The organism is Atopobium sp. oral taxon 416, from assembly GCF_018128285.1.
Lineage (GTDB): Bacteria > Actinomycetota > Coriobacteriia > Coriobacteriales > Atopobiaceae > Olsenella_L.
Map to the genome: position 1 here is coordinate 1 of NZ_CP072380.1, position 57,671 is coordinate 57,671.

Genomic DNA, 57,671 nt, shown 5'->3' on the forward strand with positions numbered 1-57,671 from the left:
ATTCCTGCCTTCTCGAGTTCCGAATTCAGGTCGTGAAGCACAAGCCTTGCCGAGTCCCTGCCGCTTTAAGGCTATGGCGCATCTTCGCGCTCGTCGTCGCGTCCGGTACCTGCCCAGACATGAGGTCTAAGTGCACAGAAGCACTGCCAGGACCGGCAATCCAGGATAGCATCTTTAAGTTCCCTCGTCTGAGAGCCCAAACATGACCTGCAGCAGATACATCCTAAGCATCGTCTTTACAGCGTGCACATGCCTGACAAGAGCATGTTAGTGGTAGCTGGGTTTCACCAGTGCAATCCAGCTACTCGCTGTTAGACCATAATTGACCTAAGAAGGGCCCAAAAGTGTCCGGGCCTTTGCCTACAATGCATGTCGTCAAACAAAAACATCGAGGATCAAAGGACCCGGATGGATCCAATGATACTGCAGCAGATCGCAAAGATGGGGATCGCTGAGAAGCGCGAGCTCTTAGAGAGGCTGAAGGCGCTCATAGCCAAGAAGATGGCAGGCTCTGCCCTTGCGGGAACACCCAAGAGGTGCCCGAGGTGCAAATCACTCAGCTTCTATTGCAAGGGCCACGACGCGTGTGGCCTTAAGAGATGGAAGTGTTGCTCGTGAGGCAAGACCTTCTTTGTAAAGACAAGATCTGTCCTGGCTATGTCCAAGCCCACGGCTGCCACATGGGCCGCATATGCAAAGGGCACGCTTGCAGGCATGTCCCTTAAGGGAGCTTACGGAAAGCTGCCATGTGAGCCTTAAGGACATTGTGGTTTCATGCGCATGAGGCTCTTCGAGATGATGCAGGCCGCTCTTGGCGCCTTCAGGTATGGACCCACCGTCTCCTGCCAAAAGATCGGGATCTACATCGACGAGTCGCTTACAGGCAACAGGGATAAGGTCGGCCATCCAGATGCCCAAGGGAGGCGCACACGCACGGCCATGTTGTGCATTGCTGTGGCATATCGAACAAGAAGGTCTGCGTGGAGTGCTGTGCAAATGACCTAGGAGACGAATATGCCGTCCTCTGCGGCAGGGGCAGGCCCGAGGATGGGGAGCTGACAGATGCCCTTTCAGGTATCGTCGACAGCTTATGGGTCGCCACTGACGCCCATGCAGGCTATGCGCGTGGCTCTCCTCGCTTGGGGTCTTCAAGCACACGGCGAGCTTAGCCTCGTCAATGCGATGCAGCGAAGGCTGCGCGAGTTCCTGCTTTTTCCCATGGGGTCTTCTACGAAGTGGCTGGGGCACTTGTCTTGCCTGCTTTCTGTGGATAGAGCAGGTAAGGCATTCTGAGCGGGAGAAGAAGGATATACTCTCAGGACAGCTTGCAGAAGGCAGGTATGTTCCATACCAGGCGTGCGCTCATAGACATAGAGCAGCCCTTCTGGAGCTATTGGAAGGACAGGGGCGTCAGGTCAATCATGGTCTAACAGCGAGTCCAGCTATCCCACACAACGATCGCATCCATCTGCTCCAGGAGTGCCTCTTGTCTGGTCTTTCTCCTTTGACCCTGGAATTTAAGGTCCCCAAAGCTCATCTGGCTGCCCATATCTGCCTTTTGGATATGCTGGAATACGTTGCTGTAATTATAATATATCCGCAGGCAGATAGGCATTTATGTGGGGTATGGGCACTGCGTGGTTCGAGACATTTTAAGCCGGCGGCATACAGTGTGCGGCTACACTGGCCTCATCGAGCCGAATTAATCATCGTTTCCTTAGGTCTCTCAGAAGCTCTTAGAAAGGCTAAGGGAGGCCTTCTAAGCACTTCTGTCTGGGTAAGTGGGCAAACCGACACTGTCGTGGGGCCAACCTCTGCGTGCCTGTAGGTCTGCTCGAGCACTCCTTGTGGCTGCTCGTGGGCAGCAAGGGCGTGTGCGCTACCCAGCTCAGTATCCTTGAGAGGTCCCCGCTCAAGATGCTCACGCCTGATTGCGCCAAGCAGCTCTCCCGGCAGGGCTAAGGTTGCAAAAGCCTTGGGAGGTGTACAGTTTTGCTTCTGCGAGCCGCACCACCTGTGGCAGAAGCCGATAGTTAAGAACACCGATGTCCTCATCTGTGAGTTCTTCCCCTAAGGGCAGCGACTTTTCCTGGGTCTCACATAAGGAGGTACAACATGTCTTGGATCTGATCTGTGACAGGCCAAGGAAGGTATCAGGCTACAGGACGGCCAACGAGGTCTTTAGGGAGATCACTCAGCTTGACAATCTGCCGGTGAAAATCCAGCTTTTATGAAGTGAGTATTATAACCCATTTTACTATCATGACGCAAGTCACTTCAAATTGCTGTGAAAATCTTTCTACTGTATGCTTCTAACTTCACAGATTAGTATGGAACTACACCATGAGGCCAGGTGGCAATCTAGTGTATGTTTGTGCGGCTGTATGCCCCTTGGCCGTATTGCACCCGAGGGGATGTGTGTCTAATTGAATGAACGGACCGTCCAGATTGTTTACATGCTCTCGAGATCATCTGAGGATTGTACTCTGGGGAGTCTTGCCGAAGAATTTGGGGTGTCCGAGCGGACTATCCGTAATGACATCAAATCTTTAAATAAATTTCTGGTGGAAACATCTTTGGGCGAGATTCATTTTGGTTCCGGTGGCTTAATTATGCTTCCGGATGACTTTCAGCGCGTCGAAAGCCTGCTTCCAGTGCGTGACAATGTTGCCTATAAGATGTCGAGCGACGAAAGAAAGTCGCTTGGAGCTGCGATTCTCATCGGAGCAAACTCCTATGTGACCTTAGCGGATATTGCGGAGCGCTTCTCTGTCAGCAGGGCTTCGATACTGAATGATCTCGATGGTATCAAACAGATAGTTAGCAGCGCAGGGCTAAAGGTTGAGTCGAAGCCAAGCCGCGGACTTCGAGTACACGGACCAGAGAGCCTAAAGAGAACGTTCCTCGTGAATTTCCTTGACGTGCGCTCTCCAATCGTGGAACAGTGGCTCCACTTTCCCGAAAACTCGTCAATTCGAGACGATACGATAATTGTGAAAAAGATTTTAAATGAGCAGTGTCATGCATACGGTTTGTTTATGCCGGATGCTACCTTTCTCAAGGCAACCAATTCTCTCTGTATCAGCGTGATGAGGAACCGATCATCTCAGTTTCTAGAGATGCTCGAGGAGAAGGATGAAAATGGAGCAGATTATATAGATGAAGTTGGAGACTTCGAACGGAGTGTCATTTCATACGTCTCTCAGTATTGCAACGTCGAAATGAGCCGAGAAGAGGAAGTTTACTTCTCTTCCCTTCTCAAGTCTCTACGTTTCCATGGTGACCAGCAGTTCAATCTTGACAATCTTCAGGTTCAAAAGATTACTCGGGCATTCATTCGTCGTATCTCTGAGGAGATTGCTGTCGATTTAAACGGGGATTATGACCTCTTCGAATACCTGTCGAACCACTTGGAGTCGATGTTTACTACGGAACCTTCTCACTTCCCGGAAAATCCAGCTCTTCGCGAGGTAGTTGAGGATCAGCCAATTATTTTGGCAGCCGTAAAGAAGAACCTCAGTATTCTTGAAGAATTTGCCGGTCGGGAAATTTCACCGATTGAGACGATGTACATCGCCTTGCATATTTGTGCAGCGCTCGAGAGGAGGAAGAATCGCGGGGTACGTCCGAGAGTTGTTGTTGTATGTGATGGGGGCGTTGGTACCTCGCAACTGCTCGCAGAAGAGCTTCGGGGCAGATTTGACATAAAAATCGTCAAGGTAATGCCCGCACACGATGTCCCATACATCGACACTTATCGAACGGATCTCGTGATCTCAACGGTTCCGCTGGACAACTGCCCAGTGGACTCCGTCCTCATCAAGCTTCCTATGAATGATCGCGAGTATCGCAGGGTAAGGGAGCGTCTAAACAGAATCGCTGCGTCTTCTGATCGAGTACTAGACGACCGTCCTGAGGATTTTACAGCACAGAGACTACTTGAACATCTGGAGCCAATCATCAGACGCTTAGCTCCAGAGAATGACGATTTGCTCAAAGAGATTCGCCTTGAGGTGAGGAGATATTTTCGGGAGGCACAGCAACTCGAGGATCAAATCATTGCTCCGTATCTTCACCAACTTCTGCCACCGAGTCACATCAGAATTAACGTCGAAGCTTCCGATTGGCGCGAGGCCATCAGAGAATCTGCTCAGCCGCTGCTCGAAATGGGTTACATAGAAGAACGATATGTGGATGCAATGATTGAAGATGCCGAGAAGTATGGACCCTATATGGCACTGTCGCCCGGTGTGGCTATTCCCCACAGTTCTCCAGAGAACGGCACGATAAAAATGGGAATGAGTATGGTACGACTAGTTAATCCCGTGAACTTCGGGAGTGAAAGTAATGATCCTGTTGAGTTCATCTTCACGTTGAGTGCTGTTGATCGAAAGACGCATTTACGTGCCTTTGCAAACCTCATAGATATGGTTTCAAAACCTGATATTGAATTCCTCGAAAAGTTAAGGAAGACCAATACTGCAGAAGAGGCTTCACGAATAATCGAGAATTGCGAATTTCAGCTTGTGAGCTAAAACAAAAGGCTCAGTCCTAAAACCTGTATGCAGACCCATCATGCCGCAGTATCGGAACCCTTCGAGTAGCGCCTGCTGGCAATCGAATATCTTGAGGAAGAAGTACTCGTCGTTAGGGTATCCCTAGCCTGCCCTCCTGAGCGTCTTGATCATTTGGTTGGTGCCTTCCACCTTCCCCGAGGATATCTGGTGTCTGGCATGCGCGACTATTCCCTCCATGTGGCTCTCCACGAGGCGGGCAACCCTGGCGAAGTGCCTGTCTTTCGTGCAGCGGCACGTGTCCACGATCCTCTCCATGGCAGCGCGCATCTCATCCGCATCGGTGCACGAATAGGCCTGTACGAGCATCTCATCTACGATGTCGCAGGCGGCAAGGAGCTCGTTTTGGGATATGAGGTACTCGTAGCGCTTCCTGGTCCCTCCCTTCTGCAGGGCCTCCTGCTTGCCGAAGAGGGCGCTTCCCCTTAAGACCACCTTGCCGGCGCATGCACCGCGCTCCTTCCTCTTCCTGGTGTCGGCACAGGACATAAGGATGTATGTGGAGTGCTTGAGGGCACGCGTGGCCTCGCTGTCGCCCTCCTCCTTAAGCCTTGCCTGCTTATCCTTCCTGACCTTACAGATGACCTTCTCGTTGAAGTTCTTGATGAGATGGAAGCAGTCGTAGACGATGTCCAGGTGCGGGAACCTCTTAAGGAATGCGCGCCCGAAGTCCGCGTTCATGTCGCAGGCGATTGTCTTCAACGAGGTATGAATTACGCACGTCACGGAATTCAGGATCCCTGCCGGCAAGGCCTGCCTCTCTCCCATAGTCGACTGCTTCGACGGCATACCCATAAGCTGGAGCGTCTCCTGCTCTCCCGATGCCGAGATGGCTAACTCGTCGCTTCTCGGCACATGCAGCCAGCTCGGGGAGGACGAGCATCCGATCGTCCACAGCGACCGCGGCTGCCACTACAGGTGGCCCGGATGGATCGGCATCTGCAGCGAATATGGCCTCAGGAGATCGATGTCGCGCAAGGGCTCAAGCCCCGACAATGCCAGGGCGGAGGGACTGTTCGGAAGGCTGAAGGTGGAGTTCTTCTACGGATGCGACTGGACGGGAGTCACGATGGAGAGGTTCATGGAGCTTCTGGACGAGTATCTGGTATGGTATCGGGACGAGAAGATCAAGAGCGATCTCGGATACAGGAGCCCCATGCAGTACCGGAAGGATCTGGGGCTGGCAGCGTAGGAATCAGGTCCAAATTAACCATCGCAGTTCCGATTGGCAGCTTCTAGATTGCCATTAACAACACCCCAGGAGCCCTCGAGGGGCAGGGGCAGACGGCTATCCGCGGGCGTCCGGTCGGCGGGTCGGAAAGTACGTGCGCCAATCCTAATCCGTCGGTAACGATCAGGGTTGAGATATTCGAATTAACCGCGTCTCAAACTGTAATGGACGACTAGTACTTTCTCCCTCTTTCCTTACAATTGTTGCATTTATGTATTACTGTATCTAATATATACAGTACATTAATCGTAGGAGGCGCACATCATGCTCCTGAAGCTGGACTTCTCAGACACGACCCCTATCTACCGGCAGGTCCGGAATCAGATCGTGCGGGCCATAGCGGAAGGCGAGCTTGCACCGGGCGAGCGTCTCCCGACCGTCCGAGCCCTCGCATCGGAGTGCGGCATCAACGTCATGACCGCAAGCAAGGCCTACCAGCTCCTCAAGCAGGAAGGGCACGTACAGGGAGACCGGCACGGCGGCACCTTCGTAGCAGAACCGGACGCTGGATCAGGTCCCAGCCCTGCCGCCGTGGAGTCGCTGCGGCTGTCGCTGGACGAGCTCGTAGCGGGCGGCATGTCGAGTGAGGACGTGCTTGCGCTCTGCGGACACCTCCTGGACGAAGCTTCCTCTCGAAGAGATAGGAGTCTGCAATGAGTTCCGTTTCCGCAATCTGGCTTTTGTGCTGCTGGCTTCCCATCCCCATATGGCTCACGCTCAGGAACAGCGCCCGCTTCAAGAAGAACATCGCAGTGGGAGTGACGCTGCCGCGCGAGGCACAGGGAGACGAACAGGTCACGGCAATCCTCTCGGGTTATCGCCGCTGGCAGCTCGCCTGCGCCGCCGCGCTTGTAACCATCGCCCTGGCGGGCGCCGTCGTGGGGTCAGTTCGCACGCTTGCGGGGCCGCTCGCCGTCTGCTGGAGCATTTGGGTCCTCGTCGCCTGCATCGCCCCCGAGGTCGTCTTCGCGCTCGCAAACGCAAGGCTTGCCGCCCTGAAGGGCGAACGCGGGTGGCGGCACAGGGGGGAGAGTGGAGATCAGCGCATCACGGTGGCCGACATCACCACGGCTGCCCAGCCCCCGATGCGCACCTCGAACGCTTGGTTTCTCCTCTCCGTCGCAGCCAGCTTGGCGCCTGTGTTGCTCGACCGCGGGAGCTTGCCGGTCTACTTGCTCTCCGCTGTCGGCGCGCTCGCAACGTGGGCGATCTTCCGCTGGTGCTACCGCGACCGCAGCGAGGTAGTGGACGCCAACGAGGCTCTCACACAGGCGCTCACGCGCATCCGGAGACGCGCCTGGGGGCACGTGGGCCTAGTCGCGGCCGCATCGTTCGCGCTCATGAGCTGGCTGCAACTCCTCTTCCAGGGCTCGCCCACCTTGTACCTCGTGAGCATGGTTCTGCTCACCGCGGCCTTGGTCATCACCTCCTTCGCGGCCGAGATGCGCGTGCGGGGCCTTCAGGAACGCCTCACAAGGGGCAGCGGGGAGGGGTTCTACGTCGATGAGGACGACCACTGGGTCTTTGGGCTCCTCTACTTCAACCCCGACGACTCCAGCCTCATGGTGAACGACCGCGTAGGAGTCGGCACGTCGATCAACTTCGCGCGGCCCGCTGGAAAGGCGATAGCGGCGGCGCTCGCGCTCGCGCTGCTCTGCCTGCCCCTGACCGGCGTGTTCATCGCCGAGGAGCTGTCGGCGCCGGTCACGCTGGAGCTCTCCGGACAAACGGTCCGCGCGAACCATGCGATGACGGACTACGAGGTCGCTGTCGGCGACGTGGCTTCCGTCGAGGTGCTTGACCGGCTCCCAGATATGACGCGCACGTTCGGAGGCTCCGCGGACACCTTCCTTGAGGGTGACTTCTCGAGTGAGGAGTACGGGCCTCTCAAGGTGTGCCTGAACCCCGAAGCGGGCCCGTGGCTCCTTGTGCGCACGAAGGACGGCACAGCCTACCTCCTGGGAGCGAACGACCCTGCCCAGACAACTGCTGCCCTTGAGGAGCTTGAGGCAAACGAGCGCTAAGGGCAGGCGGCGGTTCACGGGGAGACTCGAACATGCCGTCGGCTTAAGGATAATACACAGTGCCGTACTCTCTTGAAGGCGGCGCAGTGCGTCTTTCTGATAAGGCCATCGCATCGGTGACAGCACTTCGAGAAACACAACGATCTTCGCTCTCGCATTACTATTGCCCTCCTTTGGGGCCTAATCCATCTCCGAAATCGACCGATCAGCGCAGTGAGAAGAGTGGAAAACGACGTTTCTAGAGTCCTGAAATCGGACTGAAAGCGGCGAAAAGCGCGCTTCCGGGCAGTTTTTCACTCTTCGCTCCTACCTGCGGCTTTGTAAAAAAGGGGCCGAAATAGCGAGGTGACTACATGGCACGGCACCAAACGCCCCCATAGCTAAAAACGCGGTGAAAACGCCCGTCACTGCTTTGGCAGGTTTTGGCATCTATTTGTCTCTCATCCAAACGAGTGTCATCGCGGCGGCCTCTTGAAAGCTATGCAGAAGTATTTTCCCAGTTCAACAGCAATAGAATTGCCCCCACGAGATCGTCTGAATTCGGGGCAGCTGTTGTTTTTCACTCCCGGAAAGTCCAGGTGTCTTTGTCCTAGTCGTGCCAATAGGTGCTAACCACTGCCAACAAGTGGGAAAGCTTGCAACTAGATGAAATGAGGATCCAGCCTATTCCCACGGCGCTACACTTATCTTAGCGCTGATGAGCGCAACAAGATCGCGAAGATGTACGTCAGGTACTACTCACCCAGCAACATCGCAAAGGCATTAGGGAAACGATGATTAATGCCCATAACGTGTCAGAGAGGACCGACCACACGACTTTTCGCGGCCGGCATAGGCATTAATCATCGTTTCCCTAAGGGAGGCCTTCTAAGCACTTCTGTCTGGGTAAGTGGGCAAACCGACACTGTCATGGGGCCAACCTCTGCGTGCCTGTAGGTCTGCTCGAGTGCTCCTTGTGGCTGCTCGTGGGCAGCAAGGGCGCGTGCACTACCCAGCTCAGCATCCTTGAGAGGTCCTCGCTCAAGACACTCACGCCTGATTGCGCCAAGCAGCTCTCCCGGCAAGGCTAAGGTCGCAAAAGCCTTGGGAGGTGTAAAGTTTTACTTCTGTGAACCGCACCACCTGTGGCAGAAGCCGATAGTTAAGAACACCGATGTCCTCATCTGTGAGTTCTTCCCCTAAGGGTGTAGAGATTTTTCCTGGGTCTCACACAAGGAGGTGCAACATATCTTGGATCTAATCTGCGACAGGCCAAGGAAGGTATTAGGCTACAGGACAGCCAACGAGGTCTTTAGGGAGATCACTCAGCTTGACAATCCACCCGGTTATTCGTCGCTGTCGCCTTCGAGAGAATCTTCGTCGATCTCTTCTTCTCCGCCGACATCGATTGGCTCTCCCTCATCAGCGTCCTTGGCGCCCACCACTTCCAGGTTCAGAGCGATCTGGTTGGAATCGCGCTTCGGTGCCCGCTTCTTGTGGGCGATCATACGCGCAACCGCAGAGACATGATCGTTACCGAGTAGATTCATGATCTTGACGCCCTGCGTCACGCGCTTAAGGAGCGGCACCTCAGTGGAGCGGACGCGGATCATAACGCCTTCTTCGGAGACAATCAGAAGTTCATGCTGCGGACCCACGACGCGGCAGGCCACGAGCTTGCCCTTCTTCTTTGTCATCGCAATCGTCTGCACACCCTGTCCACCGCGCTTGTGCTGCGGGTATTCCTTCACCGGGGTACGTTTACCGTAGCCGTTTTCAGTGATAACGAAGAGGTCACCGTTGCCGTTGGAGATCTCCATGCCGAGTACCCGAGCATCACTCTTGAGGGTGATACCACGAACACCGCCAGCTGCACGACCCATGTGGCGGCAATCAGACTCGTCAAAGAGGATCGCCTTGCCGTTGGTGGTGACGAGGATGATCTTCTCACCCTTCTTCACGCGGCGAACGTTGATCAGCTCGTCGTTCTGCTTCAGGTTGATCGCGACCAAGCCGTCGTGGCGGGTACGGTCGTATTCGCTCATCGCAGTCTTCTTGACGATGCCGTTCTTCGTCGCGAAGATCAGGTACTCATCAGCCGGAAAATCGCGACAGGTTATGACTGCGGTAGGATGCTCTCCTTCTGCCAGAGGCAGGAGGTTGACGATCGCGGTACCGCGGCTGTTTCTGCTACCCACCGGAAGCTCATGGACTTTGAGACGGTAGACCTTACCCCTGTTCGTGAAGAACAGGATGTAGTCGTGCGTGGAAGCCACAAAGACATCCTCGACGAAGTCGTTGTCTTTGAGGCTCACACCGCGGATCCCTTTGCCACCCCGCTTCTGAGAGCGGTAGGTTGCGACCGGAAGGCGCTTCACGTAGGAGTCATGTGTGAAGGTAATGACCATATCCTCTTCCGCGATCAGATCCTCAACATCGAGGTTGACTGCTTCTCTGTCAGAGATCGTGGTTCTGCGCTTGTCCGCATATTTGTCGGAGACCACGTGCAGCTCATCCTTTATCACACCGTAGATCTTCTCCTTGTGGCTCAGTAGGTCCTCGTAGTAGGCGATCTGTTTGTGGAGCTCATCGATCTGTGCCACGAGTTCATCGCGGGCTAGGCCGGTCAGTCTGCGCAGGCGCATCTGCAGGATAGCCTCGCCCTGTATATCGTCGATATCGAAGCGCTCGTTCATGCGACGCTTAGCCTCTGCATCGTCGTGTGAGGAGCGGATGATATGGACGATCTCGTCGATGTTGTCGACCGCGATCAGCAGGCCCTCTAAGACGTGAACGCGTTTCTTGGCACGGTTCAGATCATAGGTGGTGCGACGGGTCACGACGTCGAAGCGGTGGTCGATGTAGTACTGCAGCATCGACTTCAGAGGCAGGGTACGCGGTACCCCATCGACTAGGGCGATATCGATTATGGGGAAGTTGTTCTGGATCTGCGTGTGCTTATACAGGTTATTGAGCACGACTTGCGGCACTGCATTCGTCTTGAGGTCGATAACGATACGCATGCCCTTACGGTTGGACTCATCGCGCAGGTCTGAGATGCCCTCTATCTTCTTCTCATTGACTGCCTGGGCAATCTTCTCCTGCAGAAGGCCTTTGTTGACTTGATACGGGATCTCGGTGACCACCAAACGCTGGCGGCCGTTCTTCTTCTGCTCGATGTGGACACGTGCACGGGTGGTGATGGTCCCGCGGCCGGTCTCATAAGCCTGGCGGATGCCGTCGGTGCCCATAATGATGCCGCCGGTCGGGAAATCCGGACCGGGTAAGACCTTCATGATCTCATCGAGCGAGGCATCCGGATCGTCGATCAGAAGGCACACCGCATCCACGACCTCTTTGAGGTTGTGGGGTGGGATATTAGTGGCCATACCGACCGCGATACCGTTGGAACCATTGACGAGCAGGTTCGGAAAGCCGGCAGGTAAGACTGAGGGCTCCATCAGGGACTCATCGTAGTTTGGCTGCATGTCGACGGTATCCTTGTTGAGGTCCGCCAGCATCTCCATCGCAGAACGGGTCAGGCGGGACTCGGTGTAACGCATAGCCGCTGGTGGGTCACCATCGATTGAACCAAAGTTACCGTGGCCGTCGATCAGCGGCAGACGCATGGAAAAATCCTGTGTCATACGAGCCATTGCGTCGTAGATGGAGGAGTCGCCGTGTGGGTGATACTTGCCCATAACCTCACCGACGGTCCACGCGGACTTCTTGTGAGGCTTATTGGGAGTAATGCCCGCTTCGTTCATGGCGTAGAGGATACGGCGCTGCACCGGCTTTAAGCCGTCCCGAACATCCGGGAGTGCACGGGCGACGATGACGGACATGGAGTATTCCAAGAAGGAAGTCCGCATCTCCTGGGCCATATCGTCCGGCTTGAGGGAGCCGCCGTGAATATCAGAGAGGTCCAAACGGGTACCCGCTTCATCGGAAAGGGTATGGGAGATATTGGCGCCGCCGAGACTTATCTCAGTGTCCTCGCCGTCGCCCTCTTCTCCCCCCTCATCGTCGGAGAGATCACTGTCGTCTGTGTCACCAGTGTCGTCTGAGTCGGTGTACTCATCGCCGTTTTGCGTGTTTTCGTCCTCGTCGCGGGGCGGCCGATTGTCGTTGTCCTGATCGTTGGTCCCTGGGGTGTTGTTGCCCGGGCGATCATCGTTGTTATAAGCCACAAATAACCTTTCTTACAAGCTTAAATATCAAGGAATCTGACATCTTTTGCGTGCGTCTGAATGAAGTCGCGTCGTTTACTCACCTGGGTGCCCATCAGATCCTGCACCGCACGCTCCGCTGCCATCGCATCGCTGATCGTCACTTTCAACATGATGCGGTTCTTAGGATCCATCGTGGTAGTCCACAGCTGCTCAGGGTCCATCTCGCCCAGACCTTTGTAGCGCTGCACCGAGTACTTGGAAGGATCGTCATACTTCTTGGCTTCCATCGCGAGTTCCTCATCGGTATAGAGGTACTTACCACGCTTCTTACCCTTTGGCTTCAGCTGATACAGCGGAGGCTGCGCAACGTAGATGTAGCCCGCGTCAATCATCGGCTTCATGAAGCGGAAGAAGAAGGTCAGCAGCAGGATACGGATATGCGCGCCGTCGACATCAGCATCGGTCATGATCACGATCTTGTGATAGCGGGCTTTGTTGATATCGAACTCATCACCGACACTCGTACCGATCGCGGTGATCAGTGACTGGATCGTTTCTGAGGAGAGGGCACGGTGTGCCTGCACACGCTCGACGTTTAGGATCTTGCCACGCAACGGCAGTACCGCCTGAATCGAGCGGTCACGTGCCATCTTCGCAGAGCCGCCTGCGGAATCACCCTCGACAAGAAAGAGCTCAGTCATTTCAGGCTCTCTCACCGAGCAATCTGCAAGTTTGCCGGGCAGCGATGCACTTTCAAGCAGACCTTTTCTTCTGGTGGCCTGACGGGCCTTCTGGGCTGCCAAACGACCACGGGCCGCCTGCTGTGCCTTCTTGAAGATCTCGCGGGCCTGGTTAGGATGCTCTTCGAAATAGTCAGATAAACCCTGGCTCACAAAGCGGTTCGTGAGGGTACGCATGTAGGAATTGCCAAGCTTTGCCTTCGTCTGTCCCTCAAACTGAGGATCAGGAAGTTTCACAGACAACACAGCACAGAGTCCTTCACGGATATCGTCACCCGTGAGGTTGGAATCCTTTTCCTTCAGTAGATTGTGGCTGCGGGCGTAGTCATTCGTCACCTTGGTCAAGGCTGACCGAAATCCCTCAATGTGAGTTCCGCCTTCATCGGTATAGATGTCATTGGCAAAGCCCATCACATTCTCGGAATAGCCGGTGTTCCATTGTAGGGCAGCTTCGACCTCGCCCTTACGGTCAACGGGGGTATCCTTATCCATCTCTCCTTTGATGTAGATCGGTTTGGAGCAGCCCGGCAGATACTGCTTCTCCCTGTTGAGGTATTTGACAAAGTCGACGATACCACCTTGGTAGCAAAACTCAGTGACGCGCGGCTTCAACTCGCGCTCATCAGTCAGAGTGATCTTGAGCCCCTTATTCAGAAAGGCGGTCTCCTGCAGGCGGTCGTGCAGCGTATCATAGTCGAAGACCGTAGTCTCGAAGATCATGTCATCCGGCCAGAACGTCACGGTGGTGCCGGTCTGCTTGGTCGTGCCGATCTTTTTCATCTTCTTCGTGGTCTTGCCACGCACAAATTCCATCGTATAGATGCCGCCGTCACGCTTGACGGTCACTACCAAGCGCTTTGAAAGAGCATTGACGACGGAGACGCCGACGCCGTGCAAGCCGCCTGAGACCTTATAGGCATTGTTATCGAACTTGCCACCGGCATGCAGCACCGTCAGAACAACCTCAAGGGTCGGGATGTGCTCAGTGGGATGCATCGCAACCGGAATGCCACGACCGTTATCTTCGACAGTCACTGAGTTATTCGGATGGACGGTGACTTTGATCTTGGTGCAGTACCCAGCCAGCGCTTCGTCGACGGAGTTGTCGACGACCTCCCAGACTAAGTGGTGCAGTCCGGTAGAACTGGTGGAACCGATATACATACCTGGGCGTTTGCGAACAGGTTCAAGCCCTTCAAGCACTTTGATGCTACTCGCGCCGTACTCTTCTTTTTTTGCTTTTTTTGGCACGTTCATCCTCTTTCAGAACAACTGACAGCTTTTCTATTCTAGATTGACGATAGAGAAATAGCTATAGACTCAGCGAAATGTGAGCCCTTTTCCATGAATACTTATACCCTTAAAGCCATTGTGAGCGCCTTTGACGCGCTAGTTTGAGTTTTTGGCTCCTTGATCCCTCTTACGGGAAATCATCAGTTTCATCGTGTCAGATACACGTTCCTGTAAGCTTTCCGGAAGATTCTTGCACATTGCGTCGATGCGCTCATTTTCTCCTTGAGAAAGCGGTTTGACCGGGATTGCTGACTCTTTAGCTGTCTGAGGTGTGACTGCCTGGTTACGCCGTCCCTTTCTGGAGCGTCTGAACTGAATGTCCGACACATGAAAGCCGTGGTAAGCAAGCCTCTCCAGATAGATATTCTTGTTCGTTGTGAAGTCGACAAGCAGGGAGGATGTGTCGATATAGACATAGAGCACCGGATCTTTCGTTTTGTACTCCTTGAGGTAGATCCCCTGGGTATGTCGATGCTCGAGGGCGCCATTGGAGCGCCACCAAGCCTGCGCGGCACGAGAGGTAGCACTGAGGCCATGTGAGAGATGCTTGTGAACATACTCATTGATCGCACTACCTGCGGAAGAAACGTTTTTCATCGAGACTTCCCCTGAGCCTTCATCGATTGCGTAGAAGTCCTCACGGGAGCAGGCATCTCCCTGCTCAGGCTCAAAGGCCGGATATTCCTCTTCGTTATCGTTTCTCACAGCCAAGCTGTATCACCTGTGTCCCATCCAAAATATCCTGAGAAAAGTACCCGAGGTTCGTGGTGGTAATGACCGTCTGCATGTCCTTCTGCATAAAGCGTGTGAGCGATCTTCTTCGCTCTTCATCGAGTTCGCTCATAACATCATCGAGCAGCAACAGCGGGGTTGTTCCTCGAATCTCAGTGGCAACCTTCACTTCCGCCATCTTCCAGGCCAAGACGATCGTGCGCTGCTGCCCCTGCGAGCCAAAGTCACGAGCATCACGTCCGTCAAGCGTGAACTGGATGTCATCACGCTGCGGCCCCACAAGCGTCATCTGCCTGCGGATAGCGTCATCTCTCCCTCGCTCCAGCTTGTCGGCAAACCGAGTCTCATACTCCTCTCTGCCCATCCCCTCTTTGATATCTCCCAGACTGCAAAGGTAGTGGCACTCAAGGTGCTCAGAGGCGGAGATGGTGCTGTAGATCTCTGAGGCCGCCTGTGCAAGCCTGCGGAAGAGCGCAAGCCGATGAGTCAACAGGGTCGCCCCGCCGAGCGCCACTGAGGCGTCCCAGCAGTTGAGGAGACTCCTGTCGATCGGGGTATCTTTCAGGAGCCGATTGCGCTGCTCAACGGAGCGCATGTAGGCTCGTACCAACTTCGCATAGCCCCTGTTCACCTGTGAGCCAAAGCCGTCCAGCTCATCGCGGCGATAGGAGGCCGAGCGTTTGACGAAAGAGAGGTCGTCTGGATTGAACAGGACGCTCATCAGATTGCTCGCCAGGTCGTAGCCGCGGCAAGGTTTCGTATTCCACAGGAACCGGCGCCGACCGTGCTGAATCTCGAGAGCCGCCTCCACATGCCTACCATCCCCGACAAGCTCAGACTTTGCCGACCCTTCAGCTGCCCCATCGTGGAGCAGCTGTGCTGCCGTCGGCTTTCTGAAGCTCTGGCCTGCGGTCAGCAGCTGTAGCGCCTCGACGGTATTGGTTTTGCCAACCGCATTGGACCCCTGCAGGATAGTCATAGAGGGGCTGAAGGAGAATTCCGTATCAGTGAAGTTTCTGAAGTTGTAGAGGGAAAGCGTCGCTACTTTGAGTCCCACAGCCTACATCCTTAGCGGCATCAGCAGATACAGATAGTTCACCTTTGCATAGCTCTTGAAGATGCCGGGCTGCATGCCGCTTTCGAGCTCGAAGGTTACCTTATCCTGATCAGACACTGCCTCCATACAGTCGTTCACGTAGTGATAGTTGAGGGCAATGGTGATATCTGAGCCCTGGATGTCAACTGGGATGAGCTCGGTCGCCTCACCCTGATTGGGGGACGTTGCGGAGAGCTTCATGGTGGCGGAATCGACGTTGATGTCGAACTTCACAGAGGGATTGTTGACCGCAACAACTGAGACGCGGTGTAGTGCAGAGGTCAGCCGTGCGACATCGACTTCAACCTTAGTCTTGCAGGACTTAGGTAAAAGCTGCTTGTAATCCGGGAAGTTTCCCTCGATCTTTCTGGTGACAAAAGTTGTGTTGGCAAACTGGAATACAACCTGGCTGTCGGTAATACCGATAAGGATCTTGTCTGAGAACTTTGACAGTGACAGTACCTCGTGAAACACCGCACCCGGCAGGATTGCGTTGAAGGACTCACCGTTCTGAGTCTCGACGTTAGTATCGCAGACCGCCAGACGGTAGGAGTCAGTCGCCACAAGGCGGATCGTATTGTTCTGAACGGTGGTCAGAATACCGGAGAGGATCGGGCGTGAGTTGTCCTTGTAGGTCACCTTATAGACCTTATCGACCATCTTTGACAGGATCGAGGTATCGAGCTCAACGGAGTTCTCAAGCTGATACTCCGGGAAACTTGGAAAATCCTGAGGATCGAGCGCATTGAGTCTGAAGGTCGACTTATCACAGGTCACCAATACGTTGTGATCATCACCCTCAATATCTACCACCGAGCCGGAAAGGGTCCTTACAATGTTGGTCAAAAGTTTGCCTGAGACGACAATCTCCCCCTCTTCCTCAACATTTGCAGAGAGTGCATGGCGGATAAAGATGGTGGTGTTGGATGTCTGGAGCTCTACGGTCCCGTTTGCGGCTCTCATGTGAATGCCCGCAAGGATCGGTTGGGAGAGATCAGAACCGATTCCTTTAGAGACGATGGATAGGGCTTGTTCAAGTGTGACTTGTGAGATGCTGATCTTCATTGAAGCACTCTTTCTATTATTAGTATTTATATATAAAGGATAACAGGAGCAGTAGGGACTGTTGAATAGAAGAGAAAGTTGTGTCTCTCAAGGTAGACGCCTGTTTTAATCTTGTTAGATTTATGAGCAATAATTGACACTGTCAACATTGAACAAACTATGAACAATTGATCTGAACATCCATCCCTCACTTTTCAACAGTTCTCTACAAGAATTAACCCTGTTTTCTACAACGTTCTAACAACCACTGGTAAATCACTATTCAGTGATCTGATCCTGCAGCGTGCCAAGCTTCTGTAGGAAGGTCCTGCTCTCCTTCTTAGACGCTTCAACCCATTTTAAACTGTGTTTAACAGTCGCATGGGAGCGTCCCCCGAACTTCTGTCCGATCTCCTGCAAGGTAGAATCGGTCAGCTCACGGGAGAGCCAGATTGCGACGTGGCGGGGCTCCATGAGTTCCTTGTTACGTTTTGAGCCGATCAGATCATCGTGGTCCACGCCGTAATAAGTCTCAACCGCATTCTGGATCTGCTCGATTGTGACGATCTTTTGTCCCGTCGGCCATTTGAGGTCAGCAAGCTGGATAACATCATCGCGGGTCAGATGCTCACTGTGCTGCTCTTTTCTGTGGGCCAACATGAGGCAGGACTGCACAAACCCGGAGATCACGCGGATGTTGTTTCCTGACTTCTCCGCCATGAGCCGCAGGTTCTCGTCACTGATCGTGCCGAGCATATCCTCCATATGCTCCTGTATAGCATCTGACTTCATCCGCCTATAGAACGTATTGATCAGTTTGAGCTTCAGCTCGTAGCTTGGCTGTTCGATACCGATGGTGAAGCCGCTGCCGATGCGTGAGGTGACTCGCTCATCCAAGGCATGCTCCCCTAATCCTAGCTGTGCGGGGGAACGGTCTGCGGCCAGTACGATCTGTCTGCCGTGGCTCGTCAGGTAGTTAAAGGTATCGAAGAAGAAGTTGATGGTAGCTTCCTTGCCTACCATCTGCTGGATATCGTCGATGATTAACACATCTACTGCCCGGCAGTTGCGTTCAAGTGCGGTACGCACAGCAGAGTTTCTGTCCCGCATTGCGTTAACGTAGTCGCCAATAAACTCGGTTCCCGTTTTGTAGACGCAGGAGCGCTGTGGCTGCGTTGCATAGATGTAATTCTGAATAGCTTTGAGGAGGTGTGTCTTCCCCAGTCCGCTTTTTCCGTAGATGAAAAGGGGGTTGTAGTTCTTGTTCTCTCCATCTGCGACCTGCTTAGCCGCCTGAAGCGCCATCTCGTTTTCGTCACCTTCGACAAACCGGTCAAAGGTGAGCTTCGAATCGTTTAAAGTGACATTGTTGAGCAGTGGGTTGTCTTCGGTATGCGGAACGCTTTCCTCTGGTTTCATCGGTGGTGCGCAATGTTGAGGCTGGGCAGCGTGCTGTACGCTCCCCTGCTGCTCCTGCGTATGTTCCCAGTCAGTCAGTTCCTTTTGGGTGACCTCGGAATTGGTTTTGATACGTACATTCTGATCGGTGGTCAGATCTACTACGAGATGCAGATCCTCAAAGCTGACCTGCTTGAGGCAAGATTCGATCAGGTTCTTGTGCTCCTCAATCTTGAGTTTGACAAAACGGGCCTTTGTTGCGATGTGATAGGTACCGTCCGCGAGCCGTTCAGGCTCACAGCTGTTGAGCATAGCGAGGACGGGAGGAGAGACGCTTTCTTTCAAGAGGCTCAGGACATCGCCCCAGAGGGCACGTGCTTCTTCATTTGCTGAGACCTCCATACATAGCTCCTCGCGATCAGACGTTAATTTGTTGAAAACTCATTGTAGTGCAATGCTGTGACTGTAGAAAACTGAGAGATAGGCAGCTCTTCTGCAAAAAGGAAGCTTTTCTGCCCACTAGTGCATGTGCAGAAAGAGGGAACCTACCTGGGTGAGATAGTATTTTTGCCCCTCTTTTTTGATGAGCCCCATAGACTCTATCTCTTTGAGGCTTCTTGACCAGGTTGGCTGGGACCCTTTGTAAGCTCTCACGAGGTTGGAAGGCCCCACTGACTCATGGGTTGATAAATATTCCATGATCTGGTGCCCCCGCTCGGTAACCGGCAGCCTCTGGAGCGCTGGCATGCTCTGCGCAACCGGCTGGCTCTGTTGCTGCGGCTGTTGGACAGGATTTTGCGGCGTAGGGGCCTGCTGATGTTGGGCAGAATAAGCCGGCTGTGACTGATGGGGTTGCCGCTGTACCGGATAGGACTGCTGCTCCGGATGAGGCTGTTGGGTCTGCCACATCTGCGGCTGCGCTTGGTAGCCCTGCTGCGGGGCATACAGAGGCTGCATGGGATAGGTAGGATAACCCTGTTGAGCACCTGCTTGCTGGAGGTATGCCGGGTTTTGCTGATTGTTGGGGACCATCGGCTGTGCGGCGTTCTGACTCTCGTGGTGATCTGCATCAGCCAACGACAGGGTCACGACGGTCCCCGGGCCGATGTTATCGTCGATCGTGAGTGTGCCACCCTTATCGTCCATATACTGTTGGACGTATGGTAGGCCAGAGCCAACGCCACGGATGTAGTGACGCATATCCTCCGTTGCGGAGCTTGTCCCGTATTCCAGTGCCCTGTCTTTCTCCTTGATGCCGGGGCCTTGATCAGCAAAACGGATGGTATTCCCGCCATCCAGAATCGAGATGGTCGGCTCAACAAAATAGGCGTGGATGAAGTTTTCGACGATCTCTCTGATCACCATAAATGGAATCGAGCCACCCTGCTCGTGTGAAAGTTTGGTCACCTCATCGGTGATCTCTTCCAGGTAGTTTCTAACGGGCTTTGGATCAATCAGCACGACACGCGGCGTCGTGGATTTATCATCGTAGACCGCGATACGGGCGGCGTAGCGGACTTCAAGGGGCGGGCGGTCATACTCTTTGTCGTTGTGGTTGGGGTCGGTGTCTGGTTCCTCGACAAACGGATAAAAGTCCCGTGCCATTGCGCCTGCTCCCCTCTCCTACACAGTATCCACTGCCTCTATAGTTTGGATCTCCCAGTGTACTCTGAGCGGAAATATTTCAAAAGGCCCTGAAAGGCCTGAAAGTTTTCGACAAATTCTGTCCATATGAAGAAAAATTTCACAATGAAATTTGTATGAGAGGAAGTTTTCAAAATACGAAGGATAGTTATATAAAAGTCGAAAAAGTTTTTAACAATGGCTGAATAAATGTAGAAAACTTTATAGGAGTAATGGCTCTATGGGACGAAACTTTCACGCTGAAAGGAAGAATCCAAAACTTTGCTGCGGTCTGCCTGGGATTGTGGCGTAACTACATGTCGATGGGTATGGCACGATGTTCTAGTGCACTCTCTATGACTCAGCCTTTCAGCACAAGACCGTGGTATGAGGCATCTAGATTCTGCGTATCACCCTATAGGGAGTATCTAATGGTGGTTTTACTTGTTAAACGCGCAGGTTTTATAGCGATTTGTTGACTACAGGGAGAAAGAACAATACAATTTTAAAGCTATTGCACCTATGTTCTCTATACACTCTTACAGGAGGAAACGATATGAAGCGTACGTATCAGCCGAATCAACGTAAGCGCGCCAAGACTCATGGATTCCGTGCACGTATGTCAACTAAAGGCGGCCGTGACGTGCTGTCTCGCCGTCGCGCAAAGGGTCGTAAAAAATTGACTGTTTAGGGCCTGATATGAAGACCATCAAATCCAAACAGGAATTTGAGAAGGTCTTTTCGCGTGGTCGACGCTTCAATACGCGGCTTGTTCGCATCGTAGTACTTGCGACAGACGAAGGTGACTTACCAAAAGTCGCCTTTGTTGCGCCTAAAAGATTAGGAAATGCAGTATTCAGAAACCGTTCTAAACGACTATTGCGCGAAGCGGCACGGTTAGCCGGACTTCCGAAACAAGGGTACGACGTGATTCTCTTTGCGACACATGCTACGTCAGACGTGCATCCAGATGAGGTGTCACGAGCCCTTACAAAACTTTTACGCAAGGCAGGCGTTTGTTGATGCTGGAGGCAGAAAACGAGCAGTCCACAGCAACGCGTATCCTCATCAAACTGATCAAAGGATATCGACGCTATCTCTCTCCCCTCTTTCCACCCTCTTGTATCTATGAACCCACCTGTTCTGAATATGCACTTGAGGCCATAAAGAAATATGGGGCACGCAGAGGAGGGTGGCTTGCATTCAAGCGCATCCTTCGCTGTAACCCCTTTTGCCATGGTGGCTATGATCCGGTTCCCTAGGGGGACTGATCGACGGAGGAATAATGTGGGATTGGTTTATTAACCTCATGACCAGTATCCTTGCTGGTATTGAAGGCTGGTGTGGCGATTGGGGCATGGCGGTCATCATCCTGACCATCATCATCCGGTTGCTTATTATGCCACTGATGACGCACTCTACGCGTTCATCTGCGCGAATGCAGGCGCTGCAACCAAAGCTTCAAGAGATTCAGGATCGCTACGCGGATGATCCGCAGCGGGCTTCCGAGGAGCTTCAACGCATCTATTCAGAGAACAAGTTTAACCCGCTCGGCGGCTGTCTGCCGATTCTGTTGCAGATGCCGATCTTCTTTGCCCTGTTTACAGTGGCACAAAACGTTCCGGGAGATGCAAACTTCTACAACATCCTCCCTTCTATCTCCATTTCTGTTTCAACTGCGCTCTCCCAGATGGGTTGGGTCGGCGGTGGATGGGTATATATCCTCTTCGATATTGCCTTTGGTGTCCTCACCTTTGTTCCGATGGTCATGAACATGCAGAACTTGCCTGAGGAACAGCGCAGCACGAATATGGTGATGGGTGTCGTTATGTCAATCTTGATGCTGTGGTTCGGCTGGAATGTGCCGGTAGCAGTCCTGCTCTACTACGATGCCTCTGCAGTCTGGCAGGTAGCGCAGCAGAAGTTCGTGACTCAGCGCGTGATGGACGAAGTCAAGGCTGAGCAGGCGAAAAAGGATGCTGAGATGCCGGTTGCGGTCTCGGTGACTCGCCGTCAGAAGAAAGCACGTCCCCACAAGAAGAGTAAATAAATTAGTAAACAATATGAGTGAGCAGTAGCTTGCTCATTTTCTGTATCTCAAGGAGGTGTCTTCATGGGCGAAGAAACAAATACCGCTCATAAAGAGGACTCATCAGCCAACGATGAGCAGAGCTATCTGGTGCAACTTCAGGAGAAGCATGCTGGAAGCGAGGAATTCACCGACAGCGATATCGACTACATTGCTGATACAGCGATCACTTCCCTTAAAGTTATCCTCAATATGTTTGGGGAGACCGATGTTTCCATCGATGAGTACGACGGAGATGAGGGTGAGCTGATCCTCAACATCACTGGCGGTGATCTAGCGATGCTCATCGGTCGTCATGGCAGGGTACTCGACGCGCTGCAGATGATCATCTCATGCTTGTTGAGCTCTCATCTGAACTTCTACTACCCTATCATCGTCGATATTGAAGGATACAAGGAGCGCCGTAAGGAGAAGATCCAGTCGATCGCTCGCTCTACGGCAGCACGAGTCAAGAAGCAGCATCGGAGCCAGAGCCTGCCGTCTATGGATGCTTACGAGCGTCGCTTCGCTCACCTTGCGCTTGCGGATGATCCTGAGGTTACGACGCACTCAGAGGGAGAAGATCCCCATCGCCACGTTGTTGTGTCCTTAGTGCAATAACCATTTCCTCATCACTGTATGAGTATACTGGAAAGGTCGCCTCTGGCGGCCTCTCTTTTTATATCGACAGGGTGAGGTTCAATATGATTGAAGGACAATTCGACGCACTGCAGACTCAACTCAACAGCGAGCTCGAGTGGCTTGGCCTTGAAGTCCCCGATCGTGATCAACAACTGTTGCTCGCACATCTCGACTTGGTCCTTGAAGCCAACCAGTGCGTTAACCTTACCCGCATCACTGATCCCTCTGAGGCAGTGACCCTTCACATTGTTGACTCGCTGCTTCTCTACCGGTACTTCTCCGCAAGTCAGGAGAAAACACATCTCCCTTTCCTCGATATAGGAACCGGTGCTGGTTTCCCTGGGATTCCCCTCAGTATCGTTTCTCACAAGAAGGGGGTGCTGGTCGACTCGACACAGAAGAAGATCAAAGAGGTATCGAGTTTCATCTCGACACTCCGACTCGGTAGGCAACTAGAGACCCGTGCGATCCGTGCTGAGGCGTTGAGTTCGAACTCGACACCAAACTCTACATCTAAATATGGTACTGTCGTAGCCCGTGCTGTTGGTCAGATTGCCACGCTCTTGGAGTATGCCTCTCCCCTGCTGTGCAAGCATGGTTCCCTGATTCTCAGTAAAGGCAAACTGACAGATAAAGAATACGATGATGGGGACTATGCAGCTGAGTTGCTAGGAATGAAAAATGTTTCACATGAAACATTGTCTCTCCCCCATGATGCTGGCACTCGTACGATACTATGTTATACAAAAGAGTGTCCCTCCCGGATCAAGCTACCTCGCCGCACTGGTATGGCGCAACACCACCCTCTCATACCAAAACAATAATTTTTCCTAACAGTCTAGATAACAAGTGAACTATAAGTGGCCATCAAGCCGCAGTTTGCCATACTTTTAGCCGCCGAATAAAGCGTTTGCCATAGGGTTTGCCGTCCGCTTTGTTTGGCGACAAGTCTCGGGCGGCAGGCCTTATGGTAGATGGGGCAGCCGAATATGGAGAGCTGGGAGAATTCCTTTACAGAAGCGGGCCAGCGCCCTGTCTGCCGACAACTTCAAGCTTCTTGTCCAAGCCGTAGGAGAACGCAGCCGCTAAGATGCGATTTGGCATGAGGTACGCTCAGCGAAGCGAAGGGAAAGCTTCAGGATGCATCCGAAGTGCCCTGCGTGCGGTTGCAGCTACAGCTCGCTTACGGGAGCTGTCTTTAAGCACACCTGCTATGAGCTAGCGAGATGGGTCTTCTTCATCTACCTCATGCGCTACAGCATGCCTTTGGGCTCATAGCCGAGGAAGTCAGGCATCACCCGCCAGACAGCCTGGGAGTAAAGGCAGAGGGTTTTCTAGGCAGTCGATGGCTACCAAGACAGAATCATCCTCAGCAAGCGTGCCTGCCTCAATGAGACCTAACATCGCTGACACCGATCTTCCCCACACCTTTAGACAGGCGAGCAAGCGCAGCTTGTCGGCGCAGCTCCTCTGCATAGCTTTAGCGATAGATGCCCACAAAAACCCGGTCGCTGTAGCATGTAGCCATGGCAAGCCATCCACGAAAAGAACTAAAGGATGCCCTTAGAACCCTCAGAAGGGTGCCACGATCCTCTACGACAGGCCGCGCGCTCACAGTGGCTTCTTAAGCCCTACAGGGCCGATGTGGCAGAGCGTATCTGTCTTGAGAACATGGGCTTTCCTGAACAATCTTTTGCTTGTGGCTCAAACGCTACCTCGGGCATCTCACAGACATACCCAAGGCCAACATGCAAAAGCTACCTTAACTGGTAGGTCTAGCTCTTTTGGGTCAACCAAGCTTGTGATAGGTGGCCTGGAACTGCAAGAGTGGTTCGCCATATGATGGTGGCCGATGCAAGCCTTCGCAGCTCAACGTAGGTACACTATCACCCGTTATCTAGAATGGTAGAATACCAGATATATTTGAACATCGTGTATATAAGAAAGTGTCATGATACTTAGATTTATCTGATCGTATCTCCCCTATTCTTAGTATAAAAATGCGATATGGTTGGAATAACAATGTTTCACGTGAAACATTGTTATTGCCTACTGCGTTATAGGGGATGAAGTGTCGTATTGTAGAGGTGTGAGGAATAAAACTCTCCTATCTGAACTGACGACCTCGATAGTTTGATTGTCAATGTTTCACGTGAAACATATGTATAAGCAAGTAATATAGATATGAAGAAGATATCCTGGATCGAAGTGAGGACAAATTGAGCTATAAAGATCAGAGACGGTTTAATGTTGATAGAAAGACGCAAGTCATAGCGATCATTAATCAAAAAGGTGGTGTCGGTAAGTCCACGACAGCTATTAACCTTTCGGCTGCACTTAGTGAGAATAAACGCAAAGTTCTCTTGGTTGATTTCGATCCGCAAGGAAACGCTACTTCAGGGTATGGTATCGACAAAGAGACGATCGACAGCGATATCTATGATGTACTGATCAATGAAAGCCCTATTGAAGATGCGATCTGCGATACCTGTGAAAAGAATGTCTTTATAGTACCGGCAACAGTTGAACTCTCAGGAGCGGAAATCGAACTGGTAAACGAAGAAAACCGCGAGAGTAAACTCAAGGAAATCATCGATCAGGTCAAAGATGAGTTTGACTATGTCTTCATCGACTGTCCGCCTTCACTGGGGATTTTGTCGATCGATGCTTTTATGGCTGCCGATTCCGTTATCATTCCGATCCAATGCGAATATTACGCGCTTGAAGGTGTCACGAAGCTTATGGAATCTATCAAGATGGTCAAGGAGAACCTCAACCCAGATCTCGAGATCTTCGGTGTGTTGATGACGATGTACGACAGCAGAACCACACTCTCTAAACAAGTTGTCGAAGAGGTCAAAAAGTGCTTTGGAAATAAAGTCTTTAAGACGATGATCCCGCGCAGCGTCAAAGTAGCCGAAGCGCCTTCATACGGCCTTCCGATTACGCAGTATGCGCGCATCAATAAAGGCTCACTGGCTTATATGCGGCTCGCAAAGGAAGTGACACGTCGTGGCTAGAAAAGGACTGGGACGCGGCCTTGAAAGCCTGATGGGGGAGGCCAATGCTGAAGTACGTTCAAATAAGCCCGATGTTGAATTGCCGATCGAATCCATTAGCCCTAACCCGCATCAACCACGGAAAGACTTTGATCAGGATGAACTCGAGGAATTAAAGAGCTCCATTGAGCAACATGGTATTCTGCAGCCGATCCTCGTGAGAAAACGGGGAAACAAATATCAGATTGTGGCAGGAGAGCGCCGCTATCAAGCAGCAAAGCTTGCCGGCCTCAAAAGGGTTCCCGTTGTTGTGAGAGATATCAGTGACAAGGAAGTCTTTGAACTTGCCCTCATTGAGAATCTACAGCGTACTGATTTGAATCCAATCGAAGAGGCTCAGGGATATAGAGAGCTTCTGGATCAGAACAACTGGACGCAGGAAGAACTTGCCCATATCCTCTCTAAATCTCGTTCGACTATAACCAATGCAGTACGGTTACTCGATCTTCCGAAGGAAGTTCAGGACTATATGGCCTCAGGACAGCTGACAGCAGGGCACGCCCGGGCAATTCTTGCAGTGCCTAATAAAGAGGACCGTATCAAGCTCGCTGATAAAGTAGTACAGGAGAAGTTGTCAGTTAGACAGACAGAAAACCTTGCAACACTAATTTCTGTCAATAAATCACCCAAACCGAAACGGCAACCAACGCCTGAAAGCTACAAGCGTGCAGCCCATATTTTAGGTAAGGTATTGAATACCAAAGTACGGGTACGCCGGAAACGGGGAAAGAATAAGATCGAGATCGACTTTAAAGACGAAGACGATTTAACAAGGCTCGTGTCTGAGTTGGAACAGATCCAAGAAAGAGGGGAGTGAGTGATTTTGAAACACCCAGCAAGAACGTTCTTCATTGAAGTTGGACTCTTCGCTGCTGGCGGTTACTATCTCTACAACCATGTACTGTCAGATGAAGCAAAGGATCAACTGAATCATATGTTTGATACATTAAAGACATCATTTACTAAGATCTCCGAAGTTACACATGAACAGGATTCAGCGAACCAAGAACAGGAGAAAAAGGCTGCAGAAGCTAATCGTGAAAACGTTGAGCGACAGTGGGAGAGCCTTGGGTACTGAGAATAACAGTATAGGATAATGCAAAAATCCCCTATCAGAACACACGTTCTAATAGGGGATTAATTCTTATGAGAAAGCTACGCTAACACTTCGTATAGGCCTGTGAAAGCTGACCGCAGGCAGCGTCGATGTCCGCGCCACGCGGATTTCTGATCGTAGCGGCAACACCGACTGATCCAAGTCTCTGCACGAACTGATTGGCGCGCTCCTCGGTAGAAGGCGTGAAGGGTGAGCCGGGAACCTCATTGAGCTGGATGAGGTTGACGTGGGCTAGTGTGCCACGGCAGAAGTCGCACAGTGCGTCGAGTTCAGTGTCTGTATCGTTTACTCCATGGATCAACGCATATTCATACGTGGGGCGACGGCCTGTTTTGTCGACGTATTCGCCCATAACGTCGTAGAGGTACAAGAGTGAGTACTTACGGACTCCGGGCATCAGCTTGTTACGCGTCGCCTGGTTTGCGGAATGCAGTGAGACCGCTAGACCAAACTGCTCTTTCTCATTGGCGAACTTCTTGATTCCTGGGATAATGCCACATGTCGATACGGTGAGATGTCGAGCACCGATGCCTACACCTTTATCAGAGTTGAGGAGGCGAAGCGCCTTGAGGGTTTCGTCGTAATTCATAAAGGGTTCACCTTGTCCCATCAATACAACTGAGGTAACACGGGTGTGAAAGTCATCGCCGATATGGCGGACCTGCTCGTAGATCTCGGAGGCGGTGAGGGAGCGGGCGAGTCCGGCTTTGCCGGTCGCGCAGAATGTGCAGCCCATGCCACAACCCGCTTGGGTGGAGGCGCATACCGTGAGGCGGTTCTTGGTCGGCATGCCGACACATTCGGCACTGACTCCATCGGTAAACTGTAAAAGATACTTGCGGCTGCCGTCTAGCGATATCTGTCGAGCAAGCTCTTTCGGCGTCCCAATGGTGAGATGCTGAGAAAGTAAATCTCTTAATGATTTAGGGAGATTTGACATCTCATCAAAGGTATGTGCGTTCTTTCCCCAAACCCACTCTTCTATCTGAGATGCCCGGAATTTTGGCTGGTGTAGCTCTTCCATAAAGGCTACAAGCTGCCCGTGTGAGAGCGTATGGATATCGGGAAGGGAAGTCCCTTTGTGCTGCGGGAGCGTTTTACGATTTGGAGCCATGTTGTGACCTTTTCTTTCCGGAGCTAATTAAGGAAGTGTATCCTTTTAAATCTAACAAGGTTAATTACACAATACCGTGTTTTTGGATGGCCTGAGGAATGACCAAGAGGAGTTCACATGACAAGGGATGTCCTATTCAAATTGCACATTGCAATTCTTGCAGGCGGTTGGTCCGATGAGCGGAATATTTCGATGGAGTCAGGGCAGCACTGCCTTGAAGCCTTAACAGAAGCGGGATTCAAAGATCTGACGCTGTTCAACGTAGCCGATTCCGACTTCGTTGATCGGTTCTCAGCGGGGCATTTTGATTTTGCCTTCATCACGATGCATGGCCGCTACGGGGAGGACGGCTGCATCCAAGGCTTCCTTGAGACCATACATATCCCGTATACCTTCTCCGGCGTGCTTGCCTCAGCGTTGGGTAACGATAAGGTAGCAGCAAAGGTCATGTATCGCAATGCGGGCATACCGGTGCCGAGGGGTGAGACGGTCGACATCAGTGCCGCAGATGACTCTGAGACCATCGATCGCCTGATTGAAGAGCTCTCGTTCCCGATCTTCGTCAAACCCTCCGCGAACGGCTCAAGCTATGGGGTGACCCGCGTCAATAAGCACGAAGAGCTTCCGTTAGCGATCAAAAAGGCCGCTGCTGAAGGTGATCGTGTGCTGGTCGAGCAGTGCATTGAAGGTACTGAGATCACGGTACCGGTCATCGGCACTGAGGACCCGCAGGTGCTTCCGATTGTCGAGGTAGTCTTCGACAATGCGGATTACTACGACGTGTCCGTCAAGAGCGAACCAGCTTCGCTGCACCATATTATTCCGGCACGGCTCACTGACGAAGAGACCAGGCTCGCTTCCGATTACGCTATCAAGGCACACAAGGCGCTGGGTTGCAGGGGAACCTCACGCAGCGACTTCATCGTTACGAAAGAGGGGATACCCTATATCCTGGAGACCAACATGATTCCGGGCATGACTAAGAGAAGCCTGCTGCCTGACTCAGCTGAGCGTGCGGGTATCCCATTCTCTGAACTCTGCACCCGCTTTGTAGAGTGGGGTCTCAAAGAAAGCGTACATGAGAAGTAATGAGTGAGAAAGAACTACTAACCCTCAACGAGGTACTCCTTCCGAATACCCCTAAACATATCCGTGAACAGTATCAGACACTTGCGGAGCGTGCTGCGAAGACCGATTTCGGACCGTTGGAAGACAATATCGTGGTGATCGATACCGAGACAACCGGATTGTCTTTCAAAAACTGTGAGCTGGTTGAGATCGCTGCCGCACGCATCTCTAGTAAGAAGGTGGTCGACACCTTCGATACCTTTGTGCACCCAACCGGTTTGATCCCTCCTGAAATTGTGAAGCTTACCAATATTCGCCAAGTCGACGTTGCAGATGCCCCGAGCGCACCTGAGGCGGTCGCAAAACTGGTGGAATTTGTGAGAGGGGATGTGGTCTTAGCCCATAACGCAGCCTTTGACCGGACCTTTATCGAATCCGTTCCGGGTGGTATAGAGGTCAGCGACAACTGGATCGATACGCTCGCACTGTCCCGCATTGCATTGCCTTCGCTGACAACTCATCGACTCTCTGATCTGGCAGAGATCTTCGGGAGCGATTCGGTGACTCACCGCTCAAAGGATGATGTGGTGGCACTCTGTGGGGTATGGCCGATCATTCTGCAGGGGCTTGCAGATTTACCTGCGGGATTACTGGACTATCTTGCAAATATGCACCCTGAAGTCGAGTGGAGCTACCGTCCCATCTTCTCGTATCTGGCGCATCAGAGAGAACCGGAGGTGTTCTCACTCAAAGATACCCGCAATGAACTACTGAAACAGGTGCCAGAGCATGAAAGGGAAGATGCAAACGATAAAAAAGAACCATTTCAAGTGCCTTCTCCTGCAGAGATCGACGCAATCTTTGCCGAGGGTGGCGATGTAAGTTGCGCTTATGATCACTATGAGCAACGGCCCGAACAGCTGAAGATGGCGCAAGAAGTGCGTGAGGCGCTTGAAACCTCGACGCACCGCACGATTGAAGCGGGGACCGGTACGGGAAAATCCCTTGCCTACCTCGTTCCTGAAATCCTGTTTGCCCAGAAGAACAACGTGAGCGTCGGTGTGGCGACTAAGACGAATGCGCTGGCTGACCAGTTAATCTCACATGAACTGCCCCTGTTGAACACTGTCTTAGAAAACGGGGTGTCCTACCATACCCTCAAAGGGTGGAACCATTACCCTTGTCTCTATCGCATGGAAAAGGCCTATCAAGAGGAATTACCAATCAATATAGTGATCTCTCATGCTCAAGGCCGTCCAAGCTCCAAACGTACGATTGCCCAGGATATGCTCACTGCTTTGGCAGTGTCTTATACCTACGTCGCGGAATCTGCGGATGAGGACCTCGACGCAATGGGCATACGCTGGAAGAATGTGCCGCGTGAGCTCATTACGATCACGTCCCACGAGTGTCTCCACACAAAATGCCCCTTCTATTCGCATGAGTGCGTAGCCTATACCGCGCGGCGGCTTGCTGCCGGCTGCGATGTGGTGGTGACAAACCATTCGCTGTTGCTCCGCAATGTGCTAGCAGAGGGACATATCTTGCCACCAATTCGCCACTGGGTGATCGATGAGGCACATAGCTTTGAATCGGAGGCCCGTAGCCAATGGGCAACTGAGATCTCAGCAGTGGATATCCAGGACATCTTTGAGGTGTTGGGCGACGCCAAAAAGGGTGCCCTTGCCCGTGCATGTAACTCGGTCGTGGGTAAAGATGGTGCAACTTTGGCGCTCGGTCTCATCCAGAAAGCCTCTAAAGCAGTGCAGCATGCGTCGCTCGTGACGTCTGAGCTCATGGCGGCAATCCATGATCTGATTTCGCTTGCGGGCAAGTCGAGCTATGAGGGGACAACCCTGTGGATTAATGAGGAGGTGCGTGCCAGTGGGCGGTGGCGCGCTGTTGTGGAAACAGGCACAGAGGCCGTACGGAGTTTGGAAGAGGCGAGCAAGCGCCTCAAAGAAGCGCAGACAACATTCTCACTGACCACCAATGAAGGCGACAACATCCTGGGGGATCCCGCGATCGCCTTCGATGATCTCGTCAACGCTATCAGCCTCATTGTTCTCAAGCCGGATCCAGCATACGTGTATTCGGCGCAGCTCTATCGGCAGACCAACCAGCAGAGTAAGAACAAACGTTTGAGATCAGAGAGGCTGGTTGCAGAAAAACTCGATATCGGGCAGGATCTGGGGACTCAGTGGCTACCGGGGATGAAGAGCGTTATCTTTACCTCTGCGACTATGGCAGTTGAGCACGATTTCTCCCACTTCAATCATGCAGTCGGTTTGGATAAGCTGCCCAAGGAGTCCTACAAGGATATCCAGTTACCTTCAAGTTTTGACTTCGATGACAACATGTCAGTGATTGTGGCGAAGGATCTGCCGCTTCCGGGTAATCCGTCCTACCTCACTGCCCTAGACGATCTGCTCTTTGACATCCATATTAGCATGCAGGGTTCAGTGCTGACACTCTTCACCAACAGGCGGGAGATGGAAAAAGTCTACAACGAGCTGCAGCCCCGCTTAGCCCGGGAAGGACTTGAGCTGATCTATCAAGGACCCCGTTCCTCTCCTCGACAGCTTCGGGATCAGTTCATCCGGGACAGGGAGCTTTCGCTCTTTGCGCTGAAATCCTTTTGGGAAGGGTTAGATGCCCAGGGGGATACACTGCGCTGCGTGGTCGTACCGAAGCTTCCGTTTGCCAGTCCCCATGATCCGCTGGTACAGGAGCGTGAAGAGCGTGAGCCGCGGGCTTGGTGGCGCTACCAGTTGCCGGATGCGGTGCTTTCTGTCAAACAGGCTGCCGGTAGACTGATCAGAACCAAGACCGATACCGGCGTCTTGGTCCTCTGTGACTCCCGTCTCGTCAAAAAGAGATACGGTCGGGACTTTATCGAATCGATGCCGTCACATACTACGGCTGAGTTGGAGACCAGAAATATCGGTTCTTACCTCAAAATGTGGCGCGCCTCACATGAGCGTAGATAGCACCCTACACTTGGGTGAGCATATCTAGATCGTGTTGGGTAAAGGTTCAAACCTGCTTTTGAACTTCTTTGTCGGGGCAGGTTACCTTGCCCCCACACGCTATCGATCGCTGTATAAGCTACTTTGTGCCGCAGTAGGGAAGCAGTTCCTGCTGTGGATTGGTATGTCCTTTGCTCACCCATAGACGCGGCCACTCAAAGAAGCTGATATACGGTGGATCCCAAAAGGTGAGAGGGTGACCTTCTGCGCTTTCTCCGTCGGTTTGTTCGATACCCTGTTCTCCTGCTCTGAGGTCGGAAGGGGACAGGGCTCAAGGTTCTGTATGTGGCTCAGCTGGAACTAGCGGTCCTGCTGTCTCGTGTAATCGAACACTTCGATATGCCAGACATGGTCGTCCTGCTTGAGCCGTTCAGGATGCGCCAAACGGCGTTTACCATCGTATCGGTATTGCCTTGGTAGAGGAATGTCAGTGTTCGCTCTGCGATGAGAGCATCGATCACCGTATTAGCCTGCTGTGAGGCTCAAGGCCCTGACTGTCTTTCGATACCTTCCTCGTCGATATTGATCTGCCCATAGTTGGAGACGATCTTCTTCCTCAAGGGGTCATCGTCAGAGACCCCACAGCGGTTGAGTGCCGCGAGGATCGTATCGGTTTCTGTCAGTGACAGTCGGATTGAGTGCCTTTTGATTCCGTTATCAAAGGCAAGCGATACCTCATTCTCACCATCTGAGAGCACAAGCGAGAGGTATCGCCCGTCGTTGTCCCCTGATGCGATCAAAAGTTCGAACAGATGGCGGGCTGAAATACCCATGCGATCTGCGATCGTGTCGCCACGTAGGGTATCACCCCCTTGGAGAGGGCGGAGAGCAAAGCGATCAGTTCACGAAGTTCAGTGGTATTGCCGGCTTCATCGCTTGGCATCGTTCAAGTCTTCTTTGAAGACTGATACGTATTCGTCTTTCAGCTCCTGTGGGGATGGGGAGCGAACCCCTGCTTTAGCCCCTAGGTTGCAGCATCGCTTCACGAGCTCACTTCAACCGCACGCTGATAGGTATTCGCGTCGTGTTTGGTCAGGATTGCATACCTCTGCAGCGTCTCCAGCAACTCTTCTACAGGCTGCTTCAGGATAAAGTGCGCTGTGCCAATAGTCGTTCTGATCTGGCAGGAGAGTACTTTGAAGTCAGCCGCGCCGAAAGACTTTAGGATTCCATAGTACGATTGACGAGTGAGACTTTGGGGAGCTGCTCCACCCGATAGATTCTTCAGGTGATCGCTGATCTGCTGTCCGTCGCTGTCTTCAGTGGCGACGCAGTACGTAATATCCCGTAGGGTGAAGAAACCGTATGGATCCACGACAGTGGGCTTTGCCGTACCGTCAGCTTCGGTATGGCCGAGCTTCACAAATTGGCGGTTGAGAAATCCCTAGTGGAGCAGTTAGAGGTTCTGTTTGCCTTTGGGTTGATCTGACGCACCACTGATTCCCTGTCGAAGGCGTGATCGATCTTTAAGAGCGCCCTGTGCAGCTCCGCACAGTAGGGGAATCTCTCATCTTTGACGATAGACTTCAAGAGTAGTTGCAGCTGTAAGGCTTCCTCACCGATGAGGGAAGTCCTCCCGGTGTAGGAGGTGCTCTCGTCGGTGGCCTACCTCACTTTTTTGTCTGTAGGATCCGACTCTCTCGCGACATGGATCCCACAGAGTGCCAAATGCCGCATATCTCGTTTTTGCAACGCGTTGAATGAGCGGTGTGAGAGCTCAGGGTAGATCTACTTGTGGATGAACTCGGATGTGAGCAGCGTTGCGTTGTTGATAAAGTCAATCGCGAGCGTGACCAGCCGCTGTGCGCTGATATCATTTGCGGAGAACTGTACATTTTCTTCACGGTGAGGTTTCATATACCGTACTCCTTGGTGATCTGGTTTCTCTCGAGAGCGACCAATTTGTAGACTATGTGTTGAGGCTGAGAGATGAAGAAGCTGGAGAAAATGCATGGCTGTTTCTATAAGAAAAGTATGAGCATACAAAAGCTAGATTCTAACAAGTATACTTAACACATGATTATATCAAAACAGATTTATGACCCACACAGGTGGTGGAGATAACGATGTCAAAGACGCATGAATACTTAGACTATCTTGAGGAACAGATAGGCATTGCGCCTGCAAACAGCCAAGAAGAACTCGATGCCGCTCAGACAATCTCTAAAGTTATGCAGGACCATAACGTGGATCCCCAACTCGAAGAGTTCAGCGCATCGACAGGGTCGCAGACGCTCGTGCCAATCTTCACGATTCTGATGCTCGTCGGTCTCATTATGGCTGGCATCGGCTCCTTTGTCCGTATCATCGGTGCCATCATCACTATCATCTTTGCGGTCACTCTAACCTTGCATCACCAGGGTCGTATCTCGTTTGATCGGGTTGGGCCACAGTGCAAGAGTCAAAACGTTGTTGGCCTCCACCAGCACACCGGTCCCAAAGTCATTAAAGGCAACCGACCGATCGTGATTGTCGCGCACTACGACGCCCCGCGCGTCAACCCCCTGATTGAAAACAAGACCACTGCCGCATGGTATGTGTTGGCAAAGCGGGCAAGCACGTACTGTATCTATATAAGTATGATCGCAGCGCTGCTTCAACTCTTCGGATTTATCCCCTCTATCGTGCGGACCATCATCTGGATTGTCGGTATCGTCGCGGGCCTCATTCCCACCGCTCTTGCAATCGGCGACATCGCGACGCGCTTCGGTGACTGCACCGATGGGGCTAACGACAACAAATCATCTGTTGCCGCACTGTTGAGCATCGTAAACAATGTGCACCCAGGGACAGATCGTGCCCTTGAGATAGAAGCAGAGAAAGCCAAAGAGGAAGCGCAGCGCGCTGAAGAGGGGTGGCAGGCTGCGGAAGCCAAACGGGAAGCCGAAGCGAAAGCGGAACGGCTTTCCCACTATCGCCGGCATGGCGTAGACACACTTCGCTCTCTCAACATGCTCCCCGAAGACTGCACTATAGAGTATGAGAGAGAAGAAGCGGCGGTCGCAGCGCCGCAGGAAGAAGGACAGTCTGATGAGACAAGTGTGCTGTCCGCTCAGACTGATGAAAAAACACAGCAGACTACTCCGGCGGACAAGACCCTCAGACGTCCAACCGTCGGTAGTCGGTTTAATCGTTCGAATGAGGCTCGAAAAGCGGACAAGCGTGAGCAGACGCAAAAGGAAGAGCCTGAAAAACATGAGTCCCAGGCCTCAGCTGGACAGCCGGGAGAAGAGCAACCGACCACATCGTTTACTGCGCCGACCCTTGATGAGCAGAATGAGGTAGCCGAAGAGACTCCCATCGAGACAGAGGAGAAAACTCCCGAAGAGCCTGGTGAGGGTGAGACCTCTACAGAGAAGCCCAAAGGCAAATATAGGGACAAGAAGAATCTTTGGCCGAATGTTCTAGACGCTGAGTGGGAGTCAATCACTCCTGAACCTGACACTGATACCACTGAATCCGACACGGAGATGGAGACAACTCCACAAGAGAGCGATACAGCTGAGGCAGTGCAGGAAGAGAATCAGCAAGCGGCTTCAGAAGAATCAACTGGGACAGAGACCAATGAGGAACAGGACAAGGAGGATACCACTCAGTCTGAGGAGTCAAGCAAGTCCAAGTTTCAGAAGTTCGTTCAGAAATTTCATCACAACGCTGCGTCCAAAGAGACTGAGCCAGAGCCCTCAACGGAAGAAGGGAAGACAGACTCACCTGATACCACACAGAATAGTTCTGCTGAGGAAACGACGGATGAGGCAACGGATAAAGAGGGGCCTGGAAAGGAAGAGCAGACTTCTGTTCCGGAGGAGAAGGCCGAGCATCTTCAATCTGACGACAACGAGTCTCACAGCGATGAGGATGACAATTTCTCGCAGATGGTTGAGTCTACCTTTGATAAGCACTTCAACAAGAGAAATGAAACTTCAGACACAACTCAAAAAACGGAGCCTGACAAAATTACAGGTGAGACCGATGAAGGAGCTAAGAATTCCTCTCCGGTTGATGACTCAGGTGTAATGGCAGCGTTGGCATCCCTAGACAAGGAAGTGAAGCTGCCCTCCGAGGACGAGGATAGTCAGTCTGAGACTGGGCAGATGGATGAGAATGTTTCACAAGAAACAGATGACAGCGAAGCTACTTCTCCGGCTGACCATGAAGAAACAGAGGAATCGACTCCTGTGGCGAAGCAGGATGAAGAACAACCCGCTCAGTCCGAAGAAGAAGCGAATGCCCCTGCGAGCCCCGAGCCATCGGAAGCTTCTGACGAAGAGGAGCAAGAGGCTTCTACGGAGGGAACCGCATCTGATGAGAGTGCACCCACTGATGGAGCTGCTGAAGAGGCACCCGCAGAGAAACCTGACGCCCAATCTGCGCGGGCCGAAATACCGTGCGATTGGGAGGCGGTCAGCAAAAAGGTCCCCGTCACTGCTGAATATAGATTGATAGCTTCGAAGGATCGCTCGAAGTCTGATTCGGATGGGGCGGCGCCCACAGAGCTGGAAGCATCTGATAATAAAGAGCCGGTCGCTCAGCAAGAGACACCTGAGGTGAATGACACTGCTGAAGATACAAGCGAACATGAGGAAGATGTCTCAGAGGATCGGACTGATGAGAATGAGGATACCGGGGAAGTCGAAGAGACAGCAAAGGGTGACTCTGAGATAGAAGATGAGCTATCTGTATCACAGACAGACGAAGAGGGCTCTCATGAAATAAAATCTGACCTCCAAAACGATACCGAGCCCGAGAGTGACGACACCCCAATCGCCAAAAAGCCTATCGCCGAAGCTGACTTCTCCGAAGAGGAGGAGCAGACAGGTACTGCTGGGGACATTGAATCCAAAGCGTTGTCCGAAACAGAGAAGATTTCCGATGAAACTGCTGGAGTAGGGGACGAGGAACCGAATGAAGGTACCGACGGCGTGACCGCCGGTGGCGCTGGTAGTAAGCAGACCTCACAGGAGCTTGATTTCAAATCTACTATTCCGAAGAACTATACGGTGGGCCGTGAGATGCCAGCCGAAGAGCCTGCATCCAACAACCTTCGTACAGGCAAGCAAGATTCTGCGGTCCGTCTCGAGGATAAACAGCACGCGACCGATAGAGGGCTTAAGATCAGCCGGTCTGGTCAGCACTCAAGAATTAACGAGGCTATACAACAGACAAGGTCTGAGGTCCCTAAGACTTCTTCAGCTGTTCCTGCAGAGAGCGTGGACGGTAGTTTTGACACAGAGCAACAGCTCCATACAGATACCGAGCCGGTAGAATCCTTCGATACTGAGCAAAAGTCAAAGGAGATCGATCAGCAGAAGGCTAAATCTATGAAGGACAAACACTACACAAAGCCTGAGATGCCCGACGATCCAAATTGGGGTAAATCCTCCTTCACACCCCAGATTCCGGATGCAACGCGTCAAGCTATCCTGAATGATGTACCGGATCCTGCCAAGAAATCGTATGATCCATTTGCTGAGAAACCCCAAACAGAGGGGATCGATGATCTGCCTGTTACTGGGCAGCCGGCAATTTCCTTTGGCAGCACCCGTCGCTTTGACGTTATTACCCCGCAGTCGCTCGAGAAGATCGCTCGAGAGACACAGGAGCCCCAAGATCGTGGACGGCACAAGGGTGACAGGGATGGTAAGGACAAGAGATCTAAGCGTGGGAACAACGGGTGGAAAGGAGGCGCAACTCCGAAAGATGAGTTTCGTGACCATACTGTAGAGTCTGAGGACCAGCAAGAATCTGAGGACAAGCCGGAAACACGCGGTTATGAGCTCGACGTTCAGGAACCGGTTTCTGAAGAGCATCAACCTGTTGTTCAAGACGTACAAACTGTACCTGAACCACAGAGCACCGCTGCAGCACCACAGCAGCAGGAGGAAGCTCAGGAAGCAGCTCCTAAAAATACCGTGAGTGTCACTGAGGAAGAGCTCCGCGACGCAGTTCTCTCGATGAACGATGACGATCTCATCTCGCATGATATCTGGTTTGTCGCGACGGGAGGCTCAGAGCTTGACCATGGCGGTATGAAGTCCTTCTTGCGCAACCATCGTGAAGATATCAGTGGCGCTTTCGTTATTAACTTGGACTGTATCGGTGCGGGTACCCCGACATTGTTGACACGGGAAGGGTCCAACACCTCCAAGCATTCCAATCACCGGTTGGTGCGCATGCTGTCTAAGATTGCTAAGAATCTCGGACTTTCGCTGAACCGTGCTCGCTTTGATTATGGGGATACCGACGCGACGACAGCAATACGCACGCACATCCGGGCGGTCACCATCATGGGCATGGACGAGAATGGATTGCCTGCGTACTCCCATACGTTGGATGATGTGAATGAAAACGTCGATGGGGATCAAGTGGCCGATATCGTGGCGTTGGTTACCGAGTTGATCCGCGAGTCATAACACGACAGAGGGCGAGCAGAGGGAGATACATGATTCCCTCTGCTCGATTTTTATGCCTGTTATCTTCTCTTGTAGAGATTGATGCCACCTACGGCTGCCAGGCAGCTTCCAAGAAGGCCAACTGTCCAGGGGAAGTTCGCGATATCACCGGTATTGGGGATATTTGAGTGCTCTAAGAAGACAATACTCTGTCCGGTATCGTGGATGTCCTCATGGCTTCCGACCGGTTTACCCTGATGGGTCAGTTTCTCAAAGACAACGATATGTTTGCCAGCGAGTGAGGTGGTATCACAGTTGATCGGGACCTCACAGGTCCCGTTTTCGTTCTCCGGGACAAACTCCTGGGTAAAGGTCATAACGTTACCGCCGGCATCCAACAGAGCACCGCTGTCCTCCCCATCATCGCCGACCAGATGAAGCGTAGCGGTAAGGGTGTAGGTCTCATGGGGGATCAGTCCGGTATATTCCACGGTATCCACCAGATGGCACTGGGAGCCTGCGCTCACCATATGGGAGTCGCTGTCCGCCTGAGTTGCTACCGTATGCAGTGACGAGAAGTGGACAGTCTGTCCCTCATCGTCAATATCCGTATGGATCGCAACTTCGGTACCATCCTGGGTCAGTTTCTCAAACGCGACGGTCTCGTGATAGGTCTCAGGGACGTTTTCAATCGTGAAAGTGATTTCCTGCTCCCCGTTTTCGGATTCCGGGACGAACTCGGCTGTTTGAGGTGCGACGCCGGAAAGAGGCTCACCGGTAGCTTTGTCCATCAAGGTACCTGTCAAAGTGTAGGTAGTACCCGGCGTCAGGTTTGAGTAGGTGACGGTATCTACCAATACCACAGTCTCCGTGCCGCGGGGAACGGTGTGCTCGCCCACTTCAGAAGTGAGTTCAGTATGGATACTTGGCCCATTCTCATTGTTTACGGTTCCTAGATGTACCTCAAAGTTGTCGCGTTTGATCGTAAGAGAAAGCGTGACGAGCTTCTTTCCGGCGTTGCTTTGGCAGGGGAGCTCCTCCACTGTGTAAGTGTCATAGGGGAGTGCACCGCGTTCGTCACTGATCGTGTTAGCATCTGTACCGTTGGATGAACCGAAGAACCATATCCCGGCTTCGCTGTCGAGCTTGTCGATATCGACAGTACCGTCTTCACCGACGGCTTGGTCGTTGGAGTTTGTCTTATTGGTATGGGAGAGTGCTCCGGCGGAGGTATCAAGTACGCCGTTCTCATCGGTGATTGCGATATGCCATTCTCCGGTGGTCTTTGAGGTGATCTTGAAAGGAATCTTACTCATACGTTGCTGCGTGTTTGCATTCGCTTTGATGAGAGAAAGGTCTCCCCGGATGACGGCATCAGTGCACCCGGTATCTTCTTTCAGCTCCTCCATCTTGCCATTCGTTTTGATCGTGACGGTTTGCTTCCAATCGCTGTTGGTGAGATATCCTTTGCCGGCCTGCGACTCCTGGACAGTGTAGTGACCATAGGGAAGCGCATCCGCTTCGGTTTGGGCTCTTCCGGTCTTGTCCGCGGTGATGGTCAGAGCAACGGCGCCAGGCTCTACCTGTTTTCCTGCGACTTTAACAGCGTTGTTGGAGGTATTGATAATATCAAAGGTCGTACCCTCAAAGGTTGCAGCGCCCTTCGGCGTGTCCTTTGCGCTTTCGCTATCGAGTTTCTGCACTGCCAAGCCTCCATGGATAACGTGTTCAGGATAGTTGGCAGTCTGAAGGGCAATCACCCCATCTTTTGCCTGATCGGTCTGTACTGCGATAGCGGTACGCGGATTCTCAGGTAAGAGATATCCTCCGGGAGCTTTGGTCTCCTCAATGGCTATCACTCCGAGTGGCACGACAACGGTGCCGTCCTTTAAGGTGTAGAAGTCGTCACCCTCTACCTTGTGTTCATTATCGAGTTTTATCATTCCACTGTCGTCGGTCTTCATGACCCAGGTTTTGGTCGCACTTTCAGGAAGATTGTTGGTGTCAGTGGTGCCTGCATAGAAGGAGATCTTGAACTGAGCATCATTCAGAGACGCATCGCCTTGGGGAGTCGCATCATTGGTCTGGTCATCCTTCTTTGCTATGGCTATATCCGGTTTTCCATAGAGGGGCATATCGCTGACGGTGCAGTCTGCTGTATCGCTTGACTTGATCTCTACACTATGGACCGTCTCGTCCACTCCATAACCGGCTGGCGCACTGATCTCTTTGACGTAATAGGTTCCTGTTCCGAGGTCAGAGACCGTAGCGGTACCATTTACATCCAGGGTGGCTCTGCTCACTTCCTGGGTTGCGCCTTCGTCGCTATAGATGCCGAAGACGGCCCCTCCCAGAGAATAGGCAGGGTTATCGGCGGTCAGCTGAGCATTCCCGCTGCTTTTCGTAATTTTCACTGAGCCGGTCGGCGCGATGGCAACGATACTCTGCTCAAAATTCGTGGGACAAACCCAGTACTTTGCCGCATGGTCCCACGGTCCGCTTTCCTTATCGTGCGTATGCGCTTCCTGCGCAAGCTGCCAGGCTGCCTGGGCTTCCTCAGTGGAGCAGTCAGCGGTCATATGCTTTTTGGGTATTGTGCGGTCCTGTTTCATGTCGCCCTGATACATCCAGATAGCGGCCTGAGAGATATGGATTGCTGATCTCTGAGGGTATTCCTTGTCTCCGAAGGTTGAGGTATGCGGATAGACGTGGTAGAGCAACCAGGCAAAGCCATGGGGATCGCCCCGCAATGTCTGCTCATCCATATCGGAAATCCAGTGCCATTCTTTAAAAGTTCCCGCTGGAACATTACATTCTGCCTGAGCGCAATAGCCCCGGGATCCATCGCTACCCCTAATGTCGCTGAGCAGTGAACCTGGGTCCCAGGTCCATTTCACTTGGCCTTCCTCTGCATAGGCCGTCTGTTGGAACACGACCAGTGAGAGCACCGCAGCGATCAGGATCAGGATGATACCTGCACGTCGCATTCCCTGTGATCGGTTCAAAGAGCCATTCTTCGTGTGATACCCTCGTTTGAGGGCCGCGAGATCCCGCGGCGGTGAATAACGGTAATGCTTGCACCGATAGGGCTGTGCATAAGCATGTCCTTGTTGGCCCATGGTTTACCTCCTTGTGACAGGTTTGGACAGGGAGGTGAAGCATAGAAAACAGATCTGACTGACCTGGATACGCGAAAAGCCAACAATATGACAGATATCGCTCTTGAGTGTGCTCTTACGGATAGGGCTGTGTGAAGGGCTGATGCACTAGACACAACAATTCGGATTGCTAGGTATGCTGCTCGGGCCTGGGGACGACCTTCAGACCCGTCTTCATCTTCGAGAAGAGCTTGAGCCGCTTCTTCTTGCAGTTGAGCGCCTCCCATTTCCCGAAGCGCCTGCATGCCTTGACCATCCTGGCATCGAGCAGGATGTCGCCGACAGATATCCCCTGCCCCGATGCCTGCGCGGCGTCAGAGACCTCCCGCATGATGAGGGCGCTCACGAGCAGGATGAACGCCAGTCCCTGCTTGTGGCAGTAGTCCTGCTGGCCGAGGGCAACCGCCCCCTGGCCGTTCTTGAAGTAGTCGAAGAGAGTCTCGATGGACCAGCGCCTCTTGTAGAGCGCCCATATGTCCTGGGCAGAGCGTTTGGCCCCGAGGCTCGTCTGCAGCACGGTTGTGCCCATGTAGGGCAGCATCGCATCGAGCTTCTCCTTGCGTGTATCCGGACGTGCCCATCTCCATGTGCCTGAGGTAGCTCTCCTGGATCTGCGCCTGTTGTAAGAGGCCGCAAAAGTGGAGCACGCGCCTGCCTGCAAGGGTGTCGTCGCGCCACTCGACGACGCACGCCTTCCTGTAGCGCGTCCAGACGAAGCGCCCCTGGGAGCCCTCCTGCGCCTCGAGGGCGACCGATGCCCTGCAGCGCCTGTCGCTTTTGGGGAGCGGGATCACGTACTGGTTGGCTGTCCGACGTGAAGAGGGCCAGGTTCTCCTCGCTGAGAAAGCCCTTATCCGCGAGGAAGAGCATGCCCGCAAGATGTGCCTGCCAAAAGAGCTCCCTCACAAAGACGGCGTCTGTATCCCCTCCCTCGTACATGCGCGACAGCAGCGCTATGCCGCTGCGCACGTCGTAGGCCATAAGCATGCTAACCTGCGGCTCACCGAGCTTTTAGAGCCTGTACCCCTTCTCGCTAAGCGAGTTGGCGCAGGAGTGCGAGCCTATCACGTGGCCGTCTGTGGCCACCTCCCCCGAGCATGAGTCGACAAGGTCCTGCTCGAAGGAGATGAGCGGCCCCTGCCTCCTACCGAGGTCCCCGTAGAGGCCGGCGAGCGCATCGTATCCCATCTTCAGCCCGGGCATCCTGTTATGAAGTGACCGTTGTCAAGAGGCAATTTCAGGAAATTTCCCCCCTGTCTAGCCACATTTGTGTTTCTCTGACAGCATCTGGAAAGAGCTCTGATTTAACAGTTCCCGGCATGTGGCCACTCTGTTATACGTGGATTGGCTACCAACAGACTAATGGTTTTGCCGTGAGCCCTGCGATCTAAAAGCGTGGATTTCTGTTTCCAGTGCCAACATAGGATGGACGCGGATGGCTTAAACCTTACAGTGATCACAGCTCCTTCCAGATGCTGTCAGGTATTTACTTTGTCTATTACTGCATAAATCCGCAGATTCCTGTGGATTTATGCCTTGGCTGCCCATAGACATCATGGACAGATAGCTGTCACAGGACTTGCCGCGTAAGCGGTGCGTAGCACCCTTGACAGACAAATGGACCAGATGTTACTCATGCTGCCTTCTTTTAGGCTTCTCTGAAAGCGATAGTGCCTGTCATCATTGCCCATATAAAGCAGGCAAGTTCCCTGGCAGCCGCAGCAACCGCTACATTTCTTTTTTTCCCATGGCGGATCATGCGGTAATACTTGCTTTGAAGTCTTGTGTTTGCTCTGTCAGCATATGCAATGACATCAGCTGTATTCCCGTCCTGCCTGCAGCGCAGTTCCTTGGATTTATGTCCGATCTGTCCCTTGCAGATTCCTTTTGCCCCTTCAATGAGAAGCGTACGAAGATGACTGTTGCCAGCTTTTGAAATTCCGCTACGTTGGATCTTTGTTCCACTGGAAGATTCTCCCGGCGCAAGCCCGAGGAATGCAGCGTAGGTATTGCCTTTGGCAAAACGACTGAAATCGCCGGTTTCTACAATCAGTGAAGGTGCCGTATGAGTCTTTATACCGAGAAGACAGCCAAGCTTTTTGACACTTTCCTTGTAATCATCATCGCCAGCAAGTTCCTCGATCCGTTTGTCGAAGCGTTCGATCTTTGATGAGTGTTCCTTATAGGATGCCAGATACTCGTCGAGGGTCTTACGCAGCAGATCATCCAGTTCCAAGTGTCTTCAGCTAGCTCCAGTGCTTGATTGTCCATTTGTTGCCATCATAGAAAAAGCCATGATACAGGCAGAAAGCATTGATCTGCTGTTTGATCTTCTTGAGTGCCAGTTTGTGGTCATCCCTCATACGAAGATATTCTTCTACAGAGTCATCCTTATCGGTGGGAACATGAACCGCATGATATCCGCCATAGCAAAGACACTGAGCGATCATGTTGGCATCACGTGCATCCGTCTTCACCCGCTTGCCCTGAGGGGCTAGCATTGTGCTCGGCGCAAGAATGACGCATTTTACACCGGCGTTCGTTAGCTGATGGTATAAGGAGTATCCAAGACATCCGGCTTCGTAGCCGCATTCAACAGAATAAGTATCGGTAAGGCCAAGTTTCTTTTTAAGGTTCTCAATAAATTGGAGAACGTTTTTATAATCAGGGGGTACCTGGATGTTGGCGAAGACCCTGTCCTCTGCCCCAACCACAGGCTCCATTGCACACAAAGTGTAATTCGAACTATGGACATCCATTGCGATTTTGAGTACTCTATTCATTAGTGATCTGCTTTTGTATGTGGTAAACCAGCTTACTTTATGTTAAACACCTATCGTATAGCGGCAAATCCACGTTGCTACTAATGTGAGGTCACTTCATATTATCTAAAGCGAGAGCACGCTCATCTCGTAGAGCCTCGCGAGCGCCCCCATGCGCTGGAAGCCCTCGACGAAGTGGATGAGGGCGCAGGCATATATCCTGTCGGCATCGGCACGCGCGAAATGCTTCCTGAGCAGGGTAAGGGTCCCCTGTAAGCAGGCAAGCGCAACTGCATACTGGCCGAACTCGACGCAGGCAAGCTCGCTGTTTGCGACCTTCGTCTCCGCATTGCTGAGGTAGCCCTCCGCCTCGGTGATCCTGCCGATGCAGCGGCCCATCTTTGTCCTGCGTCTTTTGCCCTCTCGTATGCTTCAGTACTCGCAGACACAGTAGTGGCTCGATATCGCCTTGACCATGGTGCCCTTCGGCTTCATCGCGCGGATCTTTACCGGCACGGAGTACCTTCCCATGGAGCCTTACAGCATATCTAACACCATAGCTATATCACAGCGGCGGAAAGGCAGGAAACCAAGACAGGAAGAGGGAGGAATGCCTGGCAAATGGGGCATTCCTCTCTCGATGCAAACGCATGTGCTATATGCTGTTACCTAAGAATCCGGATTGTTGTGTCTAGAGATAGGAATTTAGCCTAAGGGAGAGGCCCCGACAGGGACGCTTGGGCAAGACTATTTATCAAAAGATCCGAGAATCCAGTGGGGTTAAGGTATAATGAAATCTCCTCGCGGGCGTAATTCAATGGCAGAATGCCAGCTTCCCAAGCTGATCATGCGGGTTCGATTCCCGTCGCCCGCTCCAGAGTGTGATTGTGGGCCCGTACTCAGGGTTTTCTCTAAGGGTGGAAGTTTCTCATGCCACGTATGCTTGTAAATCTCGGTAAGGATTTCGTTGAAAATACGGAATCCTGGATTGATGGGCAAGGCATACTTCAACTTCCTAAAAATGTTTCCTCACAGCAGCTTCTGAACCTTACCGAAGAGATCTGTCGCGATGATCTGACCTATTTTGAAGCCGCAGAAACGCTCATTTGGGATGTTGCCCGCCACGAAGGTTTCATTATCCCTGAATATCCGCTGGCAGGAAACTCCGAAGTCAAAGCCTTTCTGAAAGAGCATGGCGTCCAGGACGTTGCAGAGTGGTACCAGATGCGGGGTATCCTGCGCTCCACCTACGACCAGTTTTGGGAGAGCTCGGCGCTTATGGCGAGGAATAGAACCTTCTGGAGAAAAGCCATTGTATTTCCAAAAGCCGATATGGATGATCCAAATCGGATAGCGAGAGATCTGTGTGAAGCGTGCACCTTCTGTATGGGTACACAAACTGGCGAACAGGATCCTCGTCTTTTTGCAATCTAACACCTTATATCTTTGGATGGAAGAGAGAACTCCATATCGTTTCTCGTGACGCGTGGGGAATGTACAGCAGGCCTCAAGGTACTGTGACCCCATGTACAGAAATACGCAAAGCTGCTTGTGCTGCAAGGTATCACCCTAGAACCGGGGCAGGAGCTCGTCCTTGAGCGCCCGATTGAGCGTGTGGACTTCGCACGGGAGATCGTAAACGTCGCCTATGCAAGCGGTGCCTCCCACGTGACCGCGTTGTGGCACGATGATTCGATTGAGCAGATGGCCTATCAGAACGAGCCATTGGCAAACTTTGAGAACCCTCCGGAGTAGAGGAAAGTCCAACTCAACTCACTTGCCGAGCAGGGATCGGGCTTCCTCTCCATCGAGGGACAGGATCCAGAGATCTTCAAGGGCATCGATACTGCAGAGTCGGCCGTTGCTGCCTGCAGCTCCCGCATGCGGCTCAAGGCCTTCCACGAGGGCATGAGCTTTTGGCGCAGTACTTAGTGTATTGTCGCCGCTCCGATCAGATCCTGAGCCCAGCGCGTTTCCTCCCCGTGTAGCGCCGACGGGGTACTCTCTCGCCTTTGGGTGGCCATCCTTGAAGTTTTTCGGGCCGATGGGGAAGACTCCGAAGAGGGTTGGGAGACCTCACAACGCCGCGTTTGAGAAGAACCTGCATTTCCTCAATTTGTATCACTTTGACCGTATTTACTATCAGTTCTCAAATGGCACTGACCTTCTCCTCAGTATGATCGAGCATCACATTTGGGGAGGTGGGGCTGCCTGCATGGTCTCCAGTAGAGCCTATTTTCCCCACATCCTCACAGAGGAGGCCTTCCCCTTATCTGACCGTATGCGCGCCGGCGGAATTGGACATGCAACGTTGTCACTGGTCCGCGATAGCTCGATGGCTCGAGATTTCTGGTTTCGCTTCAAAGACGGTAAAGGGTTGTGAACTTCGGCGAGACGACCGGCAGAGACGTCCTTGGCCACATCCTTGAGACCGATGAAAATGCGCGTCGGTTGGGGGAGTGTGTCCTGATCTGCGAGGATACCCCGATTCATGAAAAGGGAATCCTCTTCTACGATACACTGTACGATGAGATCGCGAGTTGCCGCCTGGCCTTGGGTGCCGGTTTCCCCGACTGCTTCGAAAGCAGCTACGATATGAGCCCAGAGAGCCTGATCAAAGCCGACATGAACCAGAGTCACACGCATGTGGACTTCATGATCAGAAGCGATGACCTCAAGATTGACGGCATCACCAAGCAGGGTGATGTGGCTCCAATTTTTGTGGATGGACAGTGGATCTGGGAGTAACGCGTGTTTTGGTATACAATGAGTGAGCGTCAAAAGGCGTCGATACTTGCGCCGTTAGCTCAGTTGGCAGAGCAGGGGACTTTTAATCCCAAGGTCTAGGGTTCAAATCCCTAACGGCGCACCAGAAAAACAGGAGGCAGACCAGGGATGTAGTGTTCCGGTCTGCTTTTTTAGAGGAACCATTATGAGCGATACAGATGACCGTGCTTCGAAGCAGCTGAACCAAACAGCTCCGCACCGCTTTAAACGCGAAACAACGACAGTCAGACGTCCGTATACCGCACCTGAGCAGGTACAATCTCCCTTACCGATCGATTATCAGGACCCTAAAGTCTCTGCCAGCGCCAGGCACCAGCACCATCACTATGTCCTGTTTACCGTCTTGGCCCTACTGCTCATCGCAATCCTGGTCATTGGTTTCGGTGTGTTCCAAACAGCTAACCGTATCAGCGATATCATGAGCAAACAAAGAGATGAAGCGGCAGAGCTTCAGAGCAATATCAGAAATTCCAATTTTGACGAAGCCTACAATAATCTGGTTAGTTTGAGTAACGATACTGATTCCCTGAGGCAAGAGACCCAAGGATGGGTGTGGCGCTTTGGCGCTGCGCTTCCCGGAATCGGCAGCGATGTCACAACAGCGCAGACGATTTTAAGTTCTGAAAATGAGCTCTTCGAAAATGGGATCCAGCCCATCATCGATGAGTATCCGCAGCTCAAACAGTCTCTCCAAGATGGAACAACCAGCTACAGCGATCTGGCGGCCGTCGGGGCACAGATTGATGGTGTGCACGCTGAGGTGGAAAATATTATCAACGAGATACAGGCGACACCCTCTGCGCATATTTCATTTCTGAATACTGCGAAAGATGCGGCTATTCAGCAATATCAGCTGCTTGATCGATATCTCTCATCTGCGGACCAAATCTTTGCGAACGGATTCCAAAATTCAAATCTACAGAGCCTCCTGTCTGCAACAGGTAACAGTATTTAAAGAGACTGGGACTCTTGTCACAGCGGACGCATCGCGCCAGGCCTGAATCTTCGATGCTATGCACACATGCATGTGTAAGCATTTTTGGATCATTTGTTTCAATACCGTATAGATTTCGGCCTTTTTGTAGCCAGACCTTCAAAGTCTCCTATAGTTCAAACTATGTGAACTGCACTACCAGTGCAAGCTGCAGCCGCGGATAATAGGGTCCGCGCCACTCGCTTAGAGGAGGCACGCTAATGAAGCGTATGTTCATGTATAGGATGGCGACTCGATCTCTTGCTGTGATAGAGTGCCACGCACGACGAACCACTCAATAGTGGTTATTCTATCTTCTATTGTTAAAAAAAGACAATACCTATATCGCGTGGCTGAATAATTGGCTCCATGTGAATGCATGTCAAGAAAGCATGCATCGAAGGCGTTGTTGTGACAAACCTTCAGGAGGGTTTTAGTTATGGCGGACAAAGAGAGAGTTGTTCTTGCGTATTCCGGCGGCCTCGATACTTCTGTGATCGTCAAGTGGCTCCAGGTTGAGAAAAACATGGATGTTATCGCAATCTGCGGCAACGTTGGACAGGATGAGAAGGACTTGAGCTGGATCAAGCAGAAGGCGCTTGACATGGGCGCTATCGCCTCTGAGGCAGTCGATATGCGTAAAGAGTACGCTGACACTATCCTCTCAAAAGAGATCTGGGCAAACGGCAAGTATGAGGGCATCTACCCGCTGCTTTCCGCGCTCTCACGCCCTATCATCGCAAAGTACCTGGTAGACATCGCCCACCAGTATGGCGCTACGTACATTGCGCACGGCTGCACCGGCAAGGGTAACGACCAGGTCCGCTTCGAGACCTGCATCCGTGCCCTCGATCCTTCACTTAAGATCCTGGCTCCGGTCCGTGATTGGGATCTGACCACTCGTGACTCTGAGATGAAGTGGGCGAAGGAGCACGGTGTACCCGTACCGACGAGCCACGACAAGCCATACTCTATCGATGACAACCTGTGGGGCCGCGCTATCGAGTGTGGCGTCCTTGAGGATACCTGGAACGAGCCGCCTGCGGACATCTGGACTATGACTGAGAATCCTGAGAACTGCCCCGCAGATCCGGAGACCGTTGTGATCGGCTTTGAGGGCGGCGTGCCAACCTCAATCAACGGTAAGAGGATGTCCCTGCTTGACTGCATCACCGAGGCGGACGAGATCGCCGGACGCAACGGCTTTGGCCGTATCGATATGATCGAGGACCGTGTTGTCGGTATCAAGAGCCGTGAGTGCTATGAGTGTCCGGGAGCAATGCTGCTCCTTGAGGCACACCATTCCCTCGAGACGCTCTGTCTCGACGCTGAGACCCTTCGTCAGAAGGCCAAGCTGGATGTTGAGTGGGCTTCCACGGTGTACCGTGGCTTCTGGTATTCACAGAACCGTGAGGCAATCGATGCCTACAACGCCTATACGCAGAAGTATGTGACGGGCGATATTCGCATCAAGCTGTGCAAGGGCGGTATCTTCGTCGATGGCCTGCGTTCACCCTATAGCCTCTATGATTACCATCTGGCTACCTACGATGAGGGCGATACGTTTGATAAGACTGCATCCGATGGCTTCATCAAGATCCATGGCCTGCAGTCCAAGACCTGGTCTCGTATCCAGGGCCCAGGTTCTGAGCTCAATTGGGACAAGTAAGGTTGCTGCTGAGCGACTGATTGAAGACTCAACGACTCCACATCTTCAGGTACACCTGAGATGTGGGGTCTCTTTTATGTTGTAATCTGGTGTGTTGAGGAAACACACTGATCGGAAAGGACAGACGGCATGGCGCTATGGGGCGGTAGATTTACAAAAGGTGTCGATGCATTCACACAGGAGTTTGGTGCCTCGCTGGAGATCGATAAAGCAATGGCGCAGCAGGATATCAAAGCCTCCCGAGCGCATGCGAAGATGCTCGCAAAGCAAGGTATTATCTCCAAGGAGGATCAGCAGGCGATCGATCAAGGGTTGGTGCATATTGCCCAGTCAATCAAAGATGGTACCTTCAAGTGGAACGTGGACGACGAAGACATCCACATGGCAGTCGAATCTGAGCTGACTCAGGAGATCGGTGCTCCGGGGGAGCGCCTGCACACTGGCCGCTCCCGCAACGATCAGGTTGCGGTCGATATCCGGCTGCTCGCGAAAGACCTCTGTGTTGAGCTGCTCCAAGCCAATCTTGTCCTGAGGACGACGTTGCTCAACCAGGCAGAGAAGTATCAGGGTGTCGTTATGCCAGGCTACACCCACCTGCAGCATGCACAGCCTGTTCAGTTCTCCCACCACGTACTTGCCTACTATTGGATGTTCACCCGTGACTTCAAGCGGCTCCACGAAGCCTGCGATGCGGCGGATACTAATCCTCTGGGCGCAGCAGCCTTAGCCGGTACCACGTATCCTTTGGATAGAGCCTACACGAGTGAGCTCCTAGGCTTTGCGCACACCGCACCCAACTCGATGGATGCGGTGTCTGATAGAGATTATCTCTTGGATCTTGAGTATGCTTGCAGCGTCTCTATGATGCACCTCTCCCGCCTCTGCGAGGAGATCGTGCTGTGGAGCTCCACGGAGTTTGGCTTCATCACGCTCTCTGACAGCTACTCAACCGGTTCCTCGATCATGCCCCAGAAGAAGAATCCTGACTTTGCTGAGCTGACCCGTGGTAAGACCGGCAGAGTCTATGGAGACCTGATGGCGCTGTTGACTACTATGAAAGGTCTGCCGCTGGCCTACAACAAGGACCTGCAGGAGTGCAAAGAGGGACCGCTCGATGCGGCGCATACCCTCTCCGATTGCACCCGCGTGGTCGCCGGTATGCTCGACACGATGCAGGTCAATGAGGAAGCAATGCTAAGACAGGCAAAACTCGGATTCACCGCTGCGACGGATGTGGCTGATTATCTCGCAAAGAAAGGCCTCCCCTTCAGAGAGGCGCACCGCATCGTAGGCGAGTTGGTCCTCTACTGTGAGCAGCACCACAAGGGCCTTGAGGATCTGACACTTGAAAAATTTAAGAAGGCGAGTCCGCTCTTCGAAGAAGACGTCACCCGCGATCTGGATCCGAGGGGAATCGCCTATGTGCGCAACATCTATGGTGCAACCGGCGACAAAGCGGTAGAGCAGCAGCTCAGCGAGGCAAAGGAGCGCTTTGACAAAGATTCTGAGGCACTGGATGACCTCTCCTCACAGAAGTAGTGGGTACCGCCTCATCATATATAGAGCGTCTGTGGCAGCATTTGAATCAGGCATCTACTCATGATGTGAACGCTGCCCTTCTGTTCGGCTGCAGTCTGTGCTTTTTCTTCTATAGGGGCCGCTAGCCTCTCGTGTTGTGCAGGAGCGTTACTATAAAAGAGCATGGGATAGCCTCAGGAAAGGGAAGTCCTCGATGATTGATCGCTACACGCGCCCGGAAATAGGCCGCATTTTTTCTCTTGAGAACAAATACCGTATTTGGCAGGAGATCGAAGTCCTTGCCTGTGAGGCGCAAGCCGAACTGGGAGAGATCGGGATAACGAAAGAAGAGGCGAAGTGGATCCGCGATCACGCTTCGTTCGACGTCGATGAAGTAGCTGAGATCGAAACGGTGACCAACCACGATGTGATTGCCTTCCTCACCAATATGGGGTCCTACGTCGACAGGGACGTCCCTGAGGACCATGAGAAACCCTCCCGCTGGATCCATTACGGTATGACCAGCTCAGATCTGGGTGACACCGCCCTGTGCTACCAGCTCGTACAGGCGACCGATATCCTGATCGATGACTGCACAAAGCTAGGAAAGATCTGCAGGCGCCGTGCCTTTGAGGAGAAGAACACGCTCTGCATCGGTAGGACCCACGGTATCCATGCGGAGCCGATGACGTTCGGGCTGAAGTTCGGCAGCTGGGCCTGGGAGCTTTACCGCGATCTCCAGCGCCTAAAGGACGCACGCGAAAATGTGAGCCTCGGTGCTATCTCAGGAGCGGTGGGTACCTACAGCTCCATTGATCCGAGAGTCGAGCAGTATGTCTGCGAGCACCTCGGCCTTAAGAATGATCCGCTCTCCACACAGGTGATCAGCCGTGATCACCATGCTTATCTGGCCGGTGTCCTGGCGACGACCGCCGCAACCTGCGAGCGTATCGCCACCGAGATCAGAAACCTCCAGCGCACTGACACCCTCGAGGCCGAGGAGCCCTTCAAGAAAGGACAGAAAGGTTCCTCCGCAATGCCCCATAAGCGCAACCCGATCACCGCTGAAAAAGTCTGCGGCCTCGCCCGCGTGGTGAAGGCAAATGCACAGGTAGCCTTCGACAATGTGGCGCTGTGGCACGAGCGGGATATCTCCCACTCCTCAGCTGAGCGTGTGGCGCAGGCAGACAGCTTTATCGCCCTTGACCACATATTCCAGTGCCTGATCCGCATTGTCGACGGCCTCATTCTGTATCCGCAGCAGATGCTTGCAAATCTCAACAAGACCCGTGGACTCATCTACTCTTCCAAGGTGTTGCTTGCGCTGGTCAACACTGGTATCACCCGTGAGGATGCCTACAAGATTGTGCAACGCAACGCAATGGATACATGGCATGAAGTCCAGCAGTGCAAAACAGGTACAAACTTCAAAGAGAAACTATTGGCGGATCCCGAATGCACGCTCACAAAGGAACAACTCGACACTATCTTTGATCCGTGGGGCTTCCTGAAACGTATAGGCGTCGTATTCGACCGTCTCGATCAGTTGGATTTTGACGGAGATTAGCGATGAAGCATTTTGATTTTATACCGCATGGTGTTTGCTCCTATGCGATTCATGTTGATTTGAGCGACGATGGGAAAACCATCGAGCAGGTGAGCCTTGAGGGAGGCTGCAACGGTAATCTCAAAGCTATTGGCAAGCTGATCAAAGGTCAGCCGACCGACCGCGTAGCATCGATCTTAGCCGGCAATACCTGTGGACCCCGTCCCACCTCGTGCGCGGATCAACTCTCCCGTGCGCTGAAACAGGCTCAGGCTGAGATCGCTCAACAGTAAGCACGGAAAGCATGAAGCGTACAATCCATCCGTTAACACGCCGCGGTTTCCTTAAAGGTAGCGCTGCAATCGGTGCTGCCATAGGAACTGTGCATCTGCTTTCCGGCTGTACGAATACCAACAAACAGACGAATAGCGACCCGGTCGTGGTGGATCAGCAGTCAGGCAACAATGTACTGGAGAGCTACGAATACGACGAAACGGATTATACGCCGACCAACTCCTATACCCTGAGCCTGGGCAGTGTATTGAGACCGGGGGAGGGGACGTGGGTCCCCTGCATCACTGCGGGAGCAAAAGCGAGTCCGATGGTCACGGCTTCCGCGTTCAATATCGACAATGGAAACCAGCAGGTGGTAGTGCCGACGCCCATCACGCATGGCTCAAACTATGAGATCTTTGATGCTCGGTGCTCGGATGACGCATATGCCTGGGTTGAGCTCAACCTTATCTCGCATGACTGGAAGCTCTATGGGCAGTCCTTTTCCGATGGCAAGCTGACCGGGTCCCCCTCCACGCTGTGGGAGGCAGATTCTAATTGGGATCCGCCGGCGCTTGCTGTTTCCAGGTCAAAGGTGATCTGGCAGGTGCAGCCCGCTACCAGTGGCAATCAATCCCGTTCCTCCTCCAACTGCTACCTCTGGAAAACTGGCGACTCACAGGCCCAAAATGTGGTGGAGTCCCAGGGGCGGTTCGGTTGCGCTCCGACTATCTCTGACGGTGTCGTGACCCTTGTTCCCAGAGTTAACAACGATAAAGGAGCCTTTTACGGTATTGTGGCCTACTCGTTGGGCGATGATCTCAACACCCAAATAGATCAGCTGGTATTGCCTCAATCGGTGAGACCGATGAGCGTAACGCGTATCGGGGATGAGTTTGCCTTCTCGATCGAGGCTTCCTACGAGGAGGGGAGCCTGCTTTCCCGGATGGGAACCTACATCGGGCACGGCAATGGCCCCTTTATCGTTATCAACCGTGAGCCGATGGCGGGAGTTGCAGGAAAAGACCACTCCTATATTGTGAAAGCTCGCACCTCTTACTATGTGATCGACACTGACAACCAGAGATATCGGGTCATCTCTGCGGTGAACCGTGCACTCGATTTCGGGGAATACCCTGCGCGCGTTGGCCACTGTGACACCTTTGTGACCTTCTCGACGGTTAAGGATCCCTCGACAGGCTATCCCGCCTCCGTGAGCGTACGGACATTTCACCTTTAACAAATCTCCATATTAAACTCACTTTTGGGGTAGACTATACATCGTATCTAAGCTTTTCACTTACGTATATGAGGGAGTCCCTATGGCTTCAAACGAAAAGAAAATTCTATTGGTAGAGGACGATAAAGCGATTCGCGATGCGGTTGCGGCTTATCTCGAGCGTGAGAACTACATTGTGCGCGGCGTCGGCGATGGTCAGAGCGCTGTAGAAGAGTTTGACAGACACCCCTTCGATCTGATCATCCTAGACCTGATGCTTCCGAAGCTTTCCGGCGAGCGCGTCTGCCGCGCGATCCGCGAGACCTCGAATGTGCCGATCATCATGCTGACCGCAAAAGGCGAGGTGGAGGACCGTATCATCGGGCTTGAGCTGGGCGCCGATGACTATCTGATCAAGCCGTTCTCACCCCGTGAGCTCGTCGCGCGTGTCAGAGCATTGCTCCGCCGTGCCCACACCGAGGTTGAAAGCCAGCTCGAGGTGCTCGACTTCGGCGATCTCGTTATCGATATCTCCGGCCACAAGGTGACCGTGGAAGGCAAGGAAGTAGACCTGACCGCCTCTGAGTTCAAGCTGCTTGCTACCCTTGCCCGCTATCCTGGCCGTGTCTACACCAGAATGGAACTGGTTGAAAAGGTTTTGGGCTATGACTTCGAGGGTTATGAGCGTACGATCGACTCTCACGTGAAAAACTTGCGTGCAAAGCTCGGTGACGACCCGAGACATCCCCGCTGGCTCTATACTGTCCACGGTGTCGGGTACCGCTTTGAGGCACCGGCAATGGACAAGAATAAGAATAGAGAGCAGAAAAAGGCGTAGGGATAAGAGCTTGTGGCCCGTGCAAAATTTGAGATAGGAAAACGTATCAGACGCGCCTCCGACCATGGGGGCGTGTCTGCTCAAGATGCGAACGACAGAGCCTCATTCAATACTATCCGCCCCCATACGAAGCAGCACCTAAGCTATGCAAAGCGCATGACCGGCGCCTTCGCCGCTACCTCGGTGATGTGTGCGCTGGTGTTTCTGATTGTCTTGGGTGAGGTGTGGGAACAGCAATTTCAGTCATACACCCAACAGAATATGCAGAGCCTGGCGGATGCGACTGCCACAACGCTCTCCAAAAAGTATGAGGAGGACGGCGGGTGGAGCTCCGATGCCCTGAGTTATGCGTCGATGGCATCAAATACCTCCTCAGACGTCGCTGTCCAGGTACAGAACAGCCGAGGCGATGTTCTCTACGATGGCGGATGGAATGCAGAGGAGGGTGGATCACAGCCAGCTCCTGCGGTTGTCAATGACCGTACCGTGGATGCGCAGATCAATCTGCCTACGGGCGAGACGGTCGGAACCGTCTATTTACGGACCCTGGGGCCTGATGGACTTTTAACCCATGCCGATGCGAATTTCCGCAGCAATTCCTACACCGCTATCCTGATTGCGGCAGTGGTGTCGGTGATCCTCTCCTGTATCATCGGTTTTTTGTTCTCCCGGTCGTTGGCGCGTCCCATCGACAAGATAACCAAGACAGCCCGCCAGATCAGAAACGGGGATCTCTCTGCCCGGACCGGCCTCAAGGGGAACGATGAGATCGGGCAGCTGGGGGAGACCTTCGATGATATGGCCACCTCAGTGGAGAAGGACATCAAACACGAACGGCGCCTCACGAGCGATGTGGCGCACGAACTGCGGACGCCGCTCATGGCGATGCAGGCGACGGTAGAGGCGATGCAGGATGGGGTCTATCCCACCGATGCGCAGCACCTGGAGGTCGTGGACAACGAAGTGCGGCGGCTTTCCCGTCTCGTCGGAGCCATGCTTCAGCTCTCCCGTCTGGAGAATGGCAAAACTCCGTTCAGGCCGAAGAAGACCGACCTGGTGTGGCTCGTGAAGAGCCTTGTGACCTCACAGGAGCAGCTCTTCCAGGATAAGGGCCTGCAGCTCAGATTCACCAATGAGGCACCCAGCAAACAGCTGATCGCAGAAGTCGATCCGGACCTGCTGCAGCAGGCAGTCATTAACCTCATGTCCAACGCGATGCGCTACACCCCCTCCGGTGGGTGGGTGCTGGTCGCAATCGCCCAAGACCACAGCGATGTGCTGATCTCCGTCACCGACACTGGTATCGGTATCGCTAAGGAAGATCTTCCCAGAACGTTCAGTCGGTTCTGGAGGTCCGACGCGAGTCGTGAGATGGAGTCAGGTGGTTTGGGCGTTGGCTTAGCCGTGACCAAAGAGATCATCGACCGACACAACGGTACGATCACTGTGGAATCGGAGCTTGGAAAAGGAACTACCTTCACGCTTCGGATCCCGCTGAATCAAGAGAAGCAGCCGGTGTCCCACAACCATTAGATTTGAGGGGTATCTTTTGGAAGGTCTCATCTGCACGTGTAGGCAGGCCTTCTGAGCGGCTATACTCAAGTATGTTTTACCAATATGCACAAGCGATGAAATGAGGCCTCAAGGTGAGCGATATGCAATTGCGTCCGGACTCTCAGGGCAAAGTACGTGACATCTACGATTGTGGTGATACGCTGCTGATGGTGGCAAGCGATCGCATCAGTTGCTTTGATTACATTCTGCCGAGCGAGATCCCCTATAAGGGTGAGATTCTGACGCGTATCTCTGCGTTTTGGTTCAACCGCTTTAAGGACCTCATGCCGAATCATATGATCTCGATCGACCCCAAGGATCTACCGAAAGAGTTTGCTCCCTATAAGGGCTATCTGGCCGGGCGCTCCATGCTCGTGAAGAAAGCCAAGACGATCCCCATCGAGTGCATTGTGCGCGGCTACCTCACGGGTTCCGGTAAAAAGACCTACGACCGGAATCGCACCGTCTGCGGTATCAAGCTGCCTGAGGGCCTGGTCGAGGCCAGCAAGCTTCCCGAACCGCTCTTCACCCCGTCCACCAAGGCAGCGGTGGGAGACCACGATGAGAACATCTCCTTCGAGCGCTGCTCACAGATCGTGGGTGAGGACGTAGCGGAACAGCTGCGTGGCGCTTCCCTCAAGCTCTATAAGGCTGCAGCAGAGTATGCCCTGACCCGTGGCATCATCATCGCCGATACCAAGTTCGAGTTCGGATTTATTGACGGTAAGCTCACCCTGATCGACGAGTGCCTGACCCCTGATTCCAGCCGCTTCTGGCCTGCAAAGGGGTACCAGGAGGGCCACGAGCAGCCAAGCTATGACAAGCAGTACGCCCGTGACTGGCTCAAGAACAACTGGGATATGAAAGGCGAGCCTCCGGTGCTCCCTCAGGACGTTATCGACGGTACCGCCAAGCGCTACCGCGAAGCGTATGAACTGATCTGTGGTGAACCCTTTGCGCCCATGAAGGAGCATTAATG

The 57,671-nt window shown here is 52.9% G+C and carries 52 protein-coding genes, 2 tRNA genes and 3 pseudogenes (1 of these 57 running past the window's edge); 38 read left to right on the top strand and 19 right to left on the bottom strand.

The genetic code is table 11. From position 1 onward, the window contains the following. The first annotated feature begins 408 nt into the window (after positions 1-408). The 5 genes and pseudogenes from J4859_RS00005 to J4859_RS00020 all read left to right on the top strand — a co-directional run bounded on the left by J4859_RS00005 (position 409) and on the right by J4859_RS00020 (position 4,535). Complete coding sequence (locus tag J4859_RS00005) at positions 409-618, top strand: hypothetical protein (protein ID WP_212331497.1); 210 nt, start codon at positions 409-411, stop codon at positions 616-618. Positions 619-980: 362 nt separating this feature from the next. Then, entirely contained in the window at positions 981-1,169 is a 189-nt protein-coding gene (locus J4859_RS00010) for a hypothetical protein (RefSeq protein ID WP_212331499.1), read from the top strand. 649 nt (positions 1,170-1,818) lie between these two features. Further along, complete coding sequence (locus tag J4859_RS00015) at positions 1,819-1,962, top strand: hypothetical protein (protein ID WP_212331502.1); 144 nt, start codon at positions 1,819-1,821, stop codon at positions 1,960-1,962. Positions 1,963-2,426: 464 nt separating this feature from the next. Beyond that, positions 2,427-2,555, top strand: a pseudogene (locus J4859_RS17315) (helix-turn-helix domain-containing protein); the annotation flags it as partial. A 21-nt stretch (positions 2,556-2,576) separates the two neighbouring features. Then, positions 2,577-4,535: a BglG family transcription antiterminator gene (locus tag J4859_RS00020; protein ID WP_249113693.1), complete on the top strand. Its 1,959-nt coding sequence runs from the start codon at positions 2,577-2,579 to the stop codon at positions 4,533-4,535. A gap of 123 nt (positions 4,536-4,658) precedes the next feature. Here the strand turns inward: J4859_RS00020 and J4859_RS00025 are convergent, their stop codons facing one another. Next, entirely contained in the window at positions 4,659-5,429 is a 771-nt protein-coding gene (locus J4859_RS00025; protein ID WP_212331508.1) for a transposase, read from the bottom strand. Between J4859_RS00025 and J4859_RS00030 the strand changes: the two genes are divergently transcribed. The 4 genes and pseudogenes from J4859_RS00030 to J4859_RS17320 form a co-directional block, all read left to right on the top strand. Then, positions 5,341-5,766, top strand: a complete 426-nt coding sequence (locus tag J4859_RS00030; protein WP_249113842.1) for an IS3 family transposase — start codon at positions 5,341-5,343, stop codon at positions 5,764-5,766. The genes J4859_RS00025 and J4859_RS00030 overlap by 89 nt on opposite strands. A 303-nt stretch (positions 5,767-6,069) precedes the next feature. Then, positions 6,070-6,462, top strand: a complete 393-nt coding sequence (locus J4859_RS00035) for a GntR family transcriptional regulator (RefSeq protein WP_212331513.1) — start codon at positions 6,070-6,072, stop codon at positions 6,460-6,462. After that, positions 6,459-7,829, top strand: a complete 1,371-nt coding sequence (locus J4859_RS00040) for a DUF5808 domain-containing protein (protein ID WP_212331516.1) — start codon at positions 6,459-6,461, stop codon at positions 7,827-7,829. The genes J4859_RS00035 and J4859_RS00040 overlap by 4 nt, the downstream gene beginning before the upstream one ends. Before the next feature lie 687 nt (positions 7,830-8,516). Continuing rightward, a pseudogene (locus tag J4859_RS17320) lies at positions 8,517-8,606 on the top strand (hypothetical protein); the annotation flags it as partial. Between the two features lie 548 nt (positions 8,607-9,154). Here the strand turns inward: J4859_RS17320 and gyrA are convergent. The 7 genes from gyrA to J4859_RS00080 all read right to left on the bottom strand — a co-directional run bounded on the left by gyrA (position 9,155) and on the right by J4859_RS00080 (position 19,888). Then, positions 9,155-11,998 (bottom strand): DNA gyrase subunit A, encoded by a 2,844-nt coding sequence (gene gyrA / locus J4859_RS00050; RefSeq protein WP_305852675.1) that lies wholly within the window; start codon positions 11,996-11,998, stop codon positions 9,155-9,157. A 20-nt stretch (positions 11,999-12,018) separates the two neighbouring features. Next, positions 12,019-13,971 (bottom strand): DNA topoisomerase (ATP-hydrolyzing) subunit B, encoded by a 1,953-nt coding sequence (gene gyrB / locus J4859_RS00055; RefSeq protein ID WP_249113694.1) that lies wholly within the window; start codon positions 13,969-13,971, stop codon positions 12,019-12,021. 138 nt (positions 13,972-14,109) lie between these two features. Further along, positions 14,110-14,718: a hypothetical protein gene (locus J4859_RS00060; protein ID WP_212331521.1), complete on the bottom strand. Its 609-nt coding sequence runs from the start codon at positions 14,716-14,718 to the stop codon at positions 14,110-14,112. Further along, positions 14,705-15,802: a DNA replication/repair protein RecF gene (locus J4859_RS00065; protein WP_212331523.1), complete on the bottom strand. Its 1,098-nt coding sequence runs from the start codon at positions 15,800-15,802 to the stop codon at positions 14,705-14,707. Before J4859_RS00065 ends, J4859_RS00060 begins: the two co-directional genes overlap by 14 nt. Positions 15,803-15,805: 3 nt before the next feature. Next, positions 15,806-16,906, bottom strand: a complete 1,101-nt coding sequence (gene dnaN, locus J4859_RS00070; protein ID WP_212331525.1) for a DNA polymerase III subunit beta — start codon at positions 16,904-16,906, stop codon at positions 15,806-15,808. A 258-nt stretch (positions 16,907-17,164) separates the two neighbouring features. Then, a complete protein-coding gene (gene dnaA, locus J4859_RS00075) occupies positions 17,165-18,685 on the bottom strand; it encodes a chromosomal replication initiator protein DnaA (protein ID WP_212331527.1) in 1,521 nt (506 codons plus the stop codon). Between the two features lie 117 nt (positions 18,686-18,802). After that, positions 18,803-19,888 carry an ATP-binding protein gene (locus tag J4859_RS00080; RefSeq protein WP_212331529.1) on the bottom strand — a complete coding sequence of 362 codons (1,086 nt, stop codon included), beginning with the start codon at positions 19,886-19,888 and terminating at the stop codon, positions 18,803-18,805. Between the two features lie 574 nt (positions 19,889-20,462). On the opposite strand from J4859_RS00080, the gene rpmH reads away from it, so the two are divergent. The 9 genes from rpmH to J4859_RS00125 all read left to right on the top strand — a co-directional run bounded on the left by rpmH (position 20,463) and on the right by J4859_RS00125 (position 26,753). Then, positions 20,463-20,597 (top strand): 50S ribosomal protein L34, encoded by a 135-nt coding sequence (rpmH, locus tag J4859_RS00085; RefSeq protein ID WP_212331531.1) that lies wholly within the window; start codon positions 20,463-20,465, stop codon positions 20,595-20,597. A gap of 8 nt (positions 20,598-20,605) precedes the next feature. Then, on the top strand, positions 20,606-20,929 hold the full coding sequence (gene rnpA / locus J4859_RS00090) for a ribonuclease P protein component (protein WP_212331533.1): 324 nt from the start codon (positions 20,606-20,608) through the stop codon (positions 20,927-20,929). Next, positions 20,929-21,168: a membrane protein insertion efficiency factor YidD gene (gene yidD, locus J4859_RS00095; RefSeq protein ID WP_212331535.1), complete on the top strand. Its 240-nt coding sequence runs from the start codon at positions 20,929-20,931 to the stop codon at positions 21,166-21,168. Before rnpA ends, yidD begins: the two co-directional genes overlap by 1 nt. Positions 21,169-21,215: 47 nt before the next feature. Beyond that, the gene (locus J4859_RS00100; protein ID WP_371812104.1) at positions 21,216-21,956 is read left to right on the top strand and encodes a YidC/Oxa1 family membrane protein insertase; all 741 of its coding nucleotides are present in this window, start codon (positions 21,216-21,218) and stop codon (positions 21,954-21,956) included. Between the two features lie 63 nt (positions 21,957-22,019). After that, a complete protein-coding gene (locus tag J4859_RS00105) occupies positions 22,020-22,595 on the top strand; it encodes a R3H domain-containing nucleic acid-binding protein (RefSeq protein WP_212331541.1) in 576 nt (191 codons plus the stop codon). 71 nt (positions 22,596-22,666) lie between these two features. Continuing rightward, complete coding sequence (rsmG, locus tag J4859_RS00110; protein WP_212331543.1) at positions 22,667-23,440, top strand: 16S rRNA (guanine(527)-N(7))-methyltransferase RsmG; 774 nt, start codon at positions 22,667-22,669, stop codon at positions 23,438-23,440. A gap of 1,395 nt (positions 23,441-24,835) precedes the next feature. Further along, positions 24,836-25,636, top strand: coding sequence for a ParA family protein (locus J4859_RS00115; protein WP_212331545.1), 801 nt, complete (start codon positions 24,836-24,838; stop codon positions 25,634-25,636). A gap of 31 nt (positions 25,637-25,667) precedes the next feature. Beyond that, the gene (locus J4859_RS00120; protein WP_212335032.1) at positions 25,668-26,492 is read left to right on the top strand and encodes a ParB/RepB/Spo0J family partition protein; all 825 of its coding nucleotides are present in this window, start codon (positions 25,668-25,670) and stop codon (positions 26,490-26,492) included. After that, positions 26,493-26,753: a hypothetical protein gene (locus J4859_RS00125; protein ID WP_212331547.1), complete on the top strand. Its 261-nt coding sequence runs from the start codon at positions 26,493-26,495 to the stop codon at positions 26,751-26,753. Between the two features lie 82 nt (positions 26,754-26,835). Here J4859_RS00125 and rlmN read toward each other — a convergent pair whose 3' ends face one another. Further along, positions 26,836-27,906, bottom strand: coding sequence for a 23S rRNA (adenine(2503)-C(2))-methyltransferase RlmN (gene rlmN / locus J4859_RS00130; RefSeq protein ID WP_212331550.1), 1,071 nt, complete (start codon positions 27,904-27,906; stop codon positions 26,836-26,838). A gap of 141 nt (positions 27,907-28,047) precedes the next feature. Between rlmN and J4859_RS00135 the strand changes: the two genes are divergently transcribed. Both J4859_RS00135 and J4859_RS00140 read left to right on the top strand, forming a co-directional pair. Then, positions 28,048-28,995, top strand: coding sequence for a D-alanine--D-alanine ligase (locus J4859_RS00135; RefSeq protein ID WP_371812107.1), 948 nt, complete (start codon positions 28,048-28,050; stop codon positions 28,993-28,995). Beyond that, positions 28,995-31,964 (top strand): helicase C-terminal domain-containing protein, encoded by a 2,970-nt coding sequence (locus J4859_RS00140; protein ID WP_212331556.1) that lies wholly within the window; start codon positions 28,995-28,997, stop codon positions 31,962-31,964. Before J4859_RS00135 ends, J4859_RS00140 begins: the two co-directional genes overlap by 1 nt. A gap of 521 nt (positions 31,965-32,485) precedes the next feature. Here J4859_RS00140 and J4859_RS00145 read toward each other — a convergent pair. From J4859_RS00145 to J4859_RS16570, 4 genes are all read right to left on the bottom strand, one after another. Beyond that, complete coding sequence (locus tag J4859_RS00145; RefSeq protein ID WP_212331558.1) at positions 32,486-32,776, bottom strand: hypothetical protein; 291 nt, start codon at positions 32,774-32,776, stop codon at positions 32,486-32,488. A 209-nt stretch (positions 32,777-32,985) separates the two neighbouring features. After that, positions 32,986-33,366: a hypothetical protein gene (locus J4859_RS00150; RefSeq protein WP_212331560.1), complete on the bottom strand. Its 381-nt coding sequence runs from the start codon at positions 33,364-33,366 to the stop codon at positions 32,986-32,988. Continuing rightward, positions 33,363-33,533 carry a hypothetical protein gene (locus J4859_RS00155; protein ID WP_212331562.1) on the bottom strand — a complete coding sequence of 57 codons (171 nt, stop codon included), beginning with the start codon at positions 33,531-33,533 and terminating at the stop codon, positions 33,363-33,365. The genes J4859_RS00150 and J4859_RS00155 overlap by 4 nt, the downstream gene beginning before the upstream one ends. A 198-nt stretch (positions 33,534-33,731) precedes the next feature. Next, positions 33,732-33,860, bottom strand: coding sequence for a hypothetical protein (locus J4859_RS16570; RefSeq protein ID WP_256436775.1), 129 nt, complete (start codon positions 33,858-33,860; stop codon positions 33,732-33,734). 209 nt (positions 33,861-34,069) lie between these two features. Here J4859_RS16570 and J4859_RS00160 point away from each other — a divergent pair, with 209 nt between their 5' ends. After that, a complete protein-coding gene (locus J4859_RS00160) occupies positions 34,070-38,416 on the top strand; it encodes a M28 family peptidase (protein WP_212331564.1) in 4,347 nt (1,448 codons plus the stop codon). A gap of 59 nt (positions 38,417-38,475) precedes the next feature. Here the strand turns inward: J4859_RS00160 and J4859_RS00165 are convergent, their stop codons facing one another. After that, entirely contained in the window at positions 38,476-41,382 is a 2,907-nt protein-coding gene (locus tag J4859_RS00165) for a VaFE repeat-containing surface-anchored protein (protein WP_212331565.1), read from the bottom strand. A 301-nt stretch (positions 41,383-41,683) separates the two neighbouring features. Continuing rightward, a complete protein-coding gene (locus J4859_RS00170) occupies positions 41,684-42,082 on the bottom strand; it encodes a hypothetical protein (RefSeq protein WP_212331567.1) in 399 nt (132 codons plus the stop codon). A gap of 109 nt (positions 42,083-42,191) precedes the next feature. Here J4859_RS00170 and J4859_RS00175 point away from each other — a divergent pair, with 109 nt between their 5' ends. Further along, positions 42,192-42,371: a hypothetical protein gene (locus tag J4859_RS00175; protein WP_212331569.1), complete on the top strand. Its 180-nt coding sequence runs from the start codon at positions 42,192-42,194 to the stop codon at positions 42,369-42,371. A 193-nt stretch (positions 42,372-42,564) separates the two neighbouring features. Here the strand turns inward: J4859_RS00175 and J4859_RS00180 are convergent, their stop codons facing one another. From J4859_RS00180 to J4859_RS00195, 4 genes are all read right to left on the bottom strand, one after another. Then, positions 42,565-42,756: a hypothetical protein gene (locus tag J4859_RS00180; protein WP_212331571.1), complete on the bottom strand. Its 192-nt coding sequence runs from the start codon at positions 42,754-42,756 to the stop codon at positions 42,565-42,567. Positions 42,757-43,201: 445 nt separating this feature from the next. Next, the gene (locus J4859_RS00185) at positions 43,202-43,789 is read right to left on the bottom strand and encodes a transposase (protein WP_212331574.1); all 588 of its coding nucleotides are present in this window, start codon (positions 43,787-43,789) and stop codon (positions 43,202-43,204) included. A 10-nt stretch (positions 43,790-43,799) separates the two neighbouring features. Next, on the bottom strand, positions 43,800-44,336 hold the full coding sequence (locus J4859_RS00190) for a transposase (RefSeq protein ID WP_371812109.1): 537 nt from the start codon (positions 44,334-44,336) through the stop codon (positions 43,800-43,802). 105 nt (positions 44,337-44,441) lie between these two features. After that, entirely contained in the window at positions 44,442-44,714 is a 273-nt protein-coding gene (locus tag J4859_RS00195) for a hypothetical protein (protein ID WP_212331579.1), read from the bottom strand. A gap of 404 nt (positions 44,715-45,118) precedes the next feature. On the opposite strand from J4859_RS00195, the gene J4859_RS00200 reads away from it, so the two are divergent. From J4859_RS00200 to J4859_RS00275, 16 genes and pseudogenes are all read left to right on the top strand, one after another. Then, positions 45,119-45,192, top strand: a tRNA-Gly gene (locus J4859_RS00200). Between the two features lie 62 nt (positions 45,193-45,254). After that, the gene (locus J4859_RS00205; protein ID WP_212331580.1) at positions 45,255-45,749 is read left to right on the top strand and encodes a hypothetical protein; all 495 of its coding nucleotides are present in this window, start codon (positions 45,255-45,257) and stop codon (positions 45,747-45,749) included. Between the two features lie 105 nt (positions 45,750-45,854). Further along, positions 45,855-46,070: pseudogene (locus J4859_RS00210) on the top strand (aminopeptidase); the annotation flags it as partial. A 271-nt stretch (positions 46,071-46,341) separates the two neighbouring features. After that, the gene (locus J4859_RS16575; RefSeq protein WP_212331582.1) at positions 46,342-46,698 is read left to right on the top strand and encodes an aminopeptidase; all 357 of its coding nucleotides are present in this window, start codon (positions 46,342-46,344) and stop codon (positions 46,696-46,698) included. Next, the gene (locus tag J4859_RS16580) at positions 46,695-47,063 is read left to right on the top strand and encodes an aminopeptidase (RefSeq protein WP_212331583.1); all 369 of its coding nucleotides are present in this window, start codon (positions 46,695-46,697) and stop codon (positions 47,061-47,063) included. The genes J4859_RS16575 and J4859_RS16580 overlap by 4 nt, the downstream gene beginning before the upstream one ends. 48 nt (positions 47,064-47,111) lie before the next feature. Further along, positions 47,112-47,187: transfer RNA gene (locus J4859_RS00225), tRNA-Lys, on the top strand. 60 nt (positions 47,188-47,247) lie between these two features. Beyond that, positions 47,248-48,057 carry a hypothetical protein gene (locus tag J4859_RS00230; RefSeq protein WP_212331585.1) on the top strand — a complete coding sequence of 270 codons (810 nt, stop codon included), beginning with the start codon at positions 47,248-47,250 and terminating at the stop codon, positions 48,055-48,057. A 457-nt stretch (positions 48,058-48,514) separates the two neighbouring features. After that, positions 48,515-49,744 (top strand): argininosuccinate synthase, encoded by a 1,230-nt coding sequence (locus tag J4859_RS00235; protein WP_212331587.1) that lies wholly within the window; start codon positions 48,515-48,517, stop codon positions 49,742-49,744. A 129-nt stretch (positions 49,745-49,873) separates the two neighbouring features. Then, on the top strand, positions 49,874-51,283 hold the full coding sequence (gene argH, locus J4859_RS00240) for an argininosuccinate lyase (RefSeq protein WP_212331590.1): 1,410 nt from the start codon (positions 49,874-49,876) through the stop codon (positions 51,281-51,283). Positions 51,284-51,476: 193 nt separating this feature from the next. Then, positions 51,477-52,829 carry an adenylosuccinate lyase gene (gene purB / locus J4859_RS00245; protein ID WP_212331593.1) on the top strand — a complete coding sequence of 451 codons (1,353 nt, stop codon included), beginning with the start codon at positions 51,477-51,479 and terminating at the stop codon, positions 52,827-52,829. A gap of 2 nt (positions 52,830-52,831) precedes the next feature. After that, complete coding sequence (locus J4859_RS00250) at positions 52,832-53,101, top strand: TIGR03905 family TSCPD domain-containing protein (protein WP_212331595.1); 270 nt, start codon at positions 52,832-52,834, stop codon at positions 53,099-53,101. Positions 53,102-53,112: 11 nt separating this feature from the next. Beyond that, positions 53,113-54,321, top strand: coding sequence for a twin-arginine translocation signal domain-containing protein (locus J4859_RS00255; RefSeq protein ID WP_212331597.1), 1,209 nt, complete (start codon positions 53,113-53,115; stop codon positions 54,319-54,321). A gap of 82 nt (positions 54,322-54,403) precedes the next feature. Continuing rightward, complete coding sequence (locus J4859_RS00260) at positions 54,404-55,138, top strand: response regulator transcription factor (protein ID WP_212331599.1); 735 nt, start codon at positions 54,404-54,406, stop codon at positions 55,136-55,138. Positions 55,139-55,150: 12 nt separating this feature from the next. After that, positions 55,151-56,671, top strand: coding sequence for a HAMP domain-containing sensor histidine kinase (locus J4859_RS00265; protein WP_249113695.1), 1,521 nt, complete (start codon positions 55,151-55,153; stop codon positions 56,669-56,671). A gap of 122 nt (positions 56,672-56,793) precedes the next feature. Continuing rightward, positions 56,794-57,669: a phosphoribosylaminoimidazolesuccinocarboxamide synthase gene (locus J4859_RS00270; protein ID WP_212335036.1), complete on the top strand. Its 876-nt coding sequence runs from the start codon at positions 56,794-56,796 to the stop codon at positions 57,667-57,669. Continuing rightward, a protein-coding gene (locus tag J4859_RS00275; RefSeq protein ID WP_212331601.1) for a hypothetical protein crosses the window boundary here: on the top strand, positions 57,669-57,671 show its 5' portion. It continues 678 nt past the right edge of the window; the window shows 3 of its 681 coding nt (coding positions 1-3); it begins with the start codon at positions 57,669-57,671; its stop codon lies beyond the right edge, outside the window. Before J4859_RS00270 ends, J4859_RS00275 begins: the two co-directional genes overlap by 1 nt.

Bases quoted from the DNA above. Each gene is read 5' to 3' on its own strand.
- rnpA (WP_212331533.1), top strand. From the start codon at position 20,606: ATGAAGACCATCAAATCCAAACAGGAATTTGAGAAGGTCTTTTCGCGT.
- argH (WP_212331590.1), top strand. From the start codon at position 49,874: ATGGCGCTATGGGGCGGTAGATTTACAAAAGGTGTCGATGCATTCACA.
- J4859_RS00005 (WP_212331497.1), top strand. From the start codon at position 409: ATGGATCCAATGATACTGCAGCAGATCGCAAAGATGGGGATCGCTGAG.
- J4859_RS00160 (WP_212331564.1), top strand. From the start codon at position 34,070: ATGTCAAAGACGCATGAATACTTAGACTATCTTGAGGAACAGATAGGC.
- dnaN (WP_212331525.1), bottom strand. From the start codon at position 16,906: ATGAAGATCAGCATCTCACAAGTCACACTTGAACAAGCCCTATCCATC.
- J4859_RS00140 (WP_212331556.1), top strand. From the start codon at position 28,995: ATGAGTGAGAAAGAACTACTAACCCTCAACGAGGTACTCCTTCCGAAT.
- purB (WP_212331593.1), top strand. From the start codon at position 51,477: ATGATTGATCGCTACACGCGCCCGGAAATAGGCCGCATTTTTTCTCTT.
- J4859_RS00040 (WP_212331516.1), top strand. From the start codon at position 6,459: ATGAGTTCCGTTTCCGCAATCTGGCTTTTGTGCTGCTGGCTTCCCATC.
- J4859_RS00080 (WP_212331529.1), bottom strand. From the start codon at position 19,888: ATGGCACGGGACTTTTATCCGTTTGTCGAGGAACCAGACACCGACCCC.
- J4859_RS16570 (WP_256436775.1), bottom strand. From the start codon at position 33,860: ATGAAACCTCACCGTGAAGAAAATGTACAGTTCTCCGCAAATGATATC.
- J4859_RS00190 (WP_371812109.1), bottom strand. From the start codon at position 44,336: ATGAATAGAGTACTCAAAATCGCAATGGATGTCCATAGTTCGAATTAC.
- J4859_RS00120 (WP_212335032.1), top strand. From the start codon at position 25,668: ATGGGGGAGGCCAATGCTGAAGTACGTTCAAATAAGCCCGATGTTGAA.
- J4859_RS00270 (WP_212335036.1), top strand. From the start codon at position 56,794: ATGCAATTGCGTCCGGACTCTCAGGGCAAAGTACGTGACATCTACGAT.
- J4859_RS00165 (WP_212331565.1), bottom strand. From the start codon at position 41,382: ATGCGACGTGCAGGTATCATCCTGATCCTGATCGCTGCGGTGCTCTCA.
- J4859_RS00180 (WP_212331571.1), bottom strand. From the start codon at position 42,756: ATGCCCGGGCTGAAGATGGGATACGATGCGCTCGCCGGCCTCTACGGG.
- J4859_RS00230 (WP_212331585.1), top strand. From the start codon at position 47,248: ATGAGCGATACAGATGACCGTGCTTCGAAGCAGCTGAACCAAACAGCT.
- J4859_RS00035 (WP_212331513.1), top strand. From the start codon at position 6,070: ATGCTCCTGAAGCTGGACTTCTCAGACACGACCCCTATCTACCGGCAG.
- J4859_RS00195 (WP_212331579.1), bottom strand. From the start codon at position 44,714: ATGGGCCGCTGCATCGGCAGGATCACCGAGGCGGAGGGCTACCTCAGC.
- yidD (WP_212331535.1), top strand. From the start codon at position 20,929: ATGCTGGAGGCAGAAAACGAGCAGTCCACAGCAACGCGTATCCTCATC.
- J4859_RS00170 (WP_212331567.1), bottom strand. From the start codon at position 42,082: ATGGGCACAACCGTGCTGCAGACGAGCCTCGGGGCCAAACGCTCTGCC.
- J4859_RS00105 (WP_212331541.1), top strand. From the start codon at position 22,020: ATGGGCGAAGAAACAAATACCGCTCATAAAGAGGACTCATCAGCCAAC.
- rlmN (WP_212331550.1), bottom strand. From the start codon at position 27,906: ATGGCTCCAAATCGTAAAACGCTCCCGCAGCACAAAGGGACTTCCCTT.
- J4859_RS00260 (WP_212331599.1), top strand. From the start codon at position 54,404: ATGGCTTCAAACGAAAAGAAAATTCTATTGGTAGAGGACGATAAAGCG.
- J4859_RS00235 (WP_212331587.1), top strand. From the start codon at position 48,515: ATGGCGGACAAAGAGAGAGTTGTTCTTGCGTATTCCGGCGGCCTCGAT.
- J4859_RS00145 (WP_212331558.1), bottom strand. From the start codon at position 32,776: ATGGGTATTTCAGCCCGCCATCTGTTCGAACTTTTGATCGCATCAGGG.
- J4859_RS00100 (WP_371812104.1), top strand. From the start codon at position 21,216: ATGACCAGTATCCTTGCTGGTATTGAAGGCTGGTGTGGCGATTGGGGC.
- J4859_RS00255 (WP_212331597.1), top strand. From the start codon at position 53,113: ATGAAGCGTACAATCCATCCGTTAACACGCCGCGGTTTCCTTAAAGGT.
- J4859_RS00250 (WP_212331595.1), top strand. From the start codon at position 52,832: ATGAAGCATTTTGATTTTATACCGCATGGTGTTTGCTCCTATGCGATT.
- rpmH (WP_212331531.1), top strand. From the start codon at position 20,463: ATGAAGCGTACGTATCAGCCGAATCAACGTAAGCGCGCCAAGACTCAT.
- dnaA (WP_212331527.1), bottom strand. From the start codon at position 18,685: ATGGAGGTCTCAGCAAATGAAGAAGCACGTGCCCTCTGGGGCGATGTC.
- J4859_RS00205 (WP_212331580.1), top strand. From the start codon at position 45,255: ATGCTTGTAAATCTCGGTAAGGATTTCGTTGAAAATACGGAATCCTGG.